Below are 42,500 nucleotides of genomic sequence, written 5' to 3'. Positions count from 1 at the left end.
AATCCATTCAGCACATCTTCACTTCTTTACCGGTGGCATTAATGTTTCTATCAAGGACTCGAAGGGCTAGATATAGAAAATACCGCCAGCGCAGGACCAATATAATTCTGGTAATCTGCGGTGTAGTGATATTTTCTTTGTTAGCAGCCAGCTTCGGCGGCCTGATTACAGCAGCAGCCATTATTAGCAGCCTCCCTAAACTTAAAAACCAGGGCGAAAAGCAAAACTGGCAAACAACTAAAATATATGCGGCCGATGGCACCCTGCTTACCGACCTCTACTTTGAGCAAGACAGAATTGTCGTTAAACTCTCTGATATATCGCCTTACATGCAACATGCCGTAATTGCTATTGAGGATGAAAGGTTCTATAAACACAAAGGCTATGACCCAGAGGCCATAGCGCGAGCTTTTTTGACAGATATTCAGACCGGACATATTGTCGAAGGAGCAAGCACCATAACGCAGCAATACATTAAAAACATGGAAAATTCTCGCGAAAAGACCTTCGAGCGCAAATTAAAAGAAGCTGCTCTTGCGTATCAGCTGGAGAAAGTAAAAACAAAAGACCAGATTCTTGAAATGTACCTCAACACAATTTATTTTGGGCACAGCTGGTACGGTGTGGAAACCGCCTCGCAAAACTTCTTTGGTAAAAGAGCAAAAGACCTTACCCTGCCGGAGGCTGCGCTCCTTGCCGGTATCATAAAATCTCCGAATAATTTCTCGCCTTACGAGCATCCCAACGAGGCTAAACAGCGTAGAGACCTCGTCATAGCTCAGATGAGAAGGCTGAATTTTATAAGCGCCCAAGAGGCAGCACAGGCCATAGCATCACCTGTAGCTGTAAGACCGCTTAGTAAACCCGTAACAATTGCTCCGTATTTCGTCGATTACGTAAAGCAGCAGCTTATCGATAAATACGGTGAGAATGTGGTATTTAAAGGAGGACTCAGAGTCTACACAACGATTGATTTAAAAATGCAGCAGTACGCCGAGTCTGCCGCCTGGTCTACCCTTAATCTGCCAAATGACCCATCGGCTGCGTTAGTTGCAATAGAGCCATCAACCGGGTATATAAAGGCGATGGTCGGAGGACGCAACTTTGAAGAGAGCGAGTATAACCTTGCAACATCACATAACCGCCAGCCCGGATCGTCTTTCAAGACTTTTGTTTTCGCAGCAGCCATCGAAAACGGTATATCTCCGTACCACAACATCGATTCGTCACCGGGAAGCATCCCAATACCCGGAAGTAAAAAACCATGGCGTGTAAATAACTATGTTGAGGGAAGCGGCTACGGGCCGATGTCTATCCGTGAGGCTTTGGTGAAATCCGTAAACACGGTCTATGCAAGGCTCATTATGGAGGTCGGGCTCGATAAAGTCGTCGACCTTGCTAAGAGAGTGGGGATTAACATTAAACATCCTGTTCCGGCGATAGCTCTTGGTGGGTTCAGCAACGGCCCCAGCGTTCTTGAAATGGCAAGCGCATATTCAACTCTTGCAAATAACGGAAAAAGGCTGGAGCCGACAGCCATAACCAAAATAACCGATTCGGCCGGCAAAGTGCTATATGAATACAGACCTGAGCCTAAACAGGTGATGAGTGAGATAACTGCATATATTGTCACGGACGTCCTGCAGGATGTTATCCGCTATGGTACAGGCACAAGGGCCAGGTTAAACAGACCTTGCGCCGGAAAAACAGGAACTGCAACGGAGTATCGGGATGCCTGGTTCTGCGGTTTTACACCAGACCTTTCTGCGGCAGTTTGGGTTGGGTATCCAAAGGATCAAAAAACCTCTATGTACAGGGTACATGGCATAAGAGTTGCGGGCGGTACATTCCCGGCAGAGATCTGGAACAAATTTATGACGGCAGCACTCCAGGATGTTCCCCACCATGACTTTATCAAACCAGCCGCCGGTGTAATCAGCGTGCTTGTTTGCGCCGACTCAGGTCAGCTCGCCAATAAATACTGCGTGAACACAGAGTACCGCACATTTGCTGATAACGAGATTCCAAAACAGCGGTGTCCGCTCCATGCCAAACCATCGATCGTGGAAATACCAAATGTCGTAGGCTCAACCGAGCAAGAGGCAGTAAATACGTTGGAGAAGCTTCATTTCGGGCATAGCGTAACCTATAAGGCAGACAGCAAGACCCCTAGAGGGACCGTCCTTGCACAAACACCATCCGCCGGTGAAAAAGCGAGGCAGGATACTGTAGTTCAGATGGTAGTTAGCGCAGGACCAAATGGGGCATCCGCAAACCAGACTATAAGGATGCCTAAAGTCATCGGTCTTGACGGAAACTCTGCAAGGCTGCTCCTAGAAAGCCTAGGAGTCCAGGTAGTCGATATAACGGCAACTCCATATCTGCCGGGCAAAAGCAAGCAAAATAAGGTAATCTACCAAAACCCTGATGAAAAGACTGAGCTGCAGCCTGGCCAAGTCGTGACAATATACGTTAACAGAAAATAACCGCATGCAACGTTGGTTCAGAAACCAACAGTCAGAAGCCAGGACCCAGATAGGGCTCAACCTCCCCAGGTCCGCCCCATGGTGAGAGAAATTAGAACAATGTACCTTAGAACAATGTAGTGCTCGGATTAGGATATGCTATTCCCAGATGTGCGCAGGCGCGCTCAGTGATCACTCTGCCACGTGGGGTACGTTGGATAAAGCCAAGTTGTAAGAGATACGGCTCATAAACATCCTCTAGCGTTTCAGGTTCCTCGCCAATTGAGACAGCCAGCGTATTTAGCCCAACCGGTGTACCGCCAAATTTATCGGCCAATGTTTGAAGTATCTGCCTATCAAGTCTGTCGAGCCCGAGCGAATCAACCTCAAGAAATGCGAGCGCCTTATCTGCAATTTCTTTAGTGATGCAGCCGTCACCCTTGACTTGCGCATAGTCGCGAACCCGTTTAAGAAGCCTGTTTGCAACGCGAGGCGTTCCCCTTGAGCGGCGTGCTATTTCAAGCGAACCGTGCCCGTCTATCTCGACATTAAGTATTGCAGCCGAACGCCTTACAATACTGTTAAGTTCGTCGTCGCCGTAGTAGTCAAACCGGCACGTGACGCCAAACCTATCTCTTAATGGAGACGTTATAAGTCCCTGCCTTGTCGTTGCCCCAACAAGGGTAAAACGAGGCAGTTCGAGACGGAGCGACCTTGCTGATGGGCCCTTACCGATAATAATGTCGAGCTCAAAATCCTCCATTGCCGGATAAAGTATCTCTTCCACCTGGCGGTGAAGCCGGTGTATCTCGTCGATAAATAAAACATCATTTGGTTGCAGGTTGGTTAATATTGCAGCTAAGTCCCCGGCACGTTCGATTGCAGGACCAGACGTCACTTTAATCCCGACTCCCAACTCATTTGCGATTATTCCTGCAAGCGTGGTCTTGCCTAATCCCGGCGGTCCGCTCAATAGAACATGGTCCAGAGCCTCTCCACGATTCTTTGTAGCTGCAATAAATAATTCGAGAGATTCTTTGACCCGCTGCTGGCCGATAAACTCTCCAAGCCTCTTTGGCCTGAGAGTCCGCTCGTAATCTATGTCTTCTGAGATAAAAGATGTAGTTAGAACTCTGTCTTCCATGTTTAATCCTTATCTAATATTCTTTTCTTATAGCCATCAGCACTTGAGCTATCAGTTATCAGCTAAAAACTAGATTCCTAATGCTGTTGTCTTAAAAGCTGATGTCTGATAGCTTTTTAAGAGATTTTCTTTCCGGCCTTTTTCGCTTTATATCTTGCTTTGGCTTCTTCAATCGTTTTGATGGCCGACTCTTTAGGCTCCCATCCCTCAATGCCAGTTATTTTTGCCTCAAGTTCTTTGTATATCTCAAAAAAATTGCTTATCTCGCTTAAGAAGTGGGTCGGCACTTCTACCAAATCGTCTATATAATTCCATATAGGATCGGCAACCGGAACACAAAGAATCTTATCGTCCGGACCCTTTTCATCAAACATCTTAAATAGACCCACCGGCTTTGCCTCAATAGCGCATCCGGTAAATGTTGGCTCTGTTACTATTACAAGAGCGTCCAAAGCATCACCATCTTCGGCAAGCGTTTCGGGAATAAACCCGTAATCCACGGGATAATGAACCGAGGAGAAAAGTAACCTGTCAAATTTAAAAAGCCCGAGCTTTTCATCCCACTCATATTTATTACGGCTTCCTTTTGGTATCTCAACTATTACCATAATGGTTTTAAAATCCCGCTCAATCATTTTCTGACACGACCTTTCGGATTTAGCCGTCAGCTATCAACTATCAGCTATTAACTGACGGCTTCATAATTATTTTAACCAAAACCTGCATGCTAGTAACGACCTAACTTTTCACTAGGTTCTTTAAGGCATGCTTTATAAGCGACTCGACGCTTATTTCATCCACATCTTCGTTGAAACCTTCAAGAGACTTTTTTGCCTCAGCAGGCGAATAGCCAAGGCTCAGCAGCGCGCTTCTGGCCTCCTCATAGATGGACAGGTCTTTTACCTGTTTTGCCGGCAAAAGTCCGGTATCTGACAAGGTGAGCTTCTCTTTAAGCTCAAGGATAAGCCGCTGCGCGTTTTTCTTCCCGATGCCTGGAACAGAAGTTATGAGCGCGATATCTTCACCCACGATAGCTTGTTTTAATGAATCAACATCAAATGCAGAGAGTATGGCAAGTGCAACTTTAGGACCTATGCCGCTCACCGTAATCAACTTCTCAAAAAGCTCACGCTCACCGGTTGAAGCAAAACCAAATAGCTGGAGTGTATCTTCCCGCACATAAGTGTATGTGTAGACAAAAACCGGCTCACCCCTTGCTGGCATAGCGGCAAGGGAATTGTTGGACATAGATACACGGTATCCAACTCCGTTTACATCTATGTCGGCGTACCCGACATCTTTATCTTCAAGTTTTCCCCTAAGGAATGCTATCATTTAACATTCTCCTGGTAACATCGTTTACCCGATACGAGTGCGCGTGGCAGATCGCAATAGCCAGCGCATCAGCGGCATCATCCGGCTTAGGAATCTCATCCAGATTGAGTATTGCTTTTACCATCTGTTGAACCTGAGACTTACTCGCCCTTCCATAACCAACCACTGATTGTTTTACTTGAAGGGGCGTATATTCGTAAACAGGCAGCTTACCATCTGCCGCGGCTAAAAGGCAAACACCGCGGGCCTGACCTACGGCTATTGCCGTTCGCGTATTTGAGTTGAAAAAGAGTTGCTCAACAGCAAAACAATCGGGCCTGTGCCTAACCATAAGATTCCTTAAGTGTTCGTAAATCTGCTGAAGACGAAACTCCGTCGCTATTTTTGACTCAGTCGTTATGACCCCAAAGTCCTTAAGCTTAAAACGATTTCCTAGATACTCTACGACGCCGTATCCTGTTGTCGCGGTACCCGGATCGACTGATAGGATGACCATTTAGAACCTCTCGTGTATGAACGTTATAGCGAATAGCTATATTTTAACTTAAAAAGAGACCGCTCAATTAAAAATTCAAAATCAAAAACTGTAAACCTTAAATAACTTATGGTTGACAATTAATACTGCTGAACGCTGAGCCATGAGCGAGTTATTCGAACACTTGTTTGATTATAATAGAAAAACAGTCAACCGCCAATGGTCGACTGCTCTAATCTTTCACATGGTAACTATAAATTTAAACCTAAGACCCGGCAATCTGCTCCATCACTTCAGGCGGTATATCGAAGTTACTAAAAACATCCTGCACGTCGTCGTTATCTTCGAGAGCATCTACAAACCTTAGCACTTTCTCGGCATCTTCCTTGCTTAGCCGAACCGGATTCTTCGGTATCAAAGATATCTCAGCGAGCTCAATCGGTATGCCATGTTTCTCAATTACATTCTTAACAAAGTTAAGTTCTGCCGGATCAGTTGTTATCTGCCACTGGTCATCTTCGCTTGTCATATCTTCTGCTCCTGCTTCGACCGCCAGTGAAAACAGCTCTTCTTCACCAATAGGATGGCTCTTGCTGATAGTAATCGTTCCCTTGCGATCAAACATCCAGGCGACCGAACCCGATGAGCCGAGGCTTCCTCCGTACTTAGTAAAGATATGGCGGATATCGGCGGCTGTGCGGTTACGATTATCCGTCATAATATCTACCATAACGGCGACTCCAGCGGGGCCAAAGCCCTCATATGTAAGTTCTTCGTATTTTTCTGCGCCCAACTCGCCTGCGCCTTTTTTAATTGCGCGCTCGATATTTTCTGCCGGCATGCTGTAGCTTTTTGCTTTCTCGATAGCATTGGCAAGTGCCGGATTCATATCCGGGTTGCTGCCATTTCGAGCAGCAACCATTATCGCACGGCTTAACTTTCCAAAGAGCTTGCCACGCTTGGCATCCTCTTTGCCTTTTTTGCGTTTGATTGTTGCCCACTTAGAATGCCCTGACATCAGGCCTCCTTTACCATCTCTAGAAAGTATTTATGTACCCGCAAATCCCCGGTCAACTCAGGATGAAACGCCGAAGCAAGAAGGCTTCCCTGCCTGGCCATCACCTTAATATTATCAAATTCGGCCAAAACGTCGACACCGTCGCCGATAGATTCAATCCAGGGAGCTCGGATGAATACTGCTTTAAAAGGACCGATACCTTTAATGTCTAAATCTGCCTCGAAGCTCTCCCGCTGGCGGCCAAATGCATTCCGTCTGGCCTCGATATCCATCAATGATAGAAGCGGTTGGTCGCCCTCGGTAATCTTCTTTGCCAAAAGAATCATCCCAGCACATGTACCATAGATAGGCTTGCCTTTCGCATGGAAGTCTCGGATGGCGTCAATAAACCCGTACTCGACCATTAGCTTGCCAATAGCCGTGCTCTCCCCACCCGGAATTATCAATCCGGCAACTTCGCCCAACTCATGTGGCCACTTGATGATTTTACCCGTAACGCCTAGTCGTTCAATATGTTTTATGTGCTCGCGTACCGCACCTTGCAGCGCTAGCACGCCAATCTTAATATTTACGCTATTCAAATGAATCAGACCTTTATTGGTTTAATGCTACAATTAAAAAGCACCTGACGTTGCGCCAAAGTGCTACGGTGCCAACAATAGCATTATAAGACTCGTGCGATGTGTTACCACCCGCGCTCTTGCATCATCTCAGCTTCAGGAATTTGGCTTATCTCGATACCCACCATCGCCTCGCCCAGATCTTTCGATACTTTTGCAAGAAGATCGGCGTCCATATAATGAGTCGTCGCTTGAACGATGGCTTTAGCTCGTTTTGCTGGATCTGCACTCTTAAATATACCCGAGCCAACAAATACGCCATCTGCGCCAAGCTGCATCATCAACGCCGCATCGGCTGGAGTGGCTATGCCGCCGGCCGAGAAATTAACTACCGGCAGTTTGCCGTTATCATGCACCCACTTAACTAATTCATATGGGGCCTGAAGATCTTTGGCAGCAGCAAATAGCTCATCTTCACGCAGACCTTTGAGCCCTGCGATGCCCTCATTTACCGAGCGCATATGGCGTACCGCCTCAACAATGTTTCCGGTGCCCGGCTCACCCTTCGTCCTGATCATCGCCGCACCCTCAGATATACGGCGCAGGGCCTCGCCTAGGTTTCTACAACCGCAGACAAATGGGACTTTAAAATCCCATTTGTTAATATGATGTTCCTCGTCGGCAGGAGTAAGCACTTCGCTCTCATCGATATAGTCTACTCCGAGAGCTTCGAGTATCTGTGCCTCTACAAAATGCCCTATTCTGGCTTTTGCCATAACAGGAATGGTCACAGAGTTCATTATCTCTTCTATCTTCGTCGGGTCAGCCATACGGGCAACTCCGCCGGCCGCCCTTATATCGGCAGGAACACGTTCAAGCGCCATCACGGCGACAGCTCCAGCGTCCTCAGCAATCTTCGCCTCTTCTTTATTTGTTACGTCCATAATGACGCCACCTTTTAGCATTTCAGCCAGGCCAGTTTTTACTCTAAGTGTTCCAGTTTCGATCATCTATGAACTTCTCCTTCGCGTTGATTTAATTTATTTAATCTTACAAAAGAAAAGGGCAGGTCGCAACTGCAGAAGCTATCGGCCATCAGCTTTCAGCTCTCAACTATTTTTGGCAACTCGGGCAATAGTAAGTTCCTCTCCCTGCTACTTCAGTTTTTACAACCGTCCCCGTGCAGCCATTCAAGCAAGGCTTGCCGGCCCGCGCATGAACCTTCAGGAAATTCTTATAATTGCCCTTTCTACCAAAAAGATCAACGTAGGATATTATTGAGGTTCCCCGCTCTTCAATGGCCTTGGTTAATATACTGCGCATACCTTCATACATGCGCTTGAGCTCCTCATCGGTTAGAGTTCCGGCCCGCCTTGTCGGAAGAACCCGCGCATAAAAGAGTATCTCGTCCGCATAGATATTGCCTATTCCGGCGATAAAAGATTGGTCCAAAAGCAAAGCCTTGATCCTTGATCTTGGTCTTCGCTTTAACATTTCTCTAAACCTTTCAAACGTGAAATCTTCAGATAATGGCTCAGGACCAAGATGGCTGAGTTCTGGCGCTTTTGAAATATCGCTCTCAGAAAGCAGCTTCACATAACCAAAAAGACGGGGGTCGCGGTATCTCAGCTCATAGCCGTTATTGAGTCTGAATATAACTTGAGTTTTCTCTTTTAATGGAGCATCAGCCGGTAGGTATAGGAGGGTCCCGGAAATCATCAGGTGAAAAAGAATAGCCTTGTTGTTTGAAAGGTGCAGTATGATGTTTTTAGCCCTCCTTGCGGCACCGGTTACAATTGTGCCTGTAATCTGTTTTTTGAATTCGTCAACAGGCACTCTTAATACCATCGGCACTGGTACCTCAACACCGGTTATTCTCAGGCCGATTACGGTTTGCTCAAGTTCACGTTTTATGGTTTCGGTCTCTGGCAATTCCGGCATAAAACCTCGCCCACCTTACGGGTTAAAATTAAAAACGCAAATTGAAAAGCAGTGCAGGACTTTAGCCCTTATGCAAGCAGCACAGCTCTTTAGCCCCGCATGCAGCCCTAAAGGGCTGAACTACTTTTTGCGCACTAGTTTTTGTTTGCTATCCTATAAAGGGCTGATTACTTTTCAATCTAGTATTTTCAACTCTCAATTTTCGATTAAACTATACTAAAGTATATGTCCAAAACTGGTATCTAATTTAAGCCAACAGGCGTATTGAGAGACTCCCGTGTTATCCTGTAGCCCTCAGGGTAATATCGTATAAAACATATAATTTGGAGGAAATATGCTGCCTCTTAGAGATGATAATCCTACTCGGCGGTTCCCAATCGTAACCGTATCGTTGATCTTAATAAATATAGCTATCTATGTTTACACACTTCTTTTACCCAGCCAAGAAGCCCTCGTCGAATTTTACAATAGATACGCGCTTTTTCCAAAAGCAATAGTCACCGGCCACCCGGTCACAGCAAACGAAATCCAGCCGGTCTATCTGTCGTTGATTACTTCGATGTTTTTGCATGACAGTCCATTACCGCTGCACATAGGCTTTAATATGCTGTTTCTATGGATTTTTGGAAACAATGTTGAGGACGCTTTCGGGAAGATCAAGTTCCTTGCCTTCTATCTCGTGGCAGGAATTGGGGGGTCTCTTCTCCAGATCGCTATCGACCCTAACTCGTCAGTAGCAAACCTGGGTGCAAGCGGCGCGATATCGGGAGTACTTGCCGCTTATCTTGTACTTTTTCCGAGCGCACGGATTTTGACGGTCGTCCCTATCATTTTCTTTTTTGAACTTGTTCGCCTTCCGGCAATTATTGTAATTGGATTTTGGTTCTTACTACAGATCTTATCGGCCTTCTTAAGTACACCGGGCGGTGGCGGAGTCGCTTATTTCGCTCACATTGGTGGGTTTATAGTTGGATTTCTCCTAACGCTTCTCTGGCCCGGACGAAGGCGTCGGAACCGGCAATTTTACTATTGACCTTAATTTCGTTTTAAAGTCTTGATTTGTGCAGCAGGATTATTCCTGTATAATAGTAGCGAAGTTTTTCTGTGTTCTCGTGGATTAACTTGTAAGGTTCGCAGCCTTAAAACTTAGTTGATCTTCGCTCTACTTTAATCCCGAGCCTGCAAGTCTTTGATTTAAGAAGCAGTTAGTTATCAGCAGCCAACTTCAGCTATTTGTTTCGTATTTAAATACGATTACTAAAACTAAAGCTGACGGCTGATAGCTTAGAATTAAATAATCTTTTAAAGCTCTCAGAACGAGAGGCTAAGGGGAGGAGATTTTATTGAAAAAATATGCGCCGGCAAACATTCGAAACTTAGCTTTAATTGGACACGGCGGAAGCGGCAAAACTACACTTACCGAGGCTATGCTTTTTACCACCGGAACAGTTAGTCGATTTGGCAAGGTTGATGAGGGCAATACTGTAAGCGATTACGACCCGGAAGAGATCAGAAGAAAATTCTCGATCAACGCCTCCCTTGCACCCTTTGAATTCAACAATCACAAGATAAACATTATTGATACTCCAGGTTATGCCGATTTTATCGGCGAAGTCTACGGGGCACTGCGTGCCGTGGATATTGCAGCAGTTGTGGTCGATGCTGTAGCGGGCGTCGAGGTTCAAACTGAGAGAACCTGGGCAATTGCCGACGAGTATCACCTTGCCAAGCTGGTCATCGTCAATAGAATGGACAAAGAACACGCAAACTTCAGCGAAACGCTTCGCGTATTGCAGGAAATTTACAGTGACAAAGTCACCCCGCTTCAGCTTCCCATTGGAAGCGAATCAAGCTTTAAAGGCGTTGCAGATGTAATAAAACAAAAGGCCTATATAACAGAGGGCGCAAAAACCTCGGTCGAGGACATCCCCGCCGACATGGCCGACGAAGTGGCATCGGCCCGCGAGGCATTGGTCGAACGCATTGCAGAAAGCGATGACGCCCTGATGGAAAAGTATCTTGAAGAAGGCGAGCTCTCCGAAAAAGAAATTATGTCCGGATTAAAAGCCGCAATTGCATCAGGACAGGTTATTCCAGTAACATGCACGGCAGCCTTCACTGCTGTTGGCGTTGAGGGGCTTCTCAATGCAATAGTCGATTATCTGCCTTCGCCGGTGGATAAAGGTGTGGTCAAGGGAATTGACCCGAAGAGCGAACAGGATGTTGAAGTTAAACCATCAGATTCCGAGCCGCTTGCAGCATTTGTATTTAAGACCGTAGCTGACCCATACGTAGGAAAGCTAAGCTACTTTAGAGTCTTCTCGGGCAATCTCAAAGCCAACTCGACGGTAGTTAACGTAAGCAGGGGCAAGAAGGAAAGAGTCGGCCACGTATTTGTCGTCCGGGGAAAAACCCAGGAGGATGTGTCCGATATACCTGCTGGTGATATCGGTGCTGTTGCAAAACTCGCCGAAACAATGACCGGTGATACCCTAAATGAAGAAGGTAAAACGCCGGTTATGTTCCCAGCCATCAAGTTCCCCGAGCCGGTTATATCAGTAGCAGCGGCGGCAAAGACCAAGGCAGACGAGGAGAAACTCGGTACATCGCTTAACAGAATCGCTGAAGAGGACCCGACCCTAACTGTCAGAAGAGATACCGAGACCCGCCAAACTGTTATATCTGGTATGGGCGACATGCATCTTGATGTCATAACTGAGAGATTAAAAAGAAAGTTCGGTGTAGAGGCAGAACTCTCAGCACCGCGTATACCATATAAAGAAACAATTAAAGGAAGCGCGTCTGTTCAGGGACGCCACAAGAAACAGTCCGGTGGGCGCGGCCAGTTCGGCGATGTTTGGATTAAAATCGAGCCATTACCCAGAGGCGGAGGCTTTGAGTTCGTCGACCAGATCGTTGGCGGCGTCGTTCCACAGCAATACCGCCCGGCGGTTGAAAAAGGTATCAAAGAGACCATGGAGCAGGGTATCCTGGCGGGCTATCCCATCGTCGATGTTAAGGTAACACTATATGACGGCTCGTATCATGCAGTTGATTCATCCGAGATGGCGTTTAAAATAGCGGGTTCACTTGCCATGAAGAAGGGTTTCATGGAAGCCAAGCCGGTTCTTCTAGAACCGATTATGAAAGTTGAGGTTGTAGTTCCCGAGCAATATATGGGAGATGTTATCGGCGACCTATCAAGCCGCAGAGGCAAGCCGCTTGGCTCAGAGTCACGCGGCCGAAATGTGGCAATCAGCGCACTTGTTCCGCTCGCCGAAATGGCAACCTATGCAAGCACCCTTCGCTCGATAACCTCGGGTCGCGGTGCTTACCATATGGAGTTTGACCACTACGAGGAAGTCCCAACAGATACTGCAAAGAAGATCATCGAAGAATACGAAAAAGCTAGAGCCGCAAGCTCATAAGTTTGGCAGCTGGAGAGACATGCTAAAAGAGTCGGCCACTGTGACCGACTCTTTTTGTTTCTGCTAACTTTTTAACAGCTATATCTTAATGTTGCCATCTATTACCACCCACCGCTGGCGCCGCCGCCGCCGCTTCTGCCGCCGCCGAAACCGCCAAAACCACCGCTAGATCCGCCGCCAAAACCGCCGCCGGGACCCCATCCACCGCCGGCCCACCAGGGAATATGGCTATCTTCTCTCCCCTCGCGCTGCCGTCTCTTATGCTCCTCATAAGCACGAGAAACAATAAAATCAAATAGAAGCCCAAGCGGTGTCAGGATGGCAACTAATATCACGCCTATCACCACTGAGAAGACCATAACCAGAAGGCCAACGATTGCCCCCAGCACGCCACCAAGCCACCAGCTTTTAGTGCGCCCAAGAACTGCAACAAGCCATTGAAAAGCGCTAAGCACCAAAAAGATTCCAAGGTACATGAGCCAACCGAGGTCACGTGCCGGTACATGAACGGGGTTTTCGTCCGTTCCCCCGGACCCGGTTACTGCTCCATTTGCAGACAGCACCCCTATAATCGCATCAACGCCAGACACAAAACCCTCATCAAATTGTCCAGCTTTAAACCTGGGTGAAACTATATTCGTAACAATATCATAGGCCTGGGCATCGGTAAGCTCCGGCTCAAGGCCATAGCCAACTTCAATCCTTATCTTGCGCTCATTCTTAGCTACGAGAAATAATACACCGTTATCTTGCCCTTTCTTGCCAATCTCCCACTTCTCAAAAAGCCGGACTGCAAAATCCTCAACAGTCGTTCCCTGTAAATTAGGTACTGTAACTACAGCTATTTCGTTTCCCGTCCTTGCCTCGTAAGACTTTAATTTATCCTCAAGACTGCTTCTCGTCTGTTGTGAAAGCATACCGGCAAAGTCATTGACGTAGCCGGACGGCTGCGGCAGGTCAAGCGCTGCTTTAGCAGCGCTTGACCAACCCATAAAGAAAAGAAGAGCAATTATGACAATAATGATTAACTGTTTCTTACTTCTAATCATTTAACTATTTCCCAGATCTACCTTTGGGGCTTTCTCAGCTTCAGTCTGGCTCTTAAACAAAGGTTTCTCCTTAAATCCAAACATGCCGGCAAACACCACACCGGGAAAGCGTGAGATGCTGGTATTATAATCCGTCGCAGCATCATTATATCTTCTGCGCTCAACAGATATGCGATTTTCAGTTCCCTCAATCTGAGCCATGAGTTGTTGTACTGTCGCGTTGGACCTGAGCTGTGGATAATTCTCTACTATGACCAGGAGTCGAGATAGTGCAGATTCCATCTGGTTCGCCGCGGCTACCTTCTGTGCAGGTGTCGACGCCCCGGAATAGCGCGCCCGGGCGTCGGCGATCTCACCAAACACTTTTTGTTCTTGTTTTAGAGTGCCTTTTGTCGCCTCAACAAGATTCGGTATCAAATCAAACCTTCGCTGGTATTGGGTCTCTACCTGAGCCCATTGGTTATCGACCGCACGGCTTTTACTTATAAACGAGTTATAATATCCACCCATAACAATGCCAACGACTACTAAGACTAATACTACTGCGCCAATGGCAATTAGGCCTTTTCTCATCTTTCGCTCTCCCTTAATAATATTTGCCGACATAAAGCGTTGGTTTACACCTCATGGCATTAAACCAACGCTTTATCGGTTTGCTATCTATTGAATTATAAGCAAAGCTATTGGAATTGGAGCCTTTTTACGTCTTGCTCAGGACCACATTCTTTTACCTTCGCAGCAATGCGCGACAGCACGCAGCATGTATCTTTTTCTTAACAAAGGGGCACCTCCTACTCCAGAGATTGTTCGTCTACATCTGAACCACTAAAAAGATCTGAGCAACATGAAAACATACTGAAATAGCTCGTACAACATTCTCTCATATGACGATCGTTGATAGAATAATACACCTGCTGACCTGCCCGTTCCGCTAGCACCAAGTCCGCGTTTCTCAGCATAGCCAGGTGTTTTGACACCGTGGGCTGAGAAACCCTCAAACCGCGCACAAGATCACTAACACACATCTTCTCTCTTTTTTCAAGCAAAGACAAGATTTTTTGTCTTGTCGGATCGGACATAGCCCGGAAGAATAGAGTTCTTGTATTTTTCGTGCTCATACCTGCTCCTATACGCATATGTACATATGCCTATATTGGAATATTATACGTTTCGAGGGCTTGCCTGTCAAGATGAACAAGTTCAGAAGCTAAAACCCAGAGCTTCGCCCACGGGCAAGAAAATCCTGGCCTTTGGTGAATGGCCCCTGGTGGATTATCTTTTATGCAGCTTCAAAAACCCGATAAACATCATCATGGCCTGGCATTGAGGCAATCGATCCGCGACCGGTCATTTTTAAACCCGCCATAATGCTCCCTAGCTGTGCGGCCAGAAATATATCGAAGCCCCTGGCAAGTCCGTGTAGAAAAGCTCCGCAAAACGCATCAGCAGCACCTGTTTTATCTACTACCTTATCTACCTTAAGCGCCTCGACCTTGCCAATTACTCCTGAGTGCCTCTCGCCGATAATATGTCCATCCCTGCCGAGGTTTAATGCAACAACCCGGATACCCTGCTGCCAGAGTGCCCTTATGAGCTCTTCCGGGTCTTCAATGCCCACTATTTTACCAGACTCAAAAGGATGTTCTAAAAATATAATGTCAATAAAGGGTAAGACTTCCTGGAAAGCCTTTTTAGCCTCCTCTATTGACCAAAGGTGCGCTCTAAAATTAGGTGCATATGATACATCACCGGTTTTGTTCTCTTTAACCAGCCGGCAGGCTTCAAAAACTGCATCCCTGCAGCTATTCGATATACCCTGACTTATCCCTGTAATAAAAAGATACCTTGCAGCAGCCAAATACTCGGTATCGATATCGTCAACCGATAAGGTCGAAGCAGCACTGCCCTGGCTGTAATATGCGTAGTCGTACCCGCCTCCCTCAAATGCCGACACAAAATAAACACCGTTTTTTAATCCGGGGATAATTTTTACTAGGGATAAATCAATTCTTTCATTAAGCCATCCCTGAAGAAGGAAAGGTGCAAAATCATCCTCCCCAACTCTCGTAAGGTAGCCGGTCCTAGACCCCAACCTCGATGCCGCCACTAAGGTATTCAAGGTATCTCCTCCATAAGATTTATGGAAAAGGTCGGCTTCTACAAAAGACTTATCGCTATAGAATTCCACCATGCATTCTCCAATAGAAACTATATCAAATTCAGGCATGACACTCTCCTGTATGTATTTAATAAAAGGAAGGACCACCGGCCAGATATGGCTTTCGGTTTTGTTCCCATACTAATTTTGATGTAAACGGAGTTTTAACCGGTAGTTATTTGCAAAATTAGCAGGAGCATCTTTTACAACCTTATGGGAGACCTTTTATGAAGGTTTCTTTAGAGGCGGGATTCCATACGGCTGAATTATGGCAATCAAGACAAACCGAGTCGAGGTCTTGCGCTGGACTTGGTGTAAGCGATACCTTCTCAACTGAGAACCTTCTGAGTTGGCCGACCCTGATTTCTCGACCATCATAGTCGATACCAAACAGCTCGTCCTTTAGCATTTTCCATCCCAGCGTGCGGTGGGGCCAGGAAATACCTAGGCTTATACAATCAGGTGAAACATTGAGGTCAGCCATGGCATTCTTCTGCTTACCTGAGTCAGCCTTACCCGAGCCAGCAGAGCCTGAATCAGAGTCATCCATTAGTCCTTCAACACCGCTTGCCTTCTTTATTTTTGACAGTGCATGGCAGATATCACAGTCACTGCTTCCGCTATGGCAGCTCCTGCAATCCGGTCCATGATTGAGCCCGTCCTCCGGATCGAATATAGTCTCTTTCTGGCAACGCTCGGGCCGTGCATCGTGCGCGCTGGCCCTCACATAAGCGTCAAGACCGGATTTGCCGCGCAGCGCGCTATCCTCCGAAAAGACAAGATTTACAGTATCATGCAGCCCAACATTTCCATCATGGCAGTCAACGCACATTCTATTTATCACATTTAGCCGCTCCTCTGGGGAACTTATCTGAAGCGACTCATAGCTATCCCAATTTATCGAAATTGTATTGGTCGGATACTGAAGCGTACTTGAGTAATTTCCTTCGTAGCTATCGGGAATCTCAAGCCCTGTTCGCCTGTCGACCTCCCGGTCTGGATTCAACTTTAAAATCGTCTTCGGGCTACTATCAAGTGCACGGGAAAACAGGGTAATCTTTTCTGAATGACTAAATGTTTGGTTCTTGTAATTATGGGCAGGGTGGCAATCCAGACAGGACATTCCACCCCGCCAATACTTGGGTGTAAAGGCTGGGTAAGTATCATCAGGTGATTGCCACTTACCTGTATCTACACCAAACCCGCGGCTGTGACCTACGCTGCGCTCGGCCATGCTCATGTCGTCGTTGTCCAGGCTGACTGCACACATAGATGCCGCACCTTCGCTGTGACACCAGTCGCAGGCTTCATCACTGTTTCCAACTACCGATATTGTATTGTACCCGCCGATATTATCAATATTATGACATTCCTTGCACCTTGAAGGTGCAGAAACATAGACTCCATTAAGGTCTGCTTTAGCATTTTCTAAAGATTTACTTTCTGTCTGCGAAGATTTGCCGAAGGTCATCAAATCGGCGGTCTGCGTGCTGTGCGTGTTCTGTGCAACAATATTTGCTGCGTATGATATCGTGGTCAGGCATAAATTGATAACGGCAGCTATTATAAGCATACGCTTAACCATGCTATACCCTATATGCCGCCAGCCATAGATATCCGAATTTCAAGGATTCATCCCTTTATTTATCGGCAGGTAAAAGACAATAATTTAGGTCAAAACGCAGGTAAATGGTGTTAAATGGTAATTTATGGATAAAAAGTGGGCTATTTTGTGTCTTCCTTTTGCGTGCCAAGCCTGATCTTAAACAGATATCCGATTCCAAGGGCTATAGCAACAGGCAAAATATAGACAAGATTGGATAAATAATTGGCGGGAGAGGTTCCGCTGCCCTTTGTGCTAGCAGCACTCTTTTCCTTGTTCAGGCTCCTTGTTAGTTCCTTATCGGCAACTGCAGCTATGGATGTTGGGCCAGTTATATAAAATATGCCTTTGGGGCCGATTGAGGCCCTTCCGCCAACTTTCGCCCTCCAAATCATAATCCCCTGTTTGGATATGCAAGTCATTGCCCCTTCTGTTGAACTTACGTAAACACGGCCATCGCTTCCAATGATGGGAGGAATAGTTATAGCATTGTCAACCGTATCAAAAACCCACTTTTCTGTGCCGTCCGGATTAATTGCCTGAACATAACAGTTGCCAAGAATAAAATCCCGCTCCTCTGTGTAATTAAGGCTTGTTGTACTAAATATAATGGTCCCATCCCGCGCAATAGCGGGCATCGTGAGCATCTTGCCTTTTGTTTGGTATCTCCATTTCAGCTTCCCATCAGATCCAACGGCATAAAGGTATTCCCTTTGAACTTTTACGGCATCTTCTTTGGTCAAGTACCCTGCATCCCTGCTACCTCCAAAATACACCGTGCCATCCTCGCCAATAGCAGGTGCGGTTAGCTGATCGGTACCAGGCTCAGTAACTTTAAATTTCCATTTTAATGAGCCTTCCCGTGTAACAGCATAAAGGCTTAGGTCTTTCGCCGTAAAATATACTGTCCCGTCGTCGCCGACTGCGGGCGGGCTATCTATCTGCCCATCAGCAGTGTACTTCCATTTAACGCTGCCGCCGGCTGTAACTGCGTATAAGGTCCGGCCTTCAAGAGTAGCGGTGTACACGTTGCCGTCTTTATCCAGCATGACTCCGCACAATGACTCGTTGCCTAAAGGAACCGTCCACTTAATTGAGCCATCCTTCTCATTAAGGGCGACTAAGTCCGTATTTACAACTGCATAGACCACCCCTTTGCCGACAGCAAGTGGGCCCGATACCCTGCCGCTTGCTTTTGATACCCAGAGAACATTTTTATTCTTGCTAAAAGCAAATACTCCTGAATGGCCTGTGGCGTCTTTCTTTTCAGTAGTAGTCGTTGTGGTGGATTCTTTTGGAGGGCTGACCTCAACGCCAACGAAAAGCTTACTGTCTGCCGAGACGGCAATGGGTGTCGTCGGCTTCCCAGTTGCGCCAAATGCTACCAGCCAAAGAATGCTGGCACTACCCGGCCCCTTAAAATCACTCTGACCAGAATGCCTGGCATCGTGTTGATAAAGACTCCAGCTGTCGGATGCAAAAACCCAAGCCGGAATCAATAAGCTAAGTAGGAGAGCTATGATTATTGCCTTGGCTAAGTCCCGTGCTGCTCTTATTGGTGCATTGATCATATACCTCTTACCAATTCCTTAATCCCTTGATTCTGCCAACAACGTGAAATGAACATTCCTTTTGCAAAGGTAGCAAACCATAGATAATAATAACATAACTTAGAGCCCAGTTTACCCCCTCTGTTATGAAAAGTAGTCTTTTCAAGAAGATACGGCAATGCTAAAAGCTATTTTCATACCCGATTAAGCATCCTGTACATGGGTATTCAGAAAGCAACAAAAATATCCTTGTTTTTGCAGCGAAGAAGGGATGGAGATGGCCGAAGTAAGAAGGGAAAGACATCTTGAGGAAAGAGCCGGGGTACGGGAACCGATTCCTGAGGCAGCCAGGCTTCGCGACCGTGTCCGCTGGGGCCCGATTTGGGCAGGTGTAATCCTTGTAATTGCGGGGCAGATACTGCTGACCTCAGTAGGTGTCGCTATAATTCTTGCAACTATGCCGGTTACGAGTATAACCGGTTTAAGACAAGCAAGCACAGCTATAGGCATCTGGACCGCAGTAAGCCTAGTCGTCTCCCTATTTATCGGCGGATACGCCGCCGGCAGGTTAATGCCAGTAGATACAAGGGGAATAGGCATGGCGCATGGATTGATGGTCTGGGCGCTTATGCTCGCCCTGGTCGGGTTGGTCTTGCTGATTGGATTAGGTATAGCAGCGGCCGTTTCAGGTGCGGCAATAACAACCGCTGGAATCAACATAGGTGTATTTGCAAGATCTGCCGCATCAGAAATAGGATGGTTTACGTTCTGGACCGTACTCGCCTTAGGCGCCGCGGTGCTGGGTGGCTACTTAGGGATGTACAGCAATCAAACAAGCAGTAAGGCGCTATACTAAGCGATTGTTTTATCCGTCTCGCTTTGCAGCCTGAACCTGTGAATTGCCTTTACAGATGCCTGAAGTTTTCTGGCATATCTAACGGCGATTCTTCCGCTGGCTGCCGGATCAGGCATCGCGAGATAAAAACAGCATATATACTTTACAAAACGCTTCAAACCGACTTCAATCTCTGACATAAACCTGCTGCGACTCTTACTACCGTGACCAATGCTTCAATTATTGCCCCATTAATTGAAGCAGATATCTACTAGCTTGTCCAGTAGGCGCTCGCATTGGTATTCATGCTAATGTTCATGCTATTTCTGAGGTAGTGGAGCTGGTATCTTCTAGAAAAAGTTAAGGCCGCCAAAAGGCGGCCTGCTGCGGAGCCTCCTACCGGAATCGAACCGGTAACCTCTCGATTACAAGTCGAGTGCTCTGCCAGGTTGAGCTAAGGAGGCGAGGGCAAAAATCTAAAATTGCCTTCAAGAGCAATTTTGTGGAGGGAGAAGGATTCGAACCTTCGAAGGCTTCGCCAACGGATTTACAGTCCGTCCCCTTTGGCCGCTCGGGAATCCCTCCTTAAGTTTAGGACTGTCCAACAGTCCCCCATAAAGAAAAGCTGTGCCAAACGCCACAGCTTTGCACCCTCAACAGCGAGTAAAATTATAGCATACGAAACTTCAAATGGCTATATTCTATGCTTCGTTAAAAATCTAGGGTAAATTCGCGGTAACCCTCATGTTTTCAGCAACAATCTCCACCCATGTTTGTCCACGGTTTAGCTTGATTGTGTTACCATCTGAATCCTTATAGAGAAACGGCTCTGATTCGGATGGCCTTATCCAGCGGCCTTCTATACGCCTCCCACCAATGAAAAAGATGGCTCTCCCATCGCCAACAAGATCGATGTCCAATCTGCCGGCTGTATCTATTACTCTTTGCTTAGTAAATTGAACTACCACATTTTTGGCTCTTAGCTGTTCACGGGTAACTGCATCGGTGTGGGCTACACCGTTCATCGAGCGCAAGTAATCGCCGGACACAGGATCATAGTTATAGCTAACTGTCGTCGTGGGAAATGGGATCGTGATGGCTCTCGCCTCTATACCGGCTGCCCTATCTCCATCAAACGACGGCCCTTTGACCCTGACCGGCCCGCTGAATCCGGCGTCAGCCGCTGCGGCTGAAAGCCTTGCGGTAGTTGTGAACAGGTTGTGCGGTGCCCGCCTCGACCGATCGCGGAAGTATGCTTCCCTAAATTTGAACTCGTTGAGGCTTCTTATCTCGCCTTCACTTATTTGTCTCAGCGATTGGGGGCTGCCGCCGGCGTGGACAAGTACCGCATTAAACTGCTTGGCAAGGCTTATAAAATAAGTCCTAGCGCTTCTTACGGGGCCAATGCGATCTGCGCCCCCGCAATAGTAGATCGCTAAAAATCTAGGGATGCCTGCTTCAGTGCTCACTTCATAGATAATATCGGCCTTATCCAGTCCTGATTGCGGCCTAGCCTGCGCTATATTATCAATGCAGACAGCAAACGGCACCCTGTTTGCCCTGGTGCTAACCTTCTCACCCGTGAGCGGACAAGTCTCAGTCCTGCCTATAGTCGTCGTCGGAATTGGCTTGCGCATACCAGGTAAACTGCCGGCCAGGGCAATGTAAAGTAGCAATATCGTAACCAGAACGCCAATAGTAATAGCAACAATTATAAGGGAGTCTTTCCTTCGCATTTTAGGTCGCCTAAACAAGCCTTATATAAGATTTTACAGGCACCTCATCTAAGCCTGTATCCTGTCTCTTTTTGTACCCATTTTTAAGGCGGTCCTCTAGAAGTATAAGGTTTAAAGTGTCTTCGCGATTGTACACAAGCAGCCTTTCCAGCGATTCTTCATCCCTGTGTATACGGTACCTTCGCCATAGTACCCTCGGGTCGTCTTCACCTCGCCCGAAAATACTCCGGGCTATCCCCAAAGTTCTCTCAACTGCTTTAAGTCCTCCCTTAAGATTATGCCTGTGGCAATCATACATAAGGTCGCATGACTCATGGCTCTCTCTTAAGTTTACTCCTAAGTGCCTGTGAATCACCGGGATATCAAAACGATTGCCGTTGTAGGTGTAGATAGTCCTTACATCCTTAAGATAGCCCATGAGTCTGTCTGGCGTTATTGCATCTCCTACGAGATGGATGAAGCTGCGGCTTTCTGCAATATATAGTCCAATGACTGTCAACTTGTTTGAAAATGAGGTTTCTATATCTAAGTACGCTTTCATCTTGCTCCAATCGGATTGAAAACAAAACTATTTTAGCGCACAAGCCATCTATCAAGCAACGACCCGGCAAATCCCTCTGGTATAATAAACACAGGAGGATATTGTGGCTTCTTATTATATTGGAACCTGCAGTTTTACCGATAAGGGCCTTGACGGGACGTTCTACCCGAAAGGGATAAAACCGGCCGAGAGGATATCTTTCTACGCCCAGCATTTTAACTGTGTTGAAATCGATAGCAGCTATTACTCGCTTCCCTCCGAGCGCAATTCAGTTCTTTTTGCCCAACGCACACCAGATGATTTTGTCTTTCATTTCAAAGCATTTGGCTTGATGACTAAACATAAAGTCATGCTAAAAAGTCTGGGCCGTGCTCTGGCTATTCATTTGCCTCCAGGTTATAAGGCACCCTATATCGAAGAACCTCCTCGTGATATGCTTGAAAAGGCTTTCAATATATTCTATAGCGCTCTTAACCCGCTGCGGATTGCCGGCAAGCTTGGTCTTATCCTGTTTCAATTCCCGCCCTATTTCACTAAAAGCAAAGAGAACAAAAACTATATCCTTCAGTGTCAGGAGTGGATGAAAGATAGCCTGCTTGCTATCGAGTTTCGGCATAAGAGTTGGGTAGACAATAAAGAAATCGAGGACACTATGAGGTTCTTGCGTGACCATAATTTAGTTTATGTATCGGTTGATGAGCCGCAATTCGCATCTGGCTTGACTATCCCGCCTATAGCACGGACCACGGCAAAAATCGCTTACGTGAGGTTTCATGGGCGCAATACAAAAAACTGGTTCAAAAAAGGCATAACAGTAGCTGAGCGTTTTGATTACCTGTATAGCCTAGGCGAACTCAAAGAATGGGTTTCTAGAATAGAGGGACTTGCTAAAGATACTGACCAGGTCCACATCATGTTCAACAATTGCATGAACACATACCCTGTGCAAAACGCCCGCGACATGGCCGGGTTGCTTAACGCACTGCCCGGTAAAAAAAGGGTTGAGCTAATTGATCAACGAAGCCTCGACATATAAACTCGGTACCTGCAGATACTGGCTTTAAGTGCGGCAAAGCTATATGCAAGAATCAAGAAAAACATTTCCGTATTTATGCCAATAAGCTTAAAACAAACCTTAGAAGCGTAAATAGCCGGTAAAGTATAAGGTTACGCAAGGACAGCATATGGTGCGCAATTATGATTAATTACACAACAATGGCTAGATATTCCTAATCCGCCAGCGGTATTATATTGACGATTTAGCAATGATGTATTTAAATATTTAAAACTATTTAAATATTTCTTGGGTATAAATCTTAAAGGTGAATGCAATGGCTAGTAAGACTTTGGTGCAGTTATTTAACGCGTTATCCGATGATACGAGGTTAAAAATAGTAGTGGCTTTAAGCAGGCAAGAATCAGATACAAGTTGCCAAATACTTAGAAAGCGATTTAACCTCAGCCAGCCTGCAATGTCGCACCATTTTAAGGTGTTAAGACAAAGCAGAGTCATAAAAGTTAAAAAAATTGGCAGACACGTATACTACTCCCTGAATCGGGAGCGACTAAGTCAATTGCAAAAATTTATAAACGACTTAAACGTTTAGTTTTACCTGCACCTGCCTCTAGCCACACGCAAGAAAGCGGCTTAGAAAGAAGTAATGATCATGAAAAAATTTACGCATGTTATTGAGATAGATAAAAAGCTAAAACCGAGCGACAACGGTCTGCTTGATGCTTACTCTGCAGCAGTAACTTCTGCCGCGGCTAAAGCAGGCCCTGCTACGGTGCATATAAGCCTCGGCAAGAGGATAGAGGCCTGGCCTTTTGGACAGAATTATGTCCAGGGGACCGGCTCAGGCATGATCATTAACAAAAATGGGCTTGTCCTCACTAATTTTCATGTGGTAAAAGATAGTTCGTCAATCATGGTTCACCTGCCCGACGGCCGAAGCTTTAAAGGAGAACTCATCGGTAAAGACCCAACGCACGACGTCGCGCTTATTAGAATCGATGGGAAAAACTTGCCAACAGTTAAGCTTGGCACATCCAAGAACTTACTACCCGGGCAGTTGGCTATTGCAATCGGTAACCCGCTAGGATTTACGTGGACCGTGACTGCTGGTGTCATTAGTGCAACACATAGAGAGCTTTGGTTCAGCAGACAGCAGAAATTAAAGAACCTCATTCAGGTTGATGTTCCAATTAATCCCGGTAACAGTGGCGGGCCTTTAATTAACTCGCGAGGTGAAGTTATCGGCATCAACACCGCGATGGTCATGAGAGCGCAAGCCATCGGGTTTGCAATTGAGATCGACCCAATTAGAAAAGCTCTGAAAGACTTTCTAGCACCCGAGGAAGAAAAAACTCCGCTTGGCATACATGGCAGGAAAGAAGCTGTCAAGTTTGACAGCGAGCAACCAACCAGACGAGAGAGTACCGGTGTACTTGTTACAAATGTCGAGTCGGGCAGCCTTGCAGACAAGCTAGGGATAATGAAAGGCGACATTATTATCGCCCTTGACGGACAAAGAATCGAGGATACAAAGGATTTGGAAGCCGGTTATTCTGCGCTGGCGGAACAGCTTAGTTTAACAATTGTAAGAGACAGCGATATCCATGAGATTATCGTAAAAACAACAGTTAACGATACAGCCTAAAAAGAACTGAAAAAAGTGTCTTCGGTCGAGTTTGGCCAAAATATACCTCCACACCATGAGCATGGTGAAAAAGGGTCTGTTGGAAAACCCGCCCATACGGGCGGGTTTTTCTATTGCCTATAAATATTTAGTCCAAAAAGGGAATACACCAGTAAGAACTTTGCCAAGGTGAGCAACCATTGGAATCCTTTAACTTAGTAGACTTATCCATTATAGTTTTCCTACTTGCCTGGGTCGTACACGGCTATAGAAAGGGGTTTTTTTTTGACATCTGTCGATTTGTTTATCTTTATGGCATCTGTATCCTTAGCAATTATGGCATATCCCCCAATAAGCAACCTTCTATATAGCGCATCTCGCCTACCACAAAGCTATACTAACCTTATGTCCTTTGCCGCGCTATTCGCACTCACATACACGACAGTAACCGCGCTAGCCTCCCGTTACTTATATCAGCGCATTACCAAATTTGTATTGCGCTTTCAGTTAAGAAAAACCGATAGCCTGCTTGGGATGCTGCCAGCACTGGTAGGGGGATTCATATGGTTATCGATAATACTAGGAACACTCGTCTGGTTCCCTGTAAGCACCTATATCAAGGACTCAATCAACAGGTCAATAATTGGAGCCCGCATTGTGAAAGCAGCAACGATTATTGAGCCACAGGTTGAGAGAATCGTAGGTAGAGCAATAGAAGATACGGGATGGCTTAAGGCACCCAGCGAAAGAGAATTTCGCGCAAATATCCCCCGCGATGTAATGGTATCTTTCAATGCCAGCGCAGAACTATATATGCTAAGCCTTATTAATAATGAACGTCGGATGCTACATCTGAAAGCGCTTCAATTTGACCCCAGAATAAGAGATGTAGCCCGTGCGCACAGTCTCGACATGGTTAAGAATAATTACTTCGACCATAATTCACCGACCCAGGGAAGCCCATTTGACAGGCTTCGGAGCGCAGGCATACTTTTTCTATTTGCCGGCGAGAACTTGGCATATGCGCAAAGCATCGATATTGCGCACCAAAACTTAATGCAGAGCGAGGGGCACCGGCAGAATATTCTGCACCCCGCTTTTGGTAAGGTAGGTATAGGCATAGTTGATGCCGGTCCGTACGGATATATGATCACACAGGATTTTACGAACTAAGAATAAGCAATGGTCGATGAAATGTCTTTGAGGTGCAAAATGCCAGTGTTAGAAGAGGAGTTGTCATCCTTTAGCACATAGTTATCGCTAGATGCCATCCTGAGACGTAGCGATAGAGAAATCGAAGATCTAAATAACACCGGCTTACGCTATGTGATCGTGATTTTCGCCTTTAAAAAACAGGGTATCAAATCCAGCCATTTGAAATAACCTTTTTAGCGATGGGCGCGCGTTAATTACAGTGACTTCTCCATCCAGTGTTCTGCTAAGTTTAAGCAGAAGACCGAAGGCCGAGCTATCCGAATAATCAACGTCTGAATAATCAAACGTGATATCTGTTATATCTTCGTTCACTGCCAGTGGGTATATGGCTTGCTTTAGTATGCCAACTGTATGAAAATCTAGTGAGCCTTTTGGTTTTACTAGCAATTTGTGATCATTCAAAACCTCAACCGTAAACGAAAAATCGCTCATAGTAGCCCATCACCATCTTCTGATTCTTTGAGTAAGCAGTCCCTGCCCTAAATTTAAATATTACTGCTTGGTAATTGGATACCCAAAAACATTGCAGATAAAGCAATCTTCTAGAATATTTTTTTACCAATCAATATTAACGGCTCTGCGGTTGAAGGATTTGAAAAACCCTTGCGCAAGATCGGCTAATTTATTAACCGCACTGTTTTATATATCTCATTTACGGAAATAAATTTCAAAGCAGTAATGGCCAGTAAAAGATCAAGGCTTTATCTAAGAATCAAGGTATACGGGTCAATGATATTGTTTCCATCTGCATGTAAATTCGGCATGTTAAGCCGTGATGTTGCCAGCTAAACTCTGCTGCCCCGCCAAAGTATGCATAAATAACGAGGCAGCAAATTAGATGCTTGCAATTTTAAGCTTAAAATACGCTCGTAGAAGCTGGACTGTTGGATTAGTTTGACAATGGAATTCAGAAAAGAAACGTCTTTTAAGCAAAACTGGTATTCACTCTCTGTGGACGAAGTCCTTAGGGAGCTTAAAACCAGTGTTAACGGACTCTCCAATGACGAGGCAAGCTTGCGTCTGGCGAAATACGGTCCAAACAAGCTCGCCGAAGAGAAACGAACACCAATAGCTTTAGTGTTGCTTCATCAGTTTGCAGATCCGCTTATTTATATTCTTTTAATAGGAGCCGCTGTTACAGTGCTGCTTCGCGATTTTATCGATGCTGCAGTAATCTTTGCGGTAGTGCTTCTAAATGCTGTAATCGGCTTTACTCAGGAATACAAAGCTGAAGAATCAATACGGTCATTGAAGAAACTGCTTGCCCTTCATGCTACGGTGATACGGGATGAGTTTGAGAGAGACATCGATGCTGAGATGCTCGTGCCCGGCGACATCGTACTTCTCCAATCAGGCCAGAGAGTACCGGCCGACATTAGGCTAATCCAGGTTAAGGAATTTAAAGTTGAAGAGTCTGCGTTTACGGGCGAGTCAGAACCTGTGTTTAAAACATCGGAGGCTATACCTGGGGTGGATTTGCAGCCGTTTGAGCAGAAAAATATCGCATTTATGGGAAGCACAGTAGCATCCGGGCGTGCAACCGGAGTTGTAGTCGCAACAGGAAGCCAAACACAACTCGGTCAAATATCAGAAGAAGTGCGCTCCGTTGAGCCGGTAAAAACACCCCTTCAAGGAAGGATTGAAGTATTAAGCCGCTACATAATATTTGCTACGGCCGGCTTCAGTGCTGCAGGATTAGCTATTGGTACCGCTCAAGGCGAAAACCTTTTGCAGCTCATCTTAGCCATCATCGCCATGGCTGTAGCAGTTATTCCTGAAGGACTGCCGGTTGCATTAACCATCGCGCTCGCTGTTACAGTAAATCGCATGGCAAAAAAGAACGCGATCATTAGAAATCTGCCGGCAATTGAAACATTGGGAAGCAGCACCGTAATAGGTTCTGACAAAACTGGCACCCTTACAAGAAACCAGATGACAGTGCAAGAATTGTGGGTTGGCGATATTACATACCGTGTTGAAGGATCAGGGTATGACCCTGTCGGGGTCGTGCTGAAAAACGGTCAACCGGTTAAAGCCAAAGATAACGAGTTGCTGTCATGGCTGCTTAGAATAGGACTTTTGGCGAACGAGTCGAACCTGATTAAAGAAGACGATCTGTGGCGTGCGCACGGAGATCCGACCGAAGTTGCGCTTATTGTGTCAGCATATCGTGGAGGATTGGATAAAGAAAGAGAAATGCTTGACTACCCGCAACTTGATTTATTGCCCTTTGAATCCGAGTTTCAATATATGGCTACGCTTAATAAGCATAATGAAGCAACATATCTTCTGGTCAAAGGAGCCCCTGAAAAGCTGCTTGCGCTTTCAAAAGCTGTTGCAGGATCTCGTGGAGACATAGAAATATATAAGGCAGCCGTAATAGAGCAGGCCAACAAATTTGCAGACAAAGGTCTAAGGGTACTGGGTATGGCATATAAAAAGATGCCGCCCGGCAAAATAGAAATAACCCACGATGATGTAGCCGAACTTACCTTTGTGGGCCTACAGGGAATGATGGACCCGCCTCGTCCCGAGGCCATCGAGGCCGTAAGAAACGCAAAGCTCTCCGGCATAAAAGTTATTATGATCACAGGAGATAACCAGCGCACTGCCCTATCCATTGGAAAGATAATGGAGATTGCGCGAGAGAGCGACCGAGCCATGTCTGGGCGCGAGCTAGATAATATAAGCGATGACGAGTTGCGGCAAATAGTCAAAACCGTCCCGGTATTTGCAAGGGTCTCACCACAACACAAGCTTCGAATTGTAAATGCGCTTAAAGAAAACGGTGAAATCGTCGCCGTTACCGGCGATGGTGTAAATGATGCTGCGGCGCTAAAAGCCGCCCACATCGGGGTTGCCATGGGTATCACTGGCACAGACGTCGCTAAGGAAGCAAGCGATATGGTAGTCGTCGATGACAACTTTGCCAGCATCTACAGAGCGATCATCGAAGGAAGAGTCGCATTTGACAACATTAGAAAAGTTACATATTTCTTGCTGACAACCGGCTTAGGAATGCTTGCCGCAATATTTGTTGCCATAGTAACCACTATACCTTTAATACTGCTTCCAGCACAGATTTTGTGGGTAAACCTTGTAACAAACGGCCTGCAAGACGTGGCACTGGCATTTGATCCAAAGGAAGAAGGCATAGAACGACGTCCGCCACGGGATCCAAAAGAAGGTGTGCTAAATCGTACCCTTATAATTCGAATGCTGGTCCTTGGAGCGTTGGTTTCAATGGCAACTCTTGGCGTGTATCTATGGGAACTTGCGGGTGGGTACCCGCTCGAGCATGCAAGGACTATGGCGCTTACAACCGTTGTCTTTACACAGTTCTTCCATGTCTTTAACTCCAGGTCTGAGAGAATCTCTGTTTTCCGGCAGAACCCCTTAAGTAATCGATTCTTATTTGTAAGCATCATTGCCGCTTTTTTAGCGCAGATGGCCTTAATCTATATCCCAGCTATGCAAACCGTATTTCGAAGCACTCCACTCAGTATAAGAGAGTTCTTAATAGCTGTTGGTGTAGCCTCAGTCGTGTTGTTCGGAAGCGAAATCGACAAGTGGCGATTAAGGAGAAGCACGAAGACCTAGGACTAAGGGATCGTTCCTGGAGAACCTGAATAGATCCATTACGCTAGAACTATAAGCGGGTTAACGAATCAACCAATCTTAAGAATATCTTTAATACGGTTGATGTCTTTGCGGTTTTGCTCGACTTCTGCCTCGGTTTCTCCAAGTCTTGTCTCAAGTCTTTTTATATATTCAAACGTAAATACTCGCTCTTGATCGATTCGTCGTACCGTTGTAATGATTTCGTCAAGTCGTGATAGTACCGCATCCTGAGACTGCCTAAACTCAATTCTCAAATCTTCTAAATCATGTTTTGTGGCTATATGTTTTAGAATACCCTCATCCATTGCTGCCCCCATAGCAGTTAAGTAAAAATAGTATACCCGATATTATAATAAATCAGCGACTCAATTATTAAATTAGTGGTCGCATAGCATGTTGTCGACTAATTGTGCTAAAGCACAATAGTGTCTTACCTTGAGAGGGAAAGACAAGAAAATTCAGTCTACTATCTACTCTCTGCAAATTAAAAAATCAGGCTAGCAGCCTGATTTTTTAATTTGCGCGGGGAAACAGTAACCGAATATGTGTTCGGTAGTGTACTATTTTATACCTTGTTACCTGCTTTTATATGTAGCGTTCTAATGGATTTCTAACGAGATAGCGATTAAAATTTCTCACTCAACCGCTTCCAAGCTCTTTTCTCCTTCTCCCTGATTCTCTTAATCGTAGCTTCTACATCTTTAATAAGCTCGTCCAGGCCCTCACACACTTTAGTATATCGCTCCCTGACTTTGGCAGGAATGTAGATTTGCACACCGCCAGCAACGTATCCTTTTTGCCTTGGAGGAGTAACAATGCTTGAATTTATGGAAGCGGATCTGATTATTTCAGGGGCGCAGCTTTGCAATTTAATCAAAACTGCTATAAGCTTTTCGGCTTTTCTTAGCGCAAGCTCATCTACGTCTAGTTTCGACATCTGGTACCTTCTAGCTACTCCTCCTGCTACAACCACACAGCGACGAACCTCAACATTCTTCAACAATTTTGCTCCTAACCTTAGCTTTTAACAACCCCTCTCCCTCTAAGCGATTGATGTACTTATTAAATTAATGGATAATCATAATGTAGTGTTGCAAAAACTACTTAATTATCAGCTAAGTTAGTTAATGGAGAGATAGCCATGCTTAAAATAAAAGAGGTAGAAGTCTTCTCATGGAATACGCTTGTTGTGGGGTTTATGATTTGGATAAAAACGGCTCCTATTAATATTGTTCTTTCAATCATTCCCCTTGGTTTCATTCTTACCTTCAACATAATGGGCTACATCACCAATACTTATTATAAGCAACCGGTTAAGTTCTTTAGCATGGAGTGCTTTCGCGTCGGTATAAAGGTGTACTTTAGGTATCTTATCTTTTTTCTCTTGGCACTAGTTATAGCAATAGCTATGTCCTACATAACGGTTGCTCTCGGATTGCCGGATATGATATGGGCGGGCTTGTTTATACTGGTCTTACTCTTATCTATATTCTTAGGGCATGGCTGGGCTGTAAAAAGGGTCGGACTTCTCATGCAAGAGGCCGGCAACTTCATTGAAGACACAAAACCTACGGCCACTGAGGCTTTTAAGGTCTGCCCTAACTGTGAAGCAGAGTTCCCATCCAATGTTAGCCACTGCTCAGGATGCGGTGAGACGTTGGTAGATGCGAAAAGTTACTATAGTTAGCATTCAGACATAACGCTTTGCTTCTTTTTTAGGTGTAGTGTTTTGTCTTGTTTGCTTGGCCAGAAGCCCTAAACATTAACACTCTTCGCGGTCTTTTTGCTTTCGATCGCTGTTTCGCGCGTAATCAGATCAGAAAACTTCTCTTAAATGCTAACATTTACTAACATTTTTGCTCCGGATACTAACCTTTACCAAAATCTAAATCACTTTAAATGCTAGGATTTGCTAGTATTTTATTATTATGGCTGCGTGCTATACCGGTATGCGGCAAGCTGAGCAGCTTTATCTAACGTAGGATGATATCGACTTTGCAAATGACTACACCCATGTACGGCCTAACAAGCTCCGTAAGCTCAAATCGGCATCAAGCAAAAGAAAGATACCGATGATTCCCGCGCTTAAAGAGGCACTTGAGCAGCACAGATTAAGGCAATCCTTTGAGATAGAGAAGAACCCAGAGAACCTGGTATTTTGCAACAATAAGGGCAAGCCAATGAGCCCCTGGAATATCGAGGTCCGGGTGTTCCGTCCTGCTTTGGCTCTGGCCGGCCTCAGACACGTTCGCTGGCACGATCTAATACACTCCTATGCTACGGCATTGTTATTAAGCCGAAAACCTTTACGATATGCTTCAAGGCTTTTGGGTCATGCCGATGCATCGATTACGTTAAGAGTATACAGCCACGTTCTACCCGAGACTGAGGTAGACGCCCACGAGAGACACCAAGCCATTTTTAAAGCCCCTAAAGCACCTTCCCTACAGCATATTTAGAACTCTTGTTAGCTATTTGTTAGACAAATGAGAAAAGCACCAGAATTTTGCTTCTGGTGCTTTTTGTTGTTCCTGCTTACAGCGTTGCTCGTTTGAAAAGACATAAAAGTAGTGGGGAAACCGTAACTCCCATTCTGTTTTATCCCGTCATCTATCTACCGACTCTAATAATCGGTGCCGCTTAAAGCGGCTGCCTCTACCCGGGACAGCGCGGCGTTACGCGCCCCCTATTTGAGTTGCACCCGGCCGGAAGTTTACCTCGTTTCACCCGCGCAAGATAATTCTTGCGCAGCTCGTCTCTGTGGCACTAGTCGTCAGCTCCAAAAAGAAGCTGCCCTCCCTTGCGGGAGGCGGCCTGCTTCGCCTGGTGCTTAGGCACCAAACGGGGTGTGGGATGTTTCCTCTAGCCTTAAGGGCCAGCGACGGGTCGTTTCCCCACCTATAAACGCTCTATATCGTCTAAGATATTTTACCATAGAAATATTTTTTCGGCATTACTAGGCTCTCAAACTGCAGTTTTATCCCTATACCATCTGCGACATCTCGCGCTCTATTTTGCGCATATACTCCTCGATGACGACCCTTGTCGGGCCGGGTTTTGCCGAGCTAAGAGCCAGTTTTAAGTGTGGCTCGGCTTCTTTGTCCCTCCCACATTCCACATAAGCTATGCCTAAAGCATAGTCGACATTGGCATGCCTTGGATGCTTATCTGATGCTGCTTTAAAGTAGGAGAGCGCATCGTCCCTGCAATCCCGTATTAATTTTCTAGCCACCTGAAGATGGGGGTACTCTAGAGCCATGCGAAGAGCCTGCTCTATGAGTCCAGCATCCCTGTAGGCGGCTATCGCAGCCTGAACCGGCTCTTCGGGATGATATCTCTTAGACAGGTACCAGCTAAGCAACTCATCTGCCGAGACATTAGCAAGGTTTTTACTAAACAGCCTATTGTAGCTAACAATATTGGGTTGGATGCCATCCCTTTGCATGGCTTCAAGTAAAGATTTTGCTGTCTCGTAATTAGGGGCTTTCAATATCAAAGCATTGTAACTATTAATATCAGGACGAATACCATCCTGCACCATTATCTCAAGGATTGATTTTATCGTCTCAAAGTCGGGCGCTTTAAGTATAAGCGCATTGTAAGTAACAATATTTGGCTTCAAACCCTTCTTGCGCATCGCATTCAGTAAAGACTTGGCAGTTTTAAAGTCAGGTGCTTTAGAGATAAGGACGCTATATGTGACAACAGTAGGTTTAATATTTTCGCTAAGCATAACATCCAGCCACACTTTAGCCGAATCGTAATCAGGTGCTTTAGAGATGAGGGTATTATATGCAACTGCGTTGGGTCTTACGCCTTTCTTGCGCATAGTCTCCAACCACGACTCGGCTATGTTATAGTAAGGTGCTCTTGACATAAGGGCGCTATAAGTCGCGATGTTTGGCTTGACTCCCTCTTCTCTGATTACCTCTAGGTAAGAAAGTATACTCTCAAGATGCTCCCTTATTAGCCTCTGAGAGGCTTGCATATTTGGATACTCAAGTGCGATACAAAGAGCCCGATCGGTCAGGCCGCTTCTTTTATATGTCTCCATAGCGGTCTGCATGGGCTCATCAGATTGGTGCCCTTGAGATACATACCACTTTAAAATCTTATCAACCGGCTTGCTGGAGAGGTCTTTACTAAATAAAGCCTTATAGTTATCAGTGTTCGGTTGGATACCCTCCGCCCTCATTAGCTCAAGCCAAGCTCTGGCAGTGTCAAAGTCGGGAGACTTTTCTATAAGCGCATTGTAAGTAACGATATTTGGCCTGATACCCTTCTTGCGCATAGCTTCAAACCACGCCCTTGCCGTGTCGTAATAGGGGGCTTTTGATATCAGGGCATTATAACTTGCAACACTAGCTTCAATGCCTTCCTCCTGCATGGTCTCTAGATAAGATAGCACATCGGCCATTATCTCTCTGATCATCTTGCGGGAAGTTTGAAGCCCAGGGTACTCGACAGCCAGACGCAGGGCCTCGTCAATGCGGCCGATCTTGCGGTATGAAGCCATGGCAGCCTGAATAGGTTCATCAGAGCCAACACCTTGGGCCCTATACCAGAGGAGTATCTCCTCAGCAGATCTGCCAACAAGATTTTTACTAAACAGCCTTGCATAGCTATCGGTATTAGGCTGAATACCCTCATTCTGCATCTCTTCCAGTACAGACTTTGCTTCTTCAAAACTGTGTGCTTTCGTTATAAGAGCATTATATGTAACTATATTTGGCTGGATGCCTTCTTTCTTCATATCATCTAAGACTGACCTGGCCACTGCATATTCTATAGTCTTAGATAAAAGCTTATTATACATAGCCAGATTTGGCTGGATACCATCCCTTAACATCTCTTCAAACCAGTACTTTGCAGCAGAGTAAACGTGCGTTTTAGAGATCATCGCACTATAGGTTGACCTATTTAGCTGTATACCTTCCCTTAACATATGGCCCAGCCATAAATCTGCTGTCTCGTAATCAGGGGATTTTGCAATAAGCGCGTTATATATTGAAGCAGTAGGCTTGACTCCATCTTTTTGCATCATATCCATCCAGCGCTTTGCTGTTATATAATCAGGCGACTTGGAGATTATGTTGCAGTAGATAAGGGCATCTGGCTTTATGCTATTTCGTTTCATAAGCTCAAGCAGCGATATTGCCATACTGTAATCAGTCGCCTTAGCGGAGATAATCTTGAAAGTTGCATCAGTAGGTCTAATGCTCTCTTTTTGCATTGTATCGAGCCAGCCCACAGCCACATTATAATCTGAGGCTTTAGAGATTAAATTGTTATAAGTGACAACATCGGGAGATAACCCGGCGGCCCTAATGTTCGTAAGCACTTTAAGAACAATTGAGTAGTCGGAGATATTTGCGATGAGCCGATTCCAACTATCAATATTGGCATACTTAGCCTCGTCCTGCCGGCTAATCGCATTTAATAGTCTCTCCTCTACCTTTTGAACAACAGCAGATGCTTTCTCGCTTTCACCGATAACATTCAAAGTATAGATAAAGCGATCGGGATATAAGGACTCTGCGGCCAAATCGGTTTTGACATGACCTAACTTGTATCGACCTGATGGCTGCCCATTCAATCCGATGGCTTCAGTGCTGAATACTGCCATCGCCTCACGATTTACTTCTTCATCTATAATTATCTCGCCCAAGTTGCCAAACAAAGCCAGGCGCTTGGCCTTCCTTGCGCTATCGCCTATCCAATCTCTTTGTCTATCGGCAAACTCAACCAGCCTATCCCTACCAGATGCGATGCCCAGATTAAGCTGTGGCACATGATCTTTGGTGATTCCTATGCTCTTGCTGATCTCGTCTTTAAAACTGCTCGCTATAATGGTTGCAAGACAGCACAGGCTAGAAACCTTGCCGGTCTGGTTTGTAAGAAGCAGCCACCCATCGGATATCGATTTTAGAAAAACATCGGTCAGTTCAAGTTTTTCAAGGTGGGAGTTGATTAGTTCTGCCAGGAGTACGTTAAAACGATCACGTCGCGAGAATGGTAATTGGGAATCGTCTTTGCCAAATCCGGTCATAGATACAGAAAGACAGTAGCTGGGGTGTGCTTGATTGCGAGATTCCATCTTTGCTTCCTTTCTTTCTACAACGACTGCACTTAAATGCACTTAATTTATTGTAATAAATTTGGGCTTAGACTTAGACTTAGACCCAATATTACCACAACCTTACTAACTACCCAAGGCATAATTAAGGGAAGAAAACAGTAGTAGGTTTAGCCTCCCGGAGCAAGACGATGCCGTATAAACAGTCGGGCAGTTTGTTACAGGTGCTATTTTTCTTGAGGCAGTTGGTTTTTTGCAAAAAAAGAAGGGGGTTAAACCCCCTTCTTGGCCATCTGCATCAGGTTAGAACACGCCTAGCAAGTGCAAGACTACTAAGATGATAAATATAACAGCTAATATATAAAGCAAGCTAGCAATAGCAGGAGCTAGAGTAAATACGCCTAACAGCTGCAACAGAGCTAAGACGACCACGATGACCAATATCACGTAAAGAATATTCCAAAGCGTGCTGGTCGTTCTCATTGCCATCGTCTTCACCTCCTACACATTTTATTTACCCGCATTTTTGGTGTTCAGCAGGGAAGAACGAAATTTCTTCCCGCTTATCATCAAAAAATGGCGAGTAAATAGCTAAGGCCCCAGCTAGGGCAAAGCCGGGGCCTTTAAATTGACTTATAAAGCAATACTTTATAAGTCCTACGGTACTCGCCATTTTATGATTTGTAAACCATCTTTTAAAATCTCTAGCTCATAAATCACACCGCTTTCATGAATGATAAAAGATGTATGCGAATTGCCACCAGGTATATCGATTTTGTGGATATCTCCCTTTTTAGAGATATATTTAACGACTGCGTACCGGGGTTCTTTTGCGTTGCCTTCGCCGTTGTTTACGATTCCGGCTATGACATAGACGTTACCGTCTTTGTCAACCCCCCACTTGTCATCAAGCGATGATGCCTCCTGCCTCTTAAGAAATACTTGGGATTTGCTGCTGCCATCCTTATTTAATATATCAAGGGTGATTCCCTTCTCTGTCTTAGATAATTTAACGGATGTCTGCGATGTGCCAAGCGGAATATTTGAACTTAAATCACATAAATTTTTTGGCACTATAGAGCTGGCTTGCCCTTTCTTTATTAATTTACCGTCTTGGTATACCACCGCCTCGCCCCTATCATCCGTTATATAAATGCTGTCGCCATCGACCTTTATAGAATCGCCACTTTGCACCGGAAACGCGCTTAAGAAATTGCCTGACTTATCAAAAATCTGCACCCTCTTATTAAACTCATCAAGTATGTAGATTTTGCCTTCACTATCAACATCAAAGGAGTATGGATATTGTGGCTCACTTACCTTGTCGCGCCCAGGAAGCAAGACGCCAAACTCTCCATCCTCCTTACCCCAAGCTCCCTTTACGATAACCCCATCTGGCTTGGCTAATCTAAGGCTAGGTATAAGCGGCACTTCTTTATACGTCGATTGCAAGTTTATAGCCTTCTCCGTCTTCTGCTTACTAGATTCCGCAGGCTTTACCGCCTGCTTTGCATCATGTCTTGCACATGAGCTAAGGACGATGCCAGCCAGAACAAGAATCGGCAACAGAATAAGTAAAATCTTTTTGCGCATAAAGTCCTCCTGCAAATCTTGACAACAAATTTACCGTGCGCTGTATTAAAACAAGAACTAAAAATTATAGCTTTAGCAGACAAAGATAAAAAGCATCCTAACATATCGTTGGCTTCATATTTTAACCAAAACATTAAATTGCGGCAAAATCAATGGCTAATTTTAACCGCTTACACTCCTGGGTAAAAGAGAATTATAAGTTCTAAAGTAAAGGAGCGGAGAAGTGCTAATCAAATCGCAGGATAAAAAAACCATACTGAGTATTGCAGACATTGCAGGATTTGAAATCAGTAGAGACACGGTATATCCATCAGGTGAAACCAGACCCACAGCCGGTTTTACCATCCGGGCAATTATGTCACGCTATGCTGATCGCATAGCGTTGGCGGAATATGCATCAGAAGATGAAGCCCTTGATGCCTTAAACTCTATAGGGCAGTGGTTCGAGCAAGGCGGAAAGGGTACTTTTGAAGTAAAGTAAGGCAAACATTTTTAAGCCAATACACTGGTAGAGCTTCTTAAAAGCGTTTTGTACCCAGAAGGAGCCGCCTGAGAGGACAACTATAAAAAGCAAAGACAAACCGTACTTTCAACTTATCAAGATATCATCTCGGGATTATCGTGAATATTGCCTACTTTTTCCAGGTCGAAGAGCTGATGAAGTGGAAGAAACTCTATGCCTTTCTTAATAACCAGAACCCAACATGCATGGGCATCTGAATACTCGACATAGCCTTTAATTCTGCTATCAAACGTCGGCGTTTCACGGGTAGCTTTAAGTATATCGCCTTCCCATATCTCTATCCCTTTTTGATCTTTAAGGCCTGTATACTGGCCCAGGGTTTCTTCCTGGAAGTCGTAATCTAGGCGATCGAAAAATATACCGATCCCAATGTCGTTAGAAAAATGCCAATTGCTAAAACCGTCAAGTACCCTAAACTTAATCTCGCGCATAAGTAATCCCCCTGAGACTATTCTACCAATTATATCAAGGCAGCGGTATATGATATCCAATTAGATTCTACGAAAAGTGCTATGTAGTTTTAGTTGTGCTGTCTTGCATGCGATAGATACTGGCTACCCAATTCGGCATCCTTGCAATTCGGATCCAGGGCAAGAGCCTTATTAAAATCTATGGCGGCATCATTGAATCTTCCTTGGTTTAACCTAACCCATCCAAGCTTAGCGTATGCATCAGCGTCGCCGGGGTCAAGCTCGATAGCCTTTAGCAACATGTCAGGTGCCCTGTCATATTGGCCTATATTAAGCCAAAAAACACCGATGGATTCGTATAGCTCAGACTCTGCTTCCCTTATCCCAGATTCTACCGTGCTGATTCCTTCGTTCACCTTAGACCCTACTGTGCTCATTACCACCGATGCAATCCTGCCCAGAGTTTGAAGTACCATAGTAAGAATAAACATGCCTACAAGAAGACCCAGCATAAAACGCATCACCCGCGATAATTGGTGAGACAGATTGTCGCTCACCCTAGGCTTCTTAAGTGCTGGAAACAGTTTAGGCGTTTTCTTTGCAGTTGTTTGCTCTTTTTGGATAGCCGACCTAAGAACTCTGGTTGGTGGTGAATTAACTTTAATAGTTGCCGCTGATTCTTTGGCCGTTTGGGCCTTCCAGATGTTTAGAAGCATCCGAACGTCTTTCGGGCGCTTGCTCTGATCAATTTGCAGTGATGCAGCCAGCAAGCTTTTCCAGGGCTCTTCCAAACCTTCCGGCTTCCATTTATCTTCTTGCATGCGGGTAGACGCACCCGGCGGAAGCTCGCCCGTTAACATCTCATACAGCATCATGCCTAGTTCGAATATATCGCTCTCAGGCCCAACGTTACCACCGGCTATAACCTCTGGAGCGGCATACTCGGGGGAAAACATCCTCGTCGTACTGCTTCTTAGCCGGTACCTCGCCGAGCCAAAATCTATTAGTATAACCCGCCCGTCGCGAGAAATAAGAACATTTGAGGGTTTAAGATCGAGATGAAAGATACCCACTTCATGGACTGCTTCAAGCGCATCTGCCAGCTTTTCAAAAACCACCCGAACCCTCTTTTCATCCAGGGAACCACCATGCTCTTGCATCTCATCCTTTAGCGTTATACCATCTATAAATTCCATCACTAGATAAGCAGTCCCGTTCTCAGAAAAGTAATCAAACACCTTGACTATATTAGGATGGTTCAGCCTTGCCAATATTCTCCCTTCGGTAAGGAAACGCTCGATACCTCTTTCGTAGGATCGTTTATCATGATCGGCCAAAAGGACCTTCCCGGATACTCTATCCCTTTTTAAATAATCCTGCGGATAAAACTCTTTGATGGCAACGGGCATCTTAAGGTGAACGTGAACTGCCCGGTAGGTAACACCAAAGCCGCCGTGACCATGTACGCTTTCTATTCTGTAGCGACCGTTATGGAGCATGGTATTGGCAGGAAGCACTTCTTGAAAAAGCAATAAAAAACACACTCCCGTTTCTAATAAAAACTAGGCTTATTTTTTATACCCGGTTAAAAGGTTGCTTAATTAATTTAATAGTGTAAAGGTTCGCACGTACCTCGCATAATCCACGTTGATAAGGGTATCTAATTACTAAATTTGTGAAGCAGCTGCTGGTATAAAAAGATCGCCCTTATGAAGCAAAAATGGCCAAGATCGGCAAAATTAACAATTGGAGCCCTAGCCTTATTTGTAGTAGCCTGCACGCTTATTATGTCATCGGTTATACTTAAGCGGCCTGTTCTAGAAGTCACAGATGACCGATCTACCACTACATCATTGGCCAGCAGTACATCCGCAACTACCCCGACGACTCAGGCCACAACAACTACTGAAACTGAAAAAAGCACGTTAAACAAAAAAGATTACGACGACTGGCTTGCAGAACATGAAGGGTCAACAGATACAGAGTTATCTAATAAATGGGTTAAGTTAAAAGCATATGAAGGGGGTCAAAAACTATCCATAAACAATCCAGTTAAAATCGGTGGCCAGGAGTATGACGAGGGAATCTGCCTAGAATATACACATGAAGCCGCGATGTATAACCTGGAAGGAAAATATGAAACAGTAACCTTATCAGCCGGTATCCCAGATGGCAATAAAGGATATACTAGAAAGCTTCTTGTCTACGGCGATGGCGAGCAGCTGGCCATACTTGAAATTTCAAAAAGCGATCTACTTAAGACCTTTAGTATTGATACGGCAGGTATAAATCAGTTAAGTATCTACAACAGATTTGTTCCAGACCCAAGAGGCGGGTATGTGACATTCTACGAGCCTGTCTTAATCACTGACGAGCAGGGCTGGAAGTAGCAACACGTTGTTAATCCCAGATTAACTTAATAAAGTTTGCATGGCATCGGAAAATCCGGGTAAACACTTCCAAAGAACCGTAATTTTTAAGGAGGTGAGTTTCAGATGGCGCAAACACAGCAAGGACAGCAGGGACGCGTCTTAACATGTGTCGTGACCGAATGTAACTATAATAAAGGTGAGGTGTGCTATGCGCCAAGCATAAACGTTGGGTCGCTGCATCCTACCTGTGACACCTTTACCATGCAAAATGTCCAGATGGCCCCACAGGGACTGCCAGATATAGCAGTATGCGACATCGTGGACTGTCAGTTTAACCAAAGTAATGATTGCATGGCTGCGGGAATTACTGTAGCGCACCATAGCGGCCATGCAGATTGCCTCACGTTCCGACCGGGACCTAAGTAAAACTTATGCGCAAGGCGTTCTGAAAGAGGTGGGCGTAATGCTCACCTCTTTAGCCTGCTTCTAAAAAGTAGTCCTTAACCAACATGTGGTTAACCTAGTATCGTATATTTGCTAGAATTATGTTTGTTAGATTACATCCTGCTGCCTCATTTAAAAATTTGCTTGAACTAATCTCTGATTGTCTTGTATAAAACCCATTCGAAATTATTCGTTTGACGCCAAGGGCTAGATTTGTTACAATCCCAGCTAATTGAAGACTTATCGAATGTATAAGATAAGGCCACGAAGGTCACGTGGAGCGAACTCCACGCAATGTTCGTGGTTTTCTTTTTTGGAGGTGAAGTAAAGATGCGCTAGATGCCAGTAATTTATCAGCTTTTATTTAATGGCAATTGGATTAGCTACCAATCGTTAATTCTAGCTGGACACCGAAGTGTCTAAGAACTCAAAAACTCGAATGGAAAGAGGAGTAAATTATGCATATCCCGGACGGTTTCTTAGACACTAAGACATGGGTCACCACCGCTGCAGCTTCAAGCGTGGCGATAACCTATGCAATAAAAAAAGTAAACGAAGAATTAGAGGAAAAAGACCCGCCCTTAATGGGTGTTTTAGCTGCTTTTATCTTTGCGGCCCAGATGCTCAACTTCCCGGTGGCAGGCGGGACATCTGGTCACTTTGTCGGAGGGGCACTTGCAGCAATCCTTCTCGGCCCCTGGAAAGCAATACTGGTTATGTTTTCAGTCGTAAGCATACAGGCACTTTTGTTCGGCGATGGCGGTATAACCGCGCTTGGCGCAAATATTTTAAATATGGCAATCATATCACCGCTAGCCGCTTTTGGTACCTATAGATTGTTTAAGCATCACAGCCTGACAGTAGGGGCTTTTACAGCCGGCCTTGTTTCAACAGTTGTAGCAGCGCTTTCTTGCTCGGTTGAGCTAGCAATCTCAGGGACCGCACCATTTTCCATTGTCATACCCCTAATGACAGGATGGCACCTGCTTATAGGCACCGGTGAGGGACTTATTACTATGACCACGTTAAGTTATCTTGCCAGGATAAGACCAGACCTTATTAAAAACCATGCTGGTCTTGATTGGCAAAGCATTCTGGTCTTTAGTGGAGTAGCAGCATTTCTTGCCTTGATTCTTTCACCCTTTGCATCTTCTTTCCCAGATGGCTTGGAGAAAGTTGCTCAAACTCTCGGATTTATTAAACATGAAACTAGCTTATTTAAAGCCCTTATTCCTGATTATTCTATGCCTGGATTTGGGGATAGCAAGCTAGCAACCGGACTTGCCGGCCTTGTTGGCGTTTTGATGACAATCTTTATCGGTTACGGCACAGCCAAAATCGTAAGACGCCGCTCGCAAAAAGATAGTTGATAAATAATTGATATTGGCAGATAGCTGATATTTTTCCCGACTTCCGCACGACATAGATAGCAGTAAAACCATACCTCGATCTAGCTGGGATAAAAGAAAATAGGGATGCCGAAATGGGTGTCCCGTTGCTAATAAAGCATGCATCTTTCGCTGTCATCCCGACCGGAGGGCGATAGCCATGCTCTGTCATCCCGACCGGAGGGCGATAGCCCGCAGTGGAGGGATCTCAATTATATTTCTAACTTTCTAAGCCCATTCGATGGAACCTGCCCTGAGTAAAGCTGAAGGGGCAATCTCTAGAGCCACCCTTCACTTAAATCCTTCCAGCTGGGATTAAATGATTCTATAAGATTTACTTTCTTTGCCCTTGACCATCGTTTGATCTGCTTCTCTCTTTCA

General features: G+C 45.4%; 40 protein-coding genes, 2 tRNA genes and 1 other RNA gene. 15 read left to right on the top strand and 28 right to left on the bottom strand.

The window, feature by feature from the left end:
- Positions 1-41 precede the first annotated feature (41 nt).
- Complete coding sequence (locus K6T91_07450; protein ID MCL6472634.1) at positions 42-2,486, top strand: PBP1A family penicillin-binding protein; 2,445 nt, start codon at positions 42-44, stop codon at positions 2,484-2,486.
- 106 nt (positions 2,487-2,592) lie between these two features.
- Here K6T91_07450 and ruvB read toward each other — a convergent pair whose 3' ends face one another.
- The 8 genes from ruvB to mutM all read right to left on the bottom strand — a co-directional run bounded on the left by ruvB (position 2,593) and on the right by mutM (position 8,938).
- Positions 2,593-3,609, bottom strand: coding sequence for a Holliday junction branch migration DNA helicase RuvB (ruvB, locus tag K6T91_07445; protein ID MCL6472633.1), 1,017 nt, complete (start codon positions 3,607-3,609; stop codon positions 2,593-2,595).
- Positions 3,610-3,725: 116 nt separating this feature from the next.
- Entirely contained in the window at positions 3,726-4,244 is a 519-nt protein-coding gene (locus K6T91_07440) for an inorganic diphosphatase (protein MCL6472632.1), read from the bottom strand.
- Between the two features lie 103 nt (positions 4,245-4,347).
- On the bottom strand, positions 4,348-4,944 hold the full coding sequence (gene ruvA, locus K6T91_07435; GenBank protein MCL6472631.1) for a Holliday junction branch migration protein RuvA: 597 nt from the start codon (positions 4,942-4,944) through the stop codon (positions 4,348-4,350).
- Positions 4,928-5,440, bottom strand: coding sequence for a crossover junction endodeoxyribonuclease RuvC (gene ruvC / locus K6T91_07430; GenBank protein MCL6472630.1), 513 nt, complete (start codon positions 5,438-5,440; stop codon positions 4,928-4,930). The genes ruvA and ruvC overlap by 17 nt, the downstream gene beginning before the upstream one ends.
- Before the next feature lie 244 nt (positions 5,441-5,684).
- Positions 5,685-6,437, bottom strand: a complete 753-nt coding sequence (locus K6T91_07425; GenBank protein ID MCL6472629.1) for a YebC/PmpR family DNA-binding transcriptional regulator — start codon at positions 6,435-6,437, stop codon at positions 5,685-5,687.
- A complete protein-coding gene (gene pdxT, locus K6T91_07420) occupies positions 6,437-7,003 on the bottom strand; it encodes a pyridoxal 5'-phosphate synthase glutaminase subunit PdxT (GenBank protein MCL6472628.1) in 567 nt (188 codons plus the stop codon). The genes K6T91_07425 and pdxT overlap by 1 nt, the downstream gene beginning before the upstream one ends.
- A 119-nt stretch (positions 7,004-7,122) precedes the next feature.
- Positions 7,123-8,007, bottom strand: coding sequence for a pyridoxal 5'-phosphate synthase lyase subunit PdxS (gene pdxS, locus K6T91_07415; protein ID MCL6472627.1), 885 nt, complete (start codon positions 8,005-8,007; stop codon positions 7,123-7,125).
- A gap of 103 nt (positions 8,008-8,110) precedes the next feature.
- Positions 8,111-8,938, bottom strand: coding sequence for a bifunctional DNA-formamidopyrimidine glycosylase/DNA-(apurinic or apyrimidinic site) lyase (gene mutM / locus K6T91_07410; protein MCL6472626.1), 828 nt, complete (start codon positions 8,936-8,938; stop codon positions 8,111-8,113).
- 334 nt (positions 8,939-9,272) lie between these two features.
- On the opposite strand from mutM, the gene K6T91_07405 reads away from it, so the two are divergent.
- Both K6T91_07405 and fusA read left to right on the top strand, forming a co-directional pair.
- The gene (locus tag K6T91_07405) at positions 9,273-9,971 is read left to right on the top strand and encodes a rhomboid family intramembrane serine protease (GenBank protein ID MCL6472625.1); all 699 of its coding nucleotides are present in this window, start codon (positions 9,273-9,275) and stop codon (positions 9,969-9,971) included.
- 310 nt (positions 9,972-10,281) lie between these two features.
- On the top strand, positions 10,282-12,366 hold the full coding sequence (gene fusA / locus K6T91_07400) for an elongation factor G (GenBank protein MCL6472624.1): 2,085 nt from the start codon (positions 10,282-10,284) through the stop codon (positions 12,364-12,366).
- A 101-nt stretch (positions 12,367-12,467) separates the two neighbouring features.
- Here the strand turns inward: fusA and K6T91_07395 are convergent, their stop codons facing one another.
- The 6 genes from K6T91_07395 to K6T91_07370 form a co-directional block, all read right to left on the bottom strand.
- Positions 12,468-13,415: a TPM domain-containing protein gene (locus tag K6T91_07395; protein MCL6472623.1), complete on the bottom strand. Its 948-nt coding sequence runs from the start codon at positions 13,413-13,415 to the stop codon at positions 12,468-12,470.
- Entirely contained in the window at positions 13,416-13,988 is a 573-nt protein-coding gene (locus K6T91_07390; GenBank protein ID MCL6472622.1) for a LemA family protein, read from the bottom strand.
- Positions 13,989-14,206: 218 nt separating this feature from the next.
- Entirely contained in the window at positions 14,207-14,533 is a 327-nt protein-coding gene (locus K6T91_07385) for a metalloregulator ArsR/SmtB family transcription factor (protein MCL6472621.1), read from the bottom strand.
- A 161-nt stretch (positions 14,534-14,694) separates the two neighbouring features.
- Entirely contained in the window at positions 14,695-15,642 is a 948-nt protein-coding gene (locus tag K6T91_07380) for a sugar kinase (GenBank protein ID MCL6472620.1), read from the bottom strand.
- Positions 15,643-15,784: 142 nt separating this feature from the next.
- On the bottom strand, positions 15,785-17,158 hold the full coding sequence (locus K6T91_07375; GenBank protein ID MCL6472619.1) for a hypothetical protein: 1,374 nt from the start codon (positions 17,156-17,158) through the stop codon (positions 15,785-15,787).
- Positions 17,159-17,298: 140 nt separating this feature from the next.
- Complete coding sequence (locus K6T91_07370) at positions 17,299-18,747, bottom strand: PQQ-binding-like beta-propeller repeat protein (protein MCL6472618.1); 1,449 nt, start codon at positions 18,745-18,747, stop codon at positions 17,299-17,301.
- Positions 18,748-19,003: 256 nt separating this feature from the next.
- Here K6T91_07370 and K6T91_07365 point away from each other — a divergent pair, with 256 nt between their 5' ends.
- On the top strand, positions 19,004-19,582 hold the full coding sequence (locus K6T91_07365; protein MCL6472617.1) for a hypothetical protein: 579 nt from the start codon (positions 19,004-19,006) through the stop codon (positions 19,580-19,582).
- Here the strand turns inward: K6T91_07365 and K6T91_07360 are convergent.
- The 5 genes from K6T91_07360 to K6T91_07340 all read right to left on the bottom strand — a co-directional run bounded on the left by K6T91_07360 (position 19,579) and on the right by K6T91_07340 (position 21,838).
- Positions 19,579-19,761, bottom strand: coding sequence for a hypothetical protein (locus K6T91_07360; GenBank protein ID MCL6472616.1), 183 nt, complete (start codon positions 19,759-19,761; stop codon positions 19,579-19,581). The genes K6T91_07365 and K6T91_07360 overlap by 4 nt on opposite strands.
- A gap of 190 nt (positions 19,762-19,951) precedes the next feature.
- A tRNA-Thr gene (locus K6T91_07355) sits at positions 19,952-20,025 on the bottom strand.
- Positions 20,026-20,064: 39 nt separating this feature from the next.
- Positions 20,065-20,146, bottom strand: a tRNA-Tyr gene (locus K6T91_07350).
- A 134-nt stretch (positions 20,147-20,280) separates the two neighbouring features.
- Entirely contained in the window at positions 20,281-21,297 is a 1,017-nt protein-coding gene (locus K6T91_07345) for a DUF3048 domain-containing protein (protein MCL6472615.1), read from the bottom strand.
- Between the two features lie 10 nt (positions 21,298-21,307).
- On the bottom strand, positions 21,308-21,838 hold the full coding sequence (locus tag K6T91_07340; protein MCL6472614.1) for a ribonuclease H-like domain-containing protein: 531 nt from the start codon (positions 21,836-21,838) through the stop codon (positions 21,308-21,310).
- A 103-nt stretch (positions 21,839-21,941) separates the two neighbouring features.
- On the opposite strand from K6T91_07340, the gene K6T91_07335 reads away from it, so the two are divergent.
- From K6T91_07335 to K6T91_07320, 4 genes are all read left to right on the top strand, one after another.
- Positions 21,942-22,874: a DUF72 domain-containing protein gene (locus K6T91_07335; protein MCL6472613.1), complete on the top strand. Its 933-nt coding sequence runs from the start codon at positions 21,942-21,944 to the stop codon at positions 22,872-22,874.
- Positions 22,875-23,169: 295 nt separating this feature from the next.
- Positions 23,170-23,445 carry a metalloregulator ArsR/SmtB family transcription factor gene (locus K6T91_07330; GenBank protein ID MCL6472612.1) on the top strand — a complete coding sequence of 92 codons (276 nt, stop codon included), beginning with the start codon at positions 23,170-23,172 and terminating at the stop codon, positions 23,443-23,445.
- A gap of 60 nt (positions 23,446-23,505) precedes the next feature.
- Complete coding sequence (locus tag K6T91_07325) at positions 23,506-24,498, top strand: trypsin-like peptidase domain-containing protein (GenBank protein ID MCL6472611.1); 993 nt, start codon at positions 23,506-23,508, stop codon at positions 24,496-24,498.
- Positions 24,499-24,762: 264 nt separating this feature from the next.
- Positions 24,763-25,650, top strand: a complete 888-nt coding sequence (locus tag K6T91_07320; GenBank protein MCL6472610.1) for a CAP domain-containing protein — start codon at positions 24,763-24,765, stop codon at positions 25,648-25,650.
- Between the two features lie 144 nt (positions 25,651-25,794).
- On the opposite strand, the gene K6T91_07315 is transcribed toward K6T91_07320, so the two are convergent.
- Complete coding sequence (locus K6T91_07315; GenBank protein ID MCL6472609.1) at positions 25,795-26,124, bottom strand: STAS domain-containing protein; 330 nt, start codon at positions 26,122-26,124, stop codon at positions 25,795-25,797.
- Between the two features lie 468 nt (positions 26,125-26,592).
- On the opposite strand from K6T91_07315, the gene K6T91_07310 reads away from it, so the two are divergent.
- Positions 26,593-29,292 carry an HAD-IC family P-type ATPase gene (locus K6T91_07310; protein MCL6472608.1) on the top strand — a complete coding sequence of 900 codons (2,700 nt, stop codon included), beginning with the start codon at positions 26,593-26,595 and terminating at the stop codon, positions 29,290-29,292.
- A 68-nt stretch (positions 29,293-29,360) separates the two neighbouring features.
- Here the strand turns inward: K6T91_07310 and K6T91_07305 are convergent, their stop codons facing one another.
- Positions 29,361-29,618 carry a hypothetical protein gene (locus K6T91_07305; GenBank protein ID MCL6472607.1) on the bottom strand — a complete coding sequence of 86 codons (258 nt, stop codon included), beginning with the start codon at positions 29,616-29,618 and terminating at the stop codon, positions 29,361-29,363.
- 320 nt (positions 29,619-29,938) lie between these two features.
- Positions 29,939-30,313 (bottom strand): hypothetical protein, encoded by a 375-nt coding sequence (locus K6T91_07300; GenBank protein MCL6472606.1) that lies wholly within the window; start codon positions 30,311-30,313, stop codon positions 29,939-29,941.
- A gap of 141 nt (positions 30,314-30,454) precedes the next feature.
- On the opposite strand from K6T91_07300, the gene K6T91_07295 reads away from it, so the two are divergent.
- Both K6T91_07295 and K6T91_07290 read left to right on the top strand, forming a co-directional pair.
- On the top strand, positions 30,455-31,000 hold the full coding sequence (locus K6T91_07295) for a hypothetical protein (GenBank protein ID MCL6472605.1): 546 nt from the start codon (positions 30,455-30,457) through the stop codon (positions 30,998-31,000).
- 301 nt (positions 31,001-31,301) lie between these two features.
- Positions 31,302-31,772 carry a tyrosine-type recombinase/integrase gene (locus K6T91_07290; protein ID MCL6472604.1) on the top strand — a complete coding sequence of 157 codons (471 nt, stop codon included), beginning with the start codon at positions 31,302-31,304 and terminating at the stop codon, positions 31,770-31,772.
- A 118-nt stretch (positions 31,773-31,890) separates the two neighbouring features.
- Here K6T91_07290 and rnpB read toward each other — a convergent pair.
- The 4 genes from rnpB to K6T91_07270 all read right to left on the bottom strand — a co-directional run bounded on the left by rnpB (position 31,891) and on the right by K6T91_07270 (position 36,982).
- Positions 31,891-32,207: RNase P RNA component class B (gene rnpB, locus K6T91_07285), an RNA gene on the bottom strand.
- A gap of 89 nt (positions 32,208-32,296) precedes the next feature.
- Entirely contained in the window at positions 32,297-35,410 is a 3,114-nt protein-coding gene (locus K6T91_07280) for a hypothetical protein (GenBank protein ID MCL6472603.1), read from the bottom strand.
- Between the two features lie 282 nt (positions 35,411-35,692).
- The gene (locus tag K6T91_07275; GenBank protein ID MCL6472602.1) at positions 35,693-35,878 is read right to left on the bottom strand and encodes a hypothetical protein; all 186 of its coding nucleotides are present in this window, start codon (positions 35,876-35,878) and stop codon (positions 35,693-35,695) included.
- Positions 35,879-36,046: 168 nt separating this feature from the next.
- Positions 36,047-36,982 (bottom strand): hypothetical protein, encoded by a 936-nt coding sequence (locus K6T91_07270; protein ID MCL6472601.1) that lies wholly within the window; start codon positions 36,980-36,982, stop codon positions 36,047-36,049.
- A 223-nt stretch (positions 36,983-37,205) separates the two neighbouring features.
- Here K6T91_07270 and K6T91_07265 point away from each other — a divergent pair, with 223 nt between their 5' ends.
- On the top strand, positions 37,206-37,463 hold the full coding sequence (locus K6T91_07265; GenBank protein MCL6472600.1) for a hypothetical protein: 258 nt from the start codon (positions 37,206-37,208) through the stop codon (positions 37,461-37,463).
- Between the two features lie 116 nt (positions 37,464-37,579).
- Here the strand turns inward: K6T91_07265 and K6T91_07260 are convergent, their stop codons facing one another.
- Both K6T91_07260 and K6T91_07255 read right to left on the bottom strand, forming a co-directional pair.
- The gene (locus K6T91_07260) at positions 37,580-37,936 is read right to left on the bottom strand and encodes a YopX family protein (GenBank protein ID MCL6472599.1); all 357 of its coding nucleotides are present in this window, start codon (positions 37,934-37,936) and stop codon (positions 37,580-37,582) included.
- 89 nt (positions 37,937-38,025) lie between these two features.
- Positions 38,026-39,447 carry a protein kinase gene (locus K6T91_07255; protein ID MCL6472598.1) on the bottom strand — a complete coding sequence of 474 codons (1,422 nt, stop codon included), beginning with the start codon at positions 39,445-39,447 and terminating at the stop codon, positions 38,026-38,028.
- Positions 39,448-39,624: 177 nt separating this feature from the next.
- On the opposite strand from K6T91_07255, the gene K6T91_07250 reads away from it, so the two are divergent.
- From K6T91_07250 to K6T91_07240, 3 genes are all read left to right on the top strand, one after another.
- Positions 39,625-40,305 carry an NPCBM/NEW2 domain-containing protein gene (locus tag K6T91_07250; GenBank protein ID MCL6472597.1) on the top strand — a complete coding sequence of 227 codons (681 nt, stop codon included), beginning with the start codon at positions 39,625-39,627 and terminating at the stop codon, positions 40,303-40,305.
- A gap of 105 nt (positions 40,306-40,410) precedes the next feature.
- Complete coding sequence (locus K6T91_07245; GenBank protein MCL6472596.1) at positions 40,411-40,713, top strand: DUF1540 domain-containing protein; 303 nt, start codon at positions 40,411-40,413, stop codon at positions 40,711-40,713.
- A 476-nt stretch (positions 40,714-41,189) separates the two neighbouring features.
- The gene (locus K6T91_07240) at positions 41,190-42,101 is read left to right on the top strand and encodes an energy-coupling factor ABC transporter permease (GenBank protein MCL6472595.1); all 912 of its coding nucleotides are present in this window, start codon (positions 41,190-41,192) and stop codon (positions 42,099-42,101) included.
- The last annotated feature ends 399 nt before the right edge of the window (positions 42,102-42,500 follow it).

It is taken from the genome of Bacillota bacterium, from assembly GCA_023511485.1.
Taxonomy (GTDB): domain Bacteria; phylum Actinomycetota; class Aquicultoria; order Aquicultorales; family Aquicultoraceae; genus CADDYS01.
Note: the sequence above shows the minus strand (reverse complement) of the source record. Positions and strands in the feature narration are given on the sequence as shown.

What these genes read in the sequence shown, in the direction of transcription:
- K6T91_07450 (MCL6472634.1), top strand. Translation starts at nt 42, where the DNA reads ATGTTTCTATCAAGGACTCGAAGGGCTAGATATAGAAAATACCGCCAG.
- ruvB (MCL6472633.1), bottom strand. Translation starts at nt 3,609, where the DNA reads ATGGAAGACAGAGTTCTAACTACATCTTTTATCTCAGAAGACATAGAT.
- K6T91_07440 (MCL6472632.1), bottom strand. Translation starts at nt 4,244, where the DNA reads ATGATTGAGCGGGATTTTAAAACCATTATGGTAATAGTTGAGATACCA.
- ruvA (MCL6472631.1), bottom strand. Translation starts at nt 4,944, where the DNA reads ATGATAGCATTCCTTAGGGGAAAACTTGAAGATAAAGATGTCGGGTAC.
- ruvC (MCL6472630.1), bottom strand. Translation starts at nt 5,440, where the DNA reads ATGGTCATCCTATCAGTCGATCCGGGTACCGCGACAACAGGATACGGC.
- K6T91_07425 (MCL6472629.1), bottom strand. Translation starts at nt 6,437, where the DNA reads ATGTCAGGGCATTCTAAGTGGGCAACAATCAAACGCAAAAAAGGCAAA.
- pdxS (MCL6472627.1), bottom strand. Translation starts at nt 8,007, where the DNA reads ATGATCGAAACTGGAACACTTAGAGTAAAAACTGGCCTGGCTGAAATG.
- mutM (MCL6472626.1), bottom strand. Translation starts at nt 8,938, where the DNA reads ATGCCGGAATTGCCAGAGACCGAAACCATAAAACGTGAACTTGAGCAA.
- K6T91_07405 (MCL6472625.1), top strand. Translation starts at nt 9,273, where the DNA reads ATGCTGCCTCTTAGAGATGATAATCCTACTCGGCGGTTCCCAATCGTA.
- K6T91_07395 (MCL6472623.1), bottom strand. Translation starts at nt 13,415, where the DNA reads ATGATTAGAAGTAAGAAACAGTTAATCATTATTGTCATAATTGCTCTT.
- K6T91_07390 (MCL6472622.1), bottom strand. Translation starts at nt 13,988, where the DNA reads ATGAGAAAAGGCCTAATTGCCATTGGCGCAGTAGTATTAGTCTTAGTA.
- K6T91_07385 (MCL6472621.1), bottom strand. Translation starts at nt 14,533, where the DNA reads ATGAGCACGAAAAATACAAGAACTCTATTCTTCCGGGCTATGTCCGAT.
- K6T91_07380 (MCL6472620.1), bottom strand. Translation starts at nt 15,642, where the DNA reads ATGCCTGAATTTGATATAGTTTCTATTGGAGAATGCATGGTGGAATTC.
- K6T91_07375 (MCL6472619.1), bottom strand. Translation starts at nt 17,158, where the DNA reads ATGGTTAAGCGTATGCTTATAATAGCTGCCGTTATCAATTTATGCCTG.
- K6T91_07370 (MCL6472618.1), bottom strand. Translation starts at nt 18,747, where the DNA reads ATGATCAATGCACCAATAAGAGCAGCACGGGACTTAGCCAAGGCAATA.
- K6T91_07365 (MCL6472617.1), top strand. Translation starts at nt 19,004, where the DNA reads ATGGCCGAAGTAAGAAGGGAAAGACATCTTGAGGAAAGAGCCGGGGTA.
- K6T91_07360 (MCL6472616.1), bottom strand. Translation starts at nt 19,761, where the DNA reads ATGTCAGAGATTGAAGTCGGTTTGAAGCGTTTTGTAAAGTATATATGC.
- K6T91_07345 (MCL6472615.1), bottom strand. Translation starts at nt 21,297, where the DNA reads ATGCGAAGGAAAGACTCCCTTATAATTGTTGCTATTACTATTGGCGTT.
- K6T91_07340 (MCL6472614.1), bottom strand. Translation starts at nt 21,838, where the DNA reads ATGAAAGCGTACTTAGATATAGAAACCTCATTTTCAAACAAGTTGACA.
- K6T91_07330 (MCL6472612.1), top strand. Translation starts at nt 23,170, where the DNA reads ATGGCTAGTAAGACTTTGGTGCAGTTATTTAACGCGTTATCCGATGAT.
- K6T91_07325 (MCL6472611.1), top strand. Translation starts at nt 23,506, where the DNA reads ATGAAAAAATTTACGCATGTTATTGAGATAGATAAAAAGCTAAAACCG.
- K6T91_07315 (MCL6472609.1), bottom strand. Translation starts at nt 26,124, where the DNA reads ATGAGCGATTTTTCGTTTACGGTTGAGGTTTTGAATGATCACAAATTG.
- K6T91_07310 (MCL6472608.1), top strand. Translation starts at nt 26,593, where the DNA reads ATGGAATTCAGAAAAGAAACGTCTTTTAAGCAAAACTGGTATTCACTC.
- K6T91_07305 (MCL6472607.1), bottom strand. Translation starts at nt 29,618, where the DNA reads ATGGATGAGGGTATTCTAAAACATATAGCCACAAAACATGATTTAGAA.
- K6T91_07295 (MCL6472605.1), top strand. Translation starts at nt 30,455, where the DNA reads ATGCTTAAAATAAAAGAGGTAGAAGTCTTCTCATGGAATACGCTTGTT.
- K6T91_07280 (MCL6472603.1), bottom strand. Translation starts at nt 35,410, where the DNA reads ATGGAATCTCGCAATCAAGCACACCCCAGCTACTGTCTTTCTGTATCT.
- K6T91_07275 (MCL6472602.1), bottom strand. Translation starts at nt 35,878, where the DNA reads ATGGCAATGAGAACGACCAGCACGCTTTGGAATATTCTTTACGTGATA.
- K6T91_07270 (MCL6472601.1), bottom strand. Translation starts at nt 36,982, where the DNA reads ATGCGCAAAAAGATTTTACTTATTCTGTTGCCGATTCTTGTTCTGGCT.
- K6T91_07260 (MCL6472599.1), bottom strand. Translation starts at nt 37,936, where the DNA reads ATGCGCGAGATTAAGTTTAGGGTACTTGACGGTTTTAGCAATTGGCAT.
- K6T91_07250 (MCL6472597.1), top strand. Translation starts at nt 39,625, where the DNA reads ATGAAGCAAAAATGGCCAAGATCGGCAAAATTAACAATTGGAGCCCTA.
- K6T91_07245 (MCL6472596.1), top strand. Translation starts at nt 40,411, where the DNA reads ATGGCGCAAACACAGCAAGGACAGCAGGGACGCGTCTTAACATGTGTC.
- K6T91_07240 (MCL6472595.1), top strand. Translation starts at nt 41,190, where the DNA reads ATGCATATCCCGGACGGTTTCTTAGACACTAAGACATGGGTCACCACC.